The following is a 57671-nucleotide window of genomic DNA, read 5'->3' as shown; positions in this document are numbered from 1 at the left end:
CGGTCGTCGAGCGACCTTGCCATCATGCCCGGAACCTTCAGATAAACCACCAGGGCCAGGAAGAGGACGAGGCCGACAAAGGCGAAGAAAGTCGCGTCAAAGGCAAATTCCATCGATCAAGCCTCCTTCTTGGCCGCCGCGACGGCAGCGGCAACATCGGCCTTGGCTACGGTGCCGCCGATCAGCTGATCGACCACGGCAGCCGCGGTTTCCTCGGCAATGGTGCCGACGTCGGCAAAGGCCTTGGCCTTGATCTCGCCGATGCGGAGCTCGGCAGCCTTGATCTTTTCCGACAGGCTCGCCTCGACAGCGCGGCGATCCTCTTCGGCCTTGGCCTTGGCGGCATCGCGTGCGGCAGCGCCGATCGCGTTGGATTTGGCGCGGGCAGCGGCCAGTTCACCTTCATAGGTCCGGACGGCAGCGTCGGCTTCCGCCTTCAGGCGGCCTGCTTCTTCCAGATCCTGGGAAAGGCGCGTGTGACGCTGATCGAGGATCGCCCCGATGCGCGGCGCGATGACCTTTTGCATGAGCAAATAGAAGACGCCGAACGTGATCACCAGCCAGAGCAGCTGAGACGCGAAGGTCGTCGAATCGAAAGGCGGGAAAGGGCCGCGGGCGTGTCCGCCTTCGGCAACACCGGTCTCGGTATGGACCTCGCCTGCGGCCGGAGCGGCATGCGCATCCGTACCCGTCGCTGCCGCCGGTGCTTCTTCAGCGTAAGCCGGGGTCACAAAAAACATTCTCACCTCCAGGTGGACTGCAAATGCAAAGGATCACGGCTTGCGGTCGCAGGCCGTGATCCATCTATTCGCCGATATCAGACGGCGAAGAGGAGGAGGAGAGCGATGAGCAGCGAGAAGATGCCCAGAGCTTCCGTAACGGCGAAACCGAATACCAGACGGCCGAACTGGGCGTCAGCGGCAGACGGATTGCGCAGTGCGCCGGAGAGGTAGCTGCCGAAAATATTGCCGAGGCCGAGAGCCGTACCGGCCATACCAAAGCAAGCCAGGCCTGCACCGATGTACTTTGCTGCTTCCGCTTCCATGTTGAACTCCTTTGAAATGGTTGTTGCGGCGAATGACTGACGCCCTCGAGACGTCGATGTCGTTATCCTTAGTGCCCGCCCGGATGGATTGCGTCGTTGAGGTACATGCAAGTCAGCACCGCGAAGACGTAAGCCTGAAGGAAGGCGACGAGGAACTCGAGACCGGTCAGGGCGACGGTCATGATGAGGGGAAGAACGGCGCCGCCGACACCGAGAGCACCCAGGGTTCCAAGCGAGGCGACGAAGCCTGCGAACACTTTGAGCGTGATGTGACCAGCGAGCATGTTGGCGAAAAGACGAACCGAGAGTGAAATCGGCCGCGACAGGAAGGAAATGATTTCAATCGTCACCACCAGCGGCAACAGCGCGACCGGCACGCCCTGCGGCACGAAGAGATTGAAGAAGCGGAAGCCGTGCTTATAAAAACCGTAGACGACGACGGTGCCGATGACGAGCAGGGCAAGGGCGAAGGTCACGATGATCTGGCTCGTCACCGTGAAGAAATACGGGAACATGCCAAGCAGGTTCGCCGTCAGCACGAACATGAAGAGCGAGAAGACCAGCGGGAAGAATTTCATTCCCTGCTTGCCCGCGCCTTCCTTCAGCATGTTGGCGATGAATTCATAGGACATTTCCGCGACCGACTGCGAACGGCCCGGCACGATGGCACGGTTTGAGGTCGCGAAATAAAGGAAGCCGACGGCAACGGCAGCGGAAGCGGCCATGAAGAGCGATGCATTGGTGAACGAAAAATCAATTCCGCCGATTTCGATCGGCACAATCTTCTGGATCAGGAACTGATGAGTCGGATCGTTAGACACCGCTTGTTCTCTCTCTTTGGCCCGCAGGACGCGGGGTCATTGCACTGGACCGGAACCCGGTCCCTATTTCTTGTCGTCGTCCAGGGGATGGGCCACCACCCCCGCAGAACGCAGCACGTTCAGAACGCCGGCACAGAATCCGAGAAGCAGAAGAACAATCATCCCCCAAGGCGCCGTGCCAACAAAACGGTCGAAGACATAGCCAAGGACGGCACCGACGACGATGGCGGAAATGAACTCGCTGGAAAGCTTCATCGCCTGGGCATAACCTTTGCGGCTTACCTCGGCACGGGCTTCCCTGGCCTCGTCCTTCCCCGTCTCGACACGCTTGGTCGCGAGTTTCGCTTCCAGTTGCGTACGGCGCTTTTCAAGACTTTCCTCGCGGTCGTCCGCCATGGATCTCTCCTCGCTTGCCCGTTGCCCGCACTCCCGCTACCCCGGTCATTCGGACCCCGGACGCGAAGGGTGAGACCCTTCCGGCCCGTTCTGAAGTCGCGCGCAACATAGTTTTAGGGATTAGCATAGTCAAGGCGTAGACAGCTTCTGTCCAGCGAGAAAATAATTTCATCGAATCAAAGAGATAAACCGATTTTGGGTCGATCGCTTAAATTCGATGGAAAGAATCCGCTTTTGAGCCCGGTAAATCAGCTTGTGCAGGCGATTTATCTCAGCTCCAGCCGCCGCCATAGGTGCGATAGAAGACGTGAAGACCGATGCGGCCGACCTTTTCCATGGTCTTTGCCCATTTCGGCCTGACATAGACGGCATGGTAATGAGTCGCCGAGCCCACCTGCGGCAGCCAGATTTTGCCGGCGGTCACCGCCATCGCCACATCGCGAGCCATCCGCCAGTGGTATTCCGAGTTCACCCGGTCCTTGATGCTGTCGCAGGCGAAGGAAAACTGGCAGCGGTTGCGCCAATCTTCGTTCTGGTAGACGACGCCGCAGATGGTTTTCGGATAGGAAGGGTTGCGGACGCGGTTGAGGATGACCTGGGCGACTGCCGCCTGGCCCTTCACCGATTCCCCACGCGCCTCGAAATAGATGCCGGAGGCAAGGCACTGCTGTTCGCGGGCGGAAAAGACGCTCGGCGCCAATATGCTTGCGGCCCAGGCATGGTCGCGCGGGCCGATCTCCGGAACGAAGCGGCCGCTGTCCTGCTCGGTCAGTATGGAATCGAAGGGCGACTGGCGGGAATAGTCGGGTGCGGCCGGCCCATAGGCAGTGGCAAGCACATCGGCCTTGTCGCTGGTGACGAGGCTTGCAAGCATCGCCGGCACGCCATCATCGGTCACCACCGGCAGCTTCTTATAGAAAGATGTGGCGATCTCGATTTCTTTGCCCTGGATCTTCGGCTTGACGAAGGCCGACCTGTCCTTGAGATCGAAGCTCGGGGTGAACAGCATCTTGGTGCGCTCGAGGATAGAGCCGGCGGAAAAGTCCTTCGGCGGCTGCATCCTCTCGACGGCGACGACGCGGCCCTTCTTGGTGGCGCGGTTGACGCGATCCTCGTCCGGCGTGTCCTCGTGGCCCTTGTCCTTGGCGGTGCCCTTGTCTTTGGCAGTGAAAGCAACCTTGCGGCCATCGGGAAGCACCATGCCGGCCCCTGACGAGATCGTGCCTGTCACCGTCGGGTCGGCGAAGGCAAGTTCGGCCTGATGGATGGAACCGGCCGGCGAATTGGTCAGCACCATGCGCCAGTTCCCACCCTCATGATCGAGGCCGGCAAGCATGGCGGCGAGATCGGCATGGGACGTGACGCTCGGGAAGATCAGCCAGCAGGCAAGCCCGAAGATCATCGGCGATACCCAGTTCTCGGGGAAAAGACGCAGCTTGCTACGGGAAGAGCTCTTTCGACGCAAAACCAACTCCGGCAATGGAACGCGGGATCATTCCATCGAAAATCTCTCATTAACCTTGACGTCGGGTTAACGGGCCGTACCGGAATGTGGCTATGGCCGAGGTCAGGCTTGCTCTCTCTTCTCCCCAGCGGGGAGAAGGTGGCCCGAAGGGTCGGATGAGCGACTATCTGGGCTGTCAAGTTGCATGTTCGAATTCTCTTCGCGCATCTCGTGCTTTTGCATTGAGAATGACCAGGAGTTTTCGGGCGAGCGCGATGCGGATGACCATTTTCGGTTTGCCCTGGCTTTGCAACCTTTGCTGGAATGCCGCCAGATGCGGATTGTGTCGGGCTGCGATGGCGCCAACCAGGAACAGAATGGCGCGTGGTCCGGAGCGCCCGCCGCGCACCGGCCGATGTCCGCTGCGTTTGCCGCTGTCGTTGGCAATCGGCGCAAGGCCGGCCAGCTTGGCGATCGCCTTGTTGGAGATCCGGCCGATCTCAGGCAATTCGGCCATCAGCCGGGCAACGGTACGGTTGGCCACGCCCTTGATCGAGCGAAAGGCCTGGTTGAGGCAGGCCCAGAGCGGATCGTCATCGATCATCGAGGCAATCTCGCCTTCGAGGGTGCGGCTCTGGCGCACCAGAAGCGCGATCACCTCGTTGAGGCTTGCCACGCTCTGATGATCGCGGGCCGCACTGCGGCGCTGCCTCTGGACGGTCAGGTCACTCGTGACCTGGGACAGCCGCGCCATCAGCGCCGACAGCCGCATCTGCGCGGCTTTCGGCGGCGGCAGGGCAGCCAGCCGCTTGGTTTCGGCATAATGGGCGATCATCGCCGCATCGATGCGGTCGGTCTTTTCCAGAAAGCCCATGGCTTCGGCAAACCGGCGCACATGGCGCGGATTAGCCAAGGCGCAGGCGATCCCCATCTCCCACAACAACAGGAAGGCCGTCCGCTCGTAACCGCCGGAAGCCTCCATGACGACGAGCTCGACATTCTCGGCCCGGCAAAGATCGGCCAGCGCGCCGATGCCGGTGGCGTCATTGCTGAAACGCTCAAACGTCCCGGACGGGCGGATAGACGCATCCAGCCAGTCCTTCGAAACATCCACTCCACATATAACTCTGTTCACGGTAACCTGCCTTGTGCGTGCGATTGGAACCAAGCGACTATTCGGTCGTACGTGACGATGACGAAGATCCCAGGCTCATCCACGGTTGTAACCAGAGGGGGAACGGGCGACTTCGTCACGCCTCTGGCCGGGTGGCCACCCGGCCAGAGGCTCAATCGCTTCCATCGCACAAAATCTCTAACGTGCAGATACAAGGAGCCCAAACGGCACGCCCTTCATTGCCCTTCGCTTGCGCGACGAGCATTCGCGGCTTTGCCGCTCACCCCCTCGTCTGCCTGCCGGCATCTTCTCCCCGCTGGGGAGAAGGGGAATCGTGGCACCGTCAAGCGTCGCCTGTGGAACGCCGCTTGTGCCTTGCTACCTGGCTCGCCACAGGAGAAACTAACAGCTCCCACCCATCAAATTATAACATGAGACCCCAGTTCCACCACGCGGTTGGCCGGCAGGCGGAAGTAGTCGGAGGGGTTGGCGGCGGCGTTGGCCAGCGCGATGTAGAGCCGGTCCTGCCAGTAAGGCATGCCCGACTTGGCGTCCGGCACCAGCTTGCGGCGGCCGAGATAGAAGGAGGTCGACATGATATCGAACTTCAGTCCCGTCTTGCGCAACGTCGCCAAGGCCTGCGAGACGTTCTGCGATTCCATGAAGCCGAAGAGCAGTTCGACGCGGGAGAAGCGCTCGGAAATCTGCTCGACCTTGTAGCGGTCCTGGCTTGGGACGCGCGGCTTGTTGACGGTGCGGATCGTCAGGATGACGTTGCGGTCGTGAAGCACATGGTTGTGCTTGAGATTGTGCAGCAAGGCGGCGGGGGCCGATTCCGGATCGCTGGTCAGGAAGATCGCGGTGCCCGGAACCTGGGCCGGCGAATGGTCGCTTTTGCGCTCGATCGAGCTTACGAAGGAGGCGAGCGGAATATCGGTGTGGCGGGTCTTTTCCATCAGGATCGCGGTGCCGCGGCGCCAGGTCCACATGACGACGGTAAAGGCCGTGGCGATCAGGATCGGGATATAGCCGCCGTCGTGGATCTTCAGAAGGTTGGCGCCGAGGAAGATCAATTCGAGCACGACCAGCGGCGCGAGCGCGATCACCGCAACCGGAAGCGACCAGTTCCAGCGGGCGCGAACGAATTCGAAGGCCATGATCGAGGTGACGACCATGGCACCGGTGACGGAGATGCCATAGGCGGTCGCCAGCGCGTCCGACGTCTTGAAACTCAGGACCAGGAAGATGACGCCGATGAACAGCACGGCATTGACCGAAGGAAGGAAGATCTGGCCGGTATTGGTTTCCGAGGTGAAGAGGATTTCCATGCGCGGCAGGAAGCCGAGGTTAATGCCCTGACGCACCAGCGAGAAGGCACCGGTGATGACGGCCTGGCTGGCAATGATCGTCGCGGCGGTCGCCAGGATGACGACCGGCAGCAGCGCCCATTGCGGAAACATCAGATAGAAGGGATCGGACATCGTCTCCGGCTTGCCGAGCACGAGGGCGCCCTGCCCGAGATAGTTCAGCGTCAGCGACGGAAACACCAGCGCAAACCAGGCCCATTGAATTGGCCGGCGGCCGAAATGGCCGAGATCGGCATAAAGCGCCTCGGCGCCCGTCACCGTCAGGAAGACGGCGCCAAGCACGACGACACCGTAGAAGCCCTCATGCAGCAGGAAGCTGACGGCATAATAGGGATTGAAGGCGGCGAGGATGCCGAAATCGTCCGAGATATGGGAAATGCCGGCGGCGGCGATGACGATGAACCAGACGGCGGTGATCGGGCCGAAGAACCTGGCGACGGCACCGGTGCCGCGCGATTGCACGACGAAAAGCAGCGCCAGGATCACCACCGAGATCGGCACGATATATTCCGAGAGCCTCGGTGTGACGAGCTTCAGGCCTTCGACGGCCGAAAGCACCGAAAGCGCCGGCGTGATCATCGCATCGCCGAGGAAGAGGGCAGCACCCATCAGGCCGAGCAGCATCAGTATGGCGGTATGGCCATTGGCGGTCTTCATCAGAAGGGCAAGCAGCGACAGCGTGCCGCCCTCCCCCTCGTTGTCGGCGCGCAGCAGGAAGAGCACATATTTGATGGTGACGATGATCGTCAGCGCCCAGATCATCAGCGAAATCAGGCTGATGACCTCGAAGCGGGTGAGGCCGTCATGGGCCACGGGCTTCAGCGCCTCGCGAAAGGCATAGAGCGGGCTGGTGCCGATATCGCCATAGACGACGCCGACGGAACCCAGCGTCAGATAGAACAGCTTTTTCGGCGTCATCTGGGATTCGTTCGGATGGCTCTCTTCAGACATGAAGTTGCAACAGGCTCCTCAGAGCCAGCCTTTCCAGCGAAAAAAGAAAAAGGGGATGACGGCGGAGACCACCATCAGAGCCAGCGAATAGGGATAACCCGCGGCCCAGGCCAGCTCCGGCATGACCTGAAAATTCATTCCATAGACGGAGGCGACCAATGTCGGCGGCAAGAACACCACCGAGGCGATCGAGAAAATCTTGATGATCGAATTCTGCTCGATGTTGATCAGACCGAGCGACGCGTCGAGCAGGAAGGTGATGTTGCCTGCGACGAAGGAGGCATGCTCCGACAGCGACTGGATATCGCGCGAGACGGTGCGGCAGAGCTCCTTCGCCTCACGGTCCTGCTGGATCGCCGGGATCGTGTGAAAGAAGGTAAGCAGGCGGGAAAGCGAACCGAGGCTGTCGCGCACCTTGCTGATCATCCGGTGATGGCCGGCGATATCCCGCAACTTCTCCTCGAGGTAGTTCGAGGGCTTGCGCGTTTTCTTCGCCCGGTCGCCGAAGACATGCATCGACAGGATGTCGAGGCGCAAGATCGAAACCTCGAGGATTTCGGCGGTGCGGTCGACGATCGTCTCCAACAGCTTGGCGAGAAGGGCAGCACCGCTGCGCCAGTTTTCCGGCAGCCGGTGAAGGGCGGCGATGAACAGCGCAAAGGATTTTGGATGGGCGTAGCGGATGGTGACCAGCCGGTTTCCGGCCAGGATGAAGGCGACATCGGTCAGCGTCGGGGCCTCGGTATCAGCCTTCCAGAGAAGCGAGCCGGTCATGAAGACGGCATCGTTTTCGACATAGAGGCGGGCGGAAGGCTCGATATCCTTGAGGTCGTCACGGGTCGGAACCTCAATGCCGAGAACCTTCTCGACATAGAGTTCCTCGTCGCGGGTCGGCTCGATCATGTCGATCCATACGACATCCCCAGGAAAGGATGTGGCATGCGACAGATCGCGGATCTCGACCGACGTGCAATTGGAACAGTAAGCGGTGATCACCGGCAGCCTCTCCGATGCTCACGACGCTTCGCGGCCATTGCGCTTTTCATCGAAAGCCTTTCCATGCGGCCGCCAGCGCGGCAACGCGACGGTCGCTCGTGTGCGTCGCTCGAAGCGACAGCGGATCAAGAAAGTTCATACAACTCCGGCTGCATGCAACCTCAACGGCCAGCATGCGCATTGTGCTCCACCGCATCGCAGCTACCAATCCTTCGATCGACAAGACAACTCCGAACTTGCAGGCGAGGCGACCCTTCGAAAACGAAGATGGCCGTCATTGAGCATCTGCAGCAAACGCCATCATGGCGCCGCGGCATATGAAGCAAAGCCATGCAATAATCAAGACATCTTCCGTGATCCGCGGCTTTTCACCACGTTTCCCTCGCAATTTCGGGTATCCGCCGCGGTGATTCGAGGTTCGAAAGTCTCTGTTTTGCGCGCGCCTCGAGCTGCTGCACACTTTTTGATGGACGAGGCTTATTCGAAGACGATCGCCGGAGCAGGACGCTGCGGCTGGCCACTGACCTGTTCCCAGACCTTGGTGGCGATGCCGCGATAGATGCCGGCGACGACGCCATTCGGCTCGGAGGCGACGAGCGGCGTGCCGGCGTCGGAGGTTTCACGGATGTTCATCGTCAGCGGCACTTCGCCGAGGAAGGGCACGCCGATGCGCTCGGCCTCCTTGCGGGCCCCGCCATGGCCGAAGATGTCGTAGCGGGTGCCGGTATCGGGCGCGATGAAATAGCTCATGTTTTCGACGATGCCGAGCACAGGCACCTCGACCTTGCGGAACATGTTGAGGCCCTTGCGGGCATCGATCAACGCCAGATCCTGCGGCGTGGAGACGATGACGGCACCGGCAAGCGGCACCTGCTGGGCCATGGTCAGCTGCGCGTCGCCGGTGCCGGGCGGCATGTCGACAACGAGCACGTCGAGTTCACCCCAGGCGACTTCGCGCAGCATCTGCAGCAGTGCCGACTGGACCATCGGGCCACGCCAGATCATGGCCGTCTCCTCGTCGACGAGGAAACCCATCGACATGACCTTGAGGCCGTAATTCTCCATCGGATTGATGATGCGGCCGTCGATCTGCGTCGGACGGCCGGATATTTTTAAGAGCCGCGGCATCGAGGGACCGTAGATATCGGCATCGAGAATGCCGACACGGAGGCCATTGGCAAGCAGCCCGAGCGCCAGGTTGACGGCGGTGGTCGACTTGCCAACTCCCCCTTTACCCGAGGCGACGGCGATGATGGCGCCGATGCCGGGAACGCCGATCTTGCCGGCCCGCGGCGGCTGTTGCGGGGCATGGGCGTGGCCCCGGTGTTCATGTTGGTGATCATGTTGATGATCATGGCCGTGCGGCGGGTTCGGTACTGGGCGGGCAGCCGGAGCGGCGGCGGCGGCCTTCTTATCGGCGGTCAGTGTGACGAGCGCGCCCTTGACACCCGGCATTGCTTTGACGACGCGCTCAGCGGCGAGCCGCATAGGCTCCAGCTCCTTGGCGCGATCAGCCGGAACGGTGATGGAGAAATAGACCTTGCCGTCGGAGATGAAGACGTCGGAAACCATGCCGAGCTCGACGATATCGTGCTCGAGATCCGGTCCACGCACGGTCTTCAGCGTTTCGAGAACCTGTTCCTTGGTGACGTCGGTCATTCCACCCTCACTGCTTCTTCTCGATCACAGATAGTGGAGGCGGACGCCTTCGCCAAACAAAATCATCGCAGGGAAAATCGATTTGCCGGCCAGCAAAAAAAGCGCGGGGAGAATCGGCGATCCGTTGCGGCCATCAAGTCCGCCGGGCTTTCGCCCTGATGGCCGCAACGGTCTCCCCGAGAACCGGCGCAATCCGGGGCGAACTAGCGCAAGCCGACAAAAAGGCCAGAAAAAAACGAAGGGGAAAGGCCAGATCACCACAAGCTGCGATGCAAGCGGTGCCAAAACGCAACAACCGCCGCCGACACCGAAGGCTAGGAAAAGCGGCATCGGCGTCGGGCAGCGGCGTGTCGGCCACGCCATTTGCTGGCGCTGGTCCAAGTCCCCTCTGGGCCTTTGGCAAAAGAGATGCAGAAAGCGTGCCAGACGGAAATCGGGCGGAAATGGCACAAAAGCGGCCTGAAGACGGCGACAACGGCAAGGAAATGCCCAAGCGCTGGGCGTCGGCGAAACCATGCCGTGCTTTTTGCAACTTATTTGATCAGGCCGATGCGCAGCGCCTTGGCAACCGCCTGGGTCCGGTTGACCGTGTCGAGCTTCTTGGTGGCGCGGTTGAGGTAGTGATTGACTGTGTGCTCGGAGAGAGTGAGGATTTCGGCGATTTCCGCACTGGTCTTGCCCGCCGCCGTCCAGTTGAGGCAGTCGATTTCCCGGTCGGTCAGCGTGTCCGTCATGCGCGTATCGAGGTTACGGATCTCGGCGAGCCTGTCGTAGACATGGATAGAGATGTAGCAGAGTTCACGCATCTCCGCCGGGCTGAAAGGCTCGCGGTCGCCGGTGAAAGAGATGGCGCCGCGCAGGCCGGATGGCTCATGCGTCGGAAAATAGGCGCCGCGCATCATCCTGAACCGTTCGAACAGCGTGGTGACGAGGCCGGACTTGCCGTCGTCCCGCGACCAGTTCTGGCGCGACATGTCGTAGGAGAAAGGCCGCGCCGATGTTCTGAGGCGTCTCAGAACCGGGCTGTTCACCAACAGGCCCTCCTGGTCGTAAAGGGCCAGAAACTCGGCCGGCCAGCTGGTGATGACGGTGCTGCCCTGGATATCCAGGGATGTGATCGGCGGCAGATTGAGAACCATGAAGGCGCGGCTGCGATAGGCTTCGGTCACGCGTTTCAGGAACCGGAAAATATCAAACTGGGTCTTCAGGCCGGCTATTTCGTTGATGTAGTCGTCGTCTTCCGGGGATGTTTGCGACAAGGGTGCCATCACATTTCTTCATCTTCGGCGCTGCGGCCGGTTCGATTGCATCGGAGAATGACGATCGCTTGGATCAAACGGAATCGGCCTCGGCATGCAGCGTTCGGCCGGCAAGTGGTTAATCGATTTCGCAGACTATTTGCAGTTGTCGTGATTCGCCGGCAAATCTCAATATCGCCCTCATCATAAGCATGCTCTCAGATCGCATTCGGCAAGGGGCGGAGGGCAATTTATTCTTCACTCCAACATGATGTCGTCCGAATACCGCTCACACTTTTCGGCATCGTGCTCTAGCGGCGGGGGCCGAGCCGGATGCGCATGTCTTCCATGATCCTCCCAGCCGCCAACTGAACCGGAACGGCCCATTGACGCAGAAGTTCCATCGACAAGCGGTAGGCCGGGCCGGTGATCGAAATGCCGCCGACAAAGGTTCGGTCCTGCGACCAGACGGGTGCGGCAACGCAGCGGATGCCGGCTTCATGCTCCTCGCGGTCGAAAGCATAGCCCTGGTCGGCAATCTCGCGGATTTCGGCCAGCAGCGTTTCGGCTGAGACATGGGTCGAGGCGGTAAAGCTGGTGAAGCTCAGGCCGGTGAGGAGATCGACGAGGCTTTCGGCCGGAAGCAGCGAAAGCGCGGCCTTGCCGACACCGGTGCAGTAGCAGGGCGAGGCATTGCCGATCTGCGAATACATGCGCACCGGCTGACGGCCGTCGACCTTATCGAGATAGATGATCGACTGACCCCTGAGGACACCGAGATGCACCGTCTCACCGGTCGCCTGCTGCAGATCGGAAAGGTGCGGCTCGGCAATCAGCCGGAATTCGTTGCGCGCCCAGCTGCGCGCGGCGAAGTCGAGCAGGCGCAGGCCGGGCGCATAACGGCCGTCGCCATCAAGTTCAAGCAGGCCTTCCTCCAGCAGATGGCTCAGTTGGCGATGCAATGTGCCGCGCGGCTGGCCGGCAAGGGCCAGGATATCGGTGAAACGCAGCGGCGCATCCGCATGGGTGACGAGATCGAGCAGAACCATCAGTTTGCCGAGCGTGCCGGTCTCGCGTGCCCGTGCTGCGCTCTCGCCGTTTGAATTCATCGCCTCATCCACCCTTGACAGAAAGGCCAGCGTAAACCGATAATTCCATATAGTCAAATTAAGTTCCAAATAATGGAACGGCGGCAAACTCGGGAGGAGACGGTGACCATGATGCCAGCAGCACAATTTCCCGAGTTCAAAGAACGAGCCGTGCTGGTGACCGGCGGCGGATCGGGCATAGGTGCTGCGATCGTCGAAGGTTTCGCCCGCCAAGGCGCCAAGGTCGCGTTCATCGACATCGCCGAGGCGGCAGGCCGCGAGCTCGCCGAACGGCTATCGCGGGAGACGACCCATCCGGTCTCCTTCTACCATGCCGACCTGCGCGACATCGAGGCGATCCGGCGCACGGTCGACACCGTCGTCGCAAGTTCAGGGCCGATCCGGGTGCTGGTCAACAATGCCGCGTGGGACGACCGTCATGATTTCGACGCGGTAACCGAGGCCTATTGGGACAACAACCAGGCGGTCAACTTGCGGCATGTATTCTTCGCCTCGCAGGCGGTGGCGCCGTCGATGCGGGCGGCCGGCGGTGGGGCGATCATCAATATGTCGTCGATCGCCTTCAAACTGAACATGGGCGGCTTTCCCTCCTACGCGGCGGCGAAGGCTGCGGTCGTCGGGCTGACAAAGAGCATGGCGGGCAGGCTCGGGCCGGAGAACATCCGGGTCAACTGCATCCTGCCCGGCATGGTCGTCACCGAACGGCAGATGCAGCTCTGGCTGACGGAGGAGAGCATTGCGCGCTCCGTCGAGCAGCAGTGCCTGAAAATACCCCTCCAGGCCGACGCGATCGTCGGCCCCTGCCTGTTTCTTGCATCCGACTGTGCTGCGGGAATGACCGCCCAGTCCCTGATTGTCGATGGAGGCGTTCTGTAATGGCAAATCCCGCTTATGTCGCGGTGGACTGGGGCACCAGCAGTTTCCGGCTCTGGCTGATCGCCAGGGACGGCAGCATCCTTGCCGAGCGCCGAAGCGGCGAAGGCATGACGAGCGCTGTAAAAACCGGCTTTTCAGCCGTGCTATCAGGCCATCTCACCGCCGTCGAGGCGCCGGAAAACCTGCCGGTGATCGTCTGCGGCATGGCCGGCGCCCGGCAGGGCTGGGTCGAGGCCGGTTATATCGACGTGCCGGCCCCGCTCACCTCGATCCTGACCGCGGCAGTCTCCGTGCCTGGCGAAAGCCGCGACGTCCGCATCCTGCCGGGCCTTGCCCAGCGGGATAAGGCGACGCCCGACGTCATGCGCGGCGAGGAAACCCAGCTTCTCGGCGCACTCGATACCGCAAGCTCGGGCGCGCAGGCGGTCTGCATGCCCGGCACCCATTCGAAATGGGTGCATGTCAGGGATAGCAAGGTCACCGGCTTTTCGACCTTCATGACCGGCGAGCTGTTCGACGTCATCAGCAAACACACGATCCTTTCGCATGCGGTTGCCGGTGCGGGAGAGCAGCCGGCGGACACGGCGGCCTTCGAGGCGGCGGTATCGGCGGCCTTCCAGCGTCCAGCACTTGCCTCCAACCTGCTGTTTACCGCCCGCTCGGGCCAGCTTCTGCACGGCATATCTGCCGCTGCCGCGCAAGCCCGGCTTTCCGGCACGCTGATCGGTCTCGAAATCGCCGGCGCGCTGCAGGATGCCGCCAACTCAGACATCACCCTCGTCGCTTCCGGACGCCTGCAGGCGCTCTACGAACAGGCGTTCAGAACACTCTCCCTTACCTTCACCGCCATCGATGCGGACGCCGCCGTGCGCCGCGGGCTTTCGGCCGCTGCCGAAACCATCTGGCCGAATTGAGAAAGCTGACACGATGAACCGTATCCCCTTCCCCGACATGAAGCGCCCGCTGATCGCCATCCTTCGCGGCATCCGGCCTGACGAGATCGAGAGCATCGTCGGCGCCTTGATCGATAATGGCTTGACGGCGATCGAGATCCCGCTCAACTCGCCGGAGCCGTTCAAATCCATCGAGATCGCCGCGAAGATGGCGCCGGCCGAGGTGCTGATCGGCGCCGGCACGGTGCTGACGGTCGAGGCGGTCGACAGCCTGTATGCCGCCGGCGGTAAGCTGCTGGTCACACCGAATGTCGAGCCCGAGGTGATCATCCGGGCCCGCGACTACGGCATGGTGACGATGCCGGGTGTGTTTACGCCGACCGAGGCGCTGGCCGCCGCGCGCGCCGGCGCCACCGGTCTCAAATTCTTTCCGGCCAGCGTGCTCGGTCCATCCGGCATCACGGCGATCCGGGCCATCCTGCCGCCGGAACTGGTGATTGCCGCCGTCGGCGGCGTATCGGACAAGAATTTCGGCGATTACACCAAGGCTGGCATCTTCTCCTTCGGCCTCGGCACCAGCCTCTACAAGCCGGGAATGACCGCGGCAGAGGTTGCCGAGCGCGCCAAGGCGACCATTTACGCCTATGATGCAGCCATTGGAGCGTGAACGTATGACCGATATCTACGAGTTCGAGGGCAAGACCCTTTGCAACACCAATTCCGTTCTCGGCGAAGGCCCGACCTATGATCCGGACAGCAATACCGTCTGGTGGTTCAACATCCTCGGCAAGGAACTGCACGAGCTCAATCTTTCGACGAGCGCGAAAAAGGTGCATCCGCTGCCTGCCATGGCCAGCGTGCTTGCCCGTATCGACGCCGGACGGCAGCTGATCGCGACCGAAGAAGGGCTTTTCGTCCGCGATGTGGCCAGCGGCGGCCTCACCTTCTACGCTGCGCTCGAAAACGACAGGCCGGAAAACCGTTCGAACGACGGCCGCACCCATCCCTCCGGTGCGCTCTGGATCGGCACGATGAGCAAGCGGGCGGAAAACCAGGCCGGCGCCATCTATCATGTCGCTAGCGGCAAGGTGACGAAGATCTTCAACGGCATCAGCATCCCGAATTCGATCTGCTTCTCGCCTGACGGCACGATCGGCTATTATACGGATTCGCGCCTCAACCGGCTGATGCGCGTCATGGTCGATCCGCAGACCGGCCTGCCCTCGGGCGAACCGATCGTACTGGTCGACAGCGCCAACGAGCCCGGCGATATCGACGGCTCGGTGGTCGATGCCGACGGGTATATCTGGAATTCGCGCTGGGGCGCCGGCGTCGTCGACCGTTACAATCCCGATGGCCTGCGCATCTCGCGCTACAAGGTTCCCGCCGTCCAGCCCTCTTGCCCTGCCTTCATCGGCGTCAACGCCGATCGGCTGGCGGTAACGACCGCCTGGGAGGGGCTGGACGAGGATGCCCGTTCTGCGCAGCCCAGCGCCGGCGCGCTGCTGGAACTCGGCATCGACGTCAAAGGCGTGTTCGATCCGGTCTATGTGATCTGAACATCGGATCATCTGAATTTGCTTGCCAGAGGCGCTCCCGACCGGGGCGCCTTTTCTCATTTCGGCTGCCGCCTCTTGAGAAATGTTCCGTGAAAATCGAGAAATTTTCCGTGTTTTCAACCGGAACCAATCGGCGCACCAGTCATTTTACCTTCGAACCGGCGCGGCAATGACACAGATATTGCCGGGTCAGCGACTACTCCAGGAAAAATGAAGGTAGGTTCGAAATGACACGCAAACTCTTGACGACCGTTGCCGCTGGCGCACTGTTTGCCACGGCTTTCGCACCGGCGGCATTCTCGCAGGCGGCCCCGCAACCGGCGGATCCAGCCGCTCCGACGCAGGCAGCGCCTGCCGATCCGACAGCCCCGAAGCCGCCGATCACCCCTGATGTCACCAAGCCCGCAGGCGATGCCGCACAGGCTCCTGCCGCAGCACCGACGGCAGACACGGCTCAGGCCGGTTATATCACGGAGCAGGCTCCGGACCAGGTCAGCGCCAACACCTATATCGGCCAGTCGGTCTATAACGGCAAAAATGAAAGCATCGGCAGCGTCAACGATCTGATCCTCAAGAAGGACGGCGGCTTCGTTGCGGCGATCATCGGCGTCGGCGGCTTCCTCGGCATCGGCGAAAAGAATGTCGCCGTGCCGATGGAAAAAATCACCGTCGCTCAGAACACCCAGGACGGCAGCGTCAAGCTGACGACTAGCGAAACGGCTGAATCGCTGAAGGCCGCACCTGAGTTCAAGACGCTGGCCATGCAGTCAGCTGAAAAGGCCCCGGCGGCGACCGGTACCGATACCACGGCCACCGGCTCGACGACCGCCAAGTGAGCCAGGGCCAACTAAACTCGGGCCAAATACACTACTTGGCCCAAGTACCCGCGAGGGTCGTATAGCGTAGGCGATGGTGCTCCTATGGGCGCCATCGTTTTTTTTGCTGTGCCATCGCTTAGAACAGGATTCAGATTTTAGGGTCGGTCGGCCAATAATCAGAATCCTGTTCTAAACTAGAGAGTTAGAGCATGATGTCGCCCAAAAACCGCTCACACTTTTCGGCATCATGCTCTTTAGCGAACTCGTCCCCTCCGGTCCGGATCCCATCAAGGCGTGCGACATTGGACCACCCTCAATCCGATGTTGCCGGGACGCGCTTATTGGTTCTTCGGCAAGTGCATTTGCGCGTTCACTTCGCGCTGACAGCGCAAGTGTTTCGCACCTCGCACCTTGGCTTTTCAAAATCAGCTCGATTTTCTTTCGGACAAACCATTGGAGAATAGCAACAGTAAGTTCTTGTGGCTGTTCAAAGGGCAGGAGATGGCCTGCATCTTCGATAACCGAAACCTCGGCATCTGTGAAAAGTTTGGCAATCTCCTCGTTTGAAGCGCGAGAGGATAAGTGATCTTCGCTTCCGCGACGGCGCGCCAAGTACGAGCATCGGACATGATCCTCGGAATGGTTACGAGTGTTGTCATAGCTTGATTAACCTCATCGATCCTGGAAGGGGTCGGGGGGCGCCCTGCGTTGCAGCAAGTTTATGACGACTACAGATTATTAGGCTCAATCAAACAAGAACCTGATGGTCCTCCCGACCCATCTCATCCTAGATCCTGCTCGTTCTCGTGCGCGGCTATGTACATGGGCCACCACGATGGCGGGGGAACCAGCAGCCCGTTAGCAGTATCGCGTCGATATCGGGGGCATTTTCGGCAATTCCCTCAGCCAGGAGAGCATGTGCTAGCAGTGGGGTTTCCGCTTGTCACCATCTCGACGTCGGGGCTGCGGGCGGCGAGGCACGCGACGATTAACCGGGCCGGCGAGCGTCATGATAACTTTTTCCCTCTTGCTCGATCAAGCAGAATACGATTATGTATACAATGTTGACTACAACACGCAATGGTCCTAATCGGCATTTTGAACCGGGTTGAGATTTGGTTCAGAGGATGGCGCAGTCCGGAGATTCTCAATCTGGACGACCGCGGAGACGCTTGTCGAACGCTTTAGGCGGTGAGATGTACGATCCGGAGTTGTTGAGTTGGTTTTTGGCGAGGGGATAGTCGCCAGGCGCCCGACTGCGGTGTTTCGACATTGCTGAAAGCACCGTATCGGCCAGACGCCGCACCAGGAACAGAATAGGGTCCGCGTTGAAAAAAATTTCAAAAACAGGTGTGCTCGGTGCCGAACTGGAAACTGCTTCCATCCCCGTGCCGCGCCATCAAGCTCAACAACTTGCTCGCGACCATTACGGCCTCTCTGGCCGCGCGGAATGGCTGTGGGGTGAAAAGGACAGCAATTACCGCCTGATGCTTGAGGACGGCACTGCCTATCTTTTGAAAATCCTCAACCCTGCAGAGGATCCTCTCGTCACCTCCATGCATAGCATGGCGCTTTTACATGTGGAGGGAGTGGACCCCGGAATTCCTTCCCAGCGTGTCGTCCGCACACGTGACGGTGCCGCGGATTTTCGCTTTGTGACGGACGACGGCAACGAACGCGGTGTGCGCATGGTCACCTTCGCGCCCGGCGTTGCACAACGGACCGCGCCACAGTCTCCTCTACAGCGCCGGCGGGTTGGCGCGCTGCTCGGACGTTTGCAAAAGGCCTTGAAGAGCTTTTCACATGAGGCTGCCTCCCACCGTATCACCTGGGATTTGAAACATGCGATAGGGATGCGCGAAGTCCTGCCGACGTTTGCTGATATACATCAGCGGAAACGCCTCGAAAATGCGATCGATGAGTTCGAGACGATGATTGTGCCGGTCATGGACTCGTTACAGGCACAGGTAATCCACAACGACTTTAATATGGAAAACATTCTTGTCGATACGACGACGCCCGATACAATCACTGGCATCATCGATTTTGGTGACATGGTGCACGCGCCCACGCTTTTCGACTTCGGCGTCGCTGCTGCTTACCAGATCGGGGATGAACCCGATCCGGTAGAGGCGATATGCGATCTTATCAGGGGGTATCGCAGAGAATGTTTCCTGTCCGACACTGAAGTCGACCTTGTCTACACGGTAGCGGTCATGCGGTTAGTGATGCGGCTTTGCATTCCGAAGTGGCGCGCGCGGCTGTTTCCCGAGCATGCTCAACGCTTTACAACCCAAAGCGCCAGCGTTTGGGCCCAACTGGCGCGTCTTGATGCAATTCCGAGGACTGTCGCTAGTGAAAGACTGCGCGCGGCCAATCGACAAGGATCAAGAGAATGAAAAGACCCGTTTCCACCAAGCCGAGTGCGGCTATGGTTAACGGCTTCGACGCCGCTCGGCTCGGTAGCCTGCCGGACCGAGAGCGAAAGATGATCGAGCGCCGGCAGATGTTACTCGGATCGTCGTATCGGCTCTTTTATGAAAATCCGGTCCATATCACAAAGGCCAAAGGCGTATGGCTGTATGGACCGGACGGAGAAACCTATCTCGACGCCTATAATAACGTGCCGTCGGTTGGTCATTGCCACCCGCACGTCGTGGACGCAATAAGTCACCAGGCATCGCAACTCAATACTCATACACGTTATCTGAACGACCAAATCCTCTCCTACTCTGAAAGGCTTTTGGCGACGTTTCCGGCAGACCTGGACCGTGTGATGTACACCTGCACCGGAAGCGAGGCGGTCGATCTAGCCCTCCGGTTGGCACGCTATTATACAGGTGGCACCGGCATCATCATTACGGAGAACGCCTATCATGGCGTTACGGCTTCGGCGGCGGAAATCTCGCCGTTGCTTGGGGATAGTGTACCCCTTGGCCAGCATGTGCTCACGGTGCCGGCGCCGGACACCTATCGCGCCAATGGTCGTGATGTTGGCGCGGCATTGGCGCAGGACGTCGCTAAAGCGATTGGCCACATGCGCCGCCGGGGTATCACGCCAGCGGCCTTTATCGCCGATAGCGTCTTTTCCACGGATGGCGTTTTTGCCGATCCGCCCGGTTTCCTCAAACCTGTCGTTGATGTGCTAAACAAAGCTGGCGTACTTTATATCGCTGACGAGGTGCAGCCCGGCTTCGGGCGAGTGGGCTCAAACATGTGGGGTTTTGCGCGTCACGAAGTCGTCCCGGACATTGCAGTAATCGGCAAGGCGATGGGTAACGGAATGCCAATCGCAGCGGCCATTATGAAGTCGGACATCCAGGAGTGCTTCGGCCAGGATATACGTTACTTCAACACATTTGGGGCCAACAACGTTTCTTTGGCCGCTGCCTCGGCTGTACTTGACGTTATCAAGAACGAAAATCTCATGCATAACGCGCGCAAGACAGGGGACTACCTGCTCGCAGGAATGAACAGCTTGAAAGCGACGTTCACTTCGATTGGAGATGTACGAGGCAGTGGGTTGTTTCTCGGGTTGGAGTTTGTAGGAAATCAGGACAGCCGCGAGCCAGATAGCCTCCTGGCGCTGAAGGTTGTTAATGGGCTCCGTGATCGGCGTGTATTGATAAGTGCCTCAGGACTAAATGGTAACGTTCTCAAAATTCGGCCACCGCTCCCTTTCACCTGCGAGAATGCAGATGTGCTACTCGATGCACTGCATGATGCTCTCGTCGAAATAGAACGCACGAGACCGAACCGGTAGCAGCTGTTCCGCTGATGTTGACGCCGAGACGTAAAGAGAACTGCTATTGGGTGTCACTCACGGCTTCCCATTTTTCTGCCAAGCCGGAGTCGGAATCCAACGCGATCGTGCATTATACATCCGGGGGCAGAGCCGACATCACGATGTTAGGCGCTGACACGCTCCACTATTGCCGGATCGTAATAGTTCTCGTGCAGGAAGCGTAGCGTGGCGATACCGTCGGCCGGACGGCCGAAATGGTAGCCCTGGCCCATGCCGCAACCGAGCGTGCGTAGCTTCACCGCCTCGGCATAATCCTCGATGCCCTCCGCCACGACTTCCAGGTCCAAGCCCTCGCACATGGTCAGGATCGCTTTGATGATGTGTTCGGAGGCGCGGTCGGAGTTGATGCGGGACACGAAGGCACGATCGATCTTGATCTTGTCGAAGATGAAGTCGCGCAGGCGCCCGAGACTCGACTGGCCGGTGCCGAAATCGTCCAGCGAAATCCGCACCCCGGCGGCGCGCAAATCGGCAATAATGCGGTGGGCGGTGTCGGCAGAGCTCATGACCGCGGTCTCGGTGATCTCCAGCTCGAGGCGATGCGGATCGAAACCGACGCGGCCGAGGATCGACAGGACGCTGCTGCTCGTGCCCGGGTCCATCAGCTGGGCCGAGGAGAGATTGAACGACAGGAAGAGTTCGCGCGGCCAGGAAAGGGCCGCTTCGGCGGCTTTGCGCAGCAGCGCCTCCGACAGCGCATCGATGAAGCCGCGCTCTTCGGCCAGCGGCACGAAGACGCCGGGCGAGACGAAGCCGAGATCCGGATCGTTCCAGCGGGCGAGCGCTTCGAAGCCGACGACCTGATTGTTGGAGAGCGAGACGATCGGCTGGAAATGCACGTCGATCACGTCGGTGATGATGGCGTTTCTGAGCGCCTGCTCCAGCTGCGTTGCGCGCTTCATTTCCTGCGCGATCTCGCGCGAATAAACGGTGACCTGGCCGCGGCCGCGGCGCTTGGAACGGTAGAGTGCGGTTTCGGCGCTCTTCAGCAGTTCCTCGCAATCTTCTCCGGCGAACGGGTAGATGGCAAAGCCGAGGGAGGCGGAGAGACGGACGTTGCGGTCGCCGAGGTCATAGGGGGCCGACAGCACCTCGCGGATCATCTGGCCGAATTTCTCGGCACTCGCCCGTTCGAAAATCAGCGGCAACACGAAAGCGAATTCATCTCCGTCATGGCGGGTAACCAGCGCGCCATCAGGAATACAGGCCCTCAGGCGATGGGCGACCTGGCACAGGATTTCATCGCCGGCTGTCGAGCCGAAGAGATCGTTGATCGGTTTGAAACTGTCGAGATTGGCGATGCCGATGGTGAAGGGGGCCGGATCGCTGGCGCGCTCCGAAGAGATCTGCAAGACCTTGTCCCGCATGCGATTGCGGTTTCCCAATCCGGTCAGCGGATCGCTATAGGCCATCGCCTGAAGCCCATTCTGACCGACGGTCGAGAAGGCCATTTCCGCCGATTTCATTATCCACCCGAGCTTTCCCGCGCCACGCAGAGAATGACCGGCATGTCTTAACAATTCGATAGTAAATCAGCAGCCCTTGCCGCTTGGACCCTCCGAAATCCAGGGGTTGACAGCTATTTACGGCTAGCCTCGCGCTCGCACGGCCTCTTCCATCAGGTATCTCTGAAATACAGCCTCGAGCATGTCAGGGCTGACGGGTTTCATGATGACATCGTCCATGCCTGATTTGGCGCATTCGGCACGGTCTCGTTCGAAGGCCTGGGTAAGCACGCCGACGATCGGGGTGCGGGTTCCGCTGCCGGTTTCCTCCATCTGCCGGATAAGGCGGGCGGCCTCGAAGCCGTTGAAGCCCGGCAGGGAAATATCCATCAGCACGATCTGCGGCCGGTGCTCGGCCCACAAGCGCACGACCTCGTCGCCGGTTGCCGCGATCATATGGCGATAACCAAGGCCTTCGAGGATCTGCGAAAAAACGATCTGGTTGATATCATTGTCTTCGGCGACGAGAACTTGCAGGCCGACGACGTCGTCGGAAATGCTGATCTCCCAATCCGTATCCGCACCGGCGCCACTATTGCGGCTGTTGCGGTTGAAATGGCGGGCGATCTGGAAGGTGAGCTCGTTGGCGATCTGAAAGCCGTCCATGACCAGCGCCGGGATACCGTATTGCTCGGCAAGCTCGAGGCAGCGCATGCCCATCTGATTATCGATGATCAGCAGATCGAGCGAGATCCCGGAGGAGGTGGCAATTTCCAGGAACCGCTCCTCCTCGTCCTCGCCGCGGACCGAGCAGGATTCGAAACCGTATTTCGACAGCGTCCGCAGTGCGGCGGTCTCGGCGGCGAGGTCGGCAGTGACGACGAGGACCTTGCGGCCAGAGAAATTCTCCGGAACGATCGCTTCCATCGCCGCCGGCTCGCGGCGCTCGACGGCGCTCGGCGCCGGCACATAGGCCCGACGATAGCTTTGATTGCTGGAAGTGGTGATCGTCGATGCACGACCGAACTCGTCGAGATCGGCGCCGTCGCGTGGCAGGTCCTGCATGGTCGACACCAGGAAATAGCGGCCCGACTTGCCGATGCGGTGCTTGCGGCTGACAATGTCGCGCTCGATACCGTCGCGGGAGATCTGACGCTGGCGGGAGATCGACATCTCGCCGGTCTCCAGCACATGACGATCGCTTTCCTCGAAGCGTTTGGCGATCTCATCTGAAAAAAGATCGGCGCTCTTGCGCCCGAGCACCTCGTCGGCGGTGGTCTGATATTTCTCGCAGAAGGCGAGATTGACCGCGACATAGGTGAGGTTGCGGTCCTTGACGAAGAGCGGGAACGGCAGATTGTCGAGAATGTCCTCGGTGAGCTGCACACGCTCGAGATCCGAGCGCCATTGCTCTTCGCGCTTCTTGTCCTCGGAAATGTCGGAAATGACGGTGACGCCGTAACCGCCCGGCAGCCGGCGTTTGACGAAACGGACCCAGCTGTCGGTCCCGTGACGCTCGACGGAGTCAAAGCGCTCGCGCCAGTGCGAGGCGATTTTCTGCGACAGCCAGTCCTCGCGGCTCAGCGAGCCGCGCTGCTTCACATCATATTGCTGGCGAATGCCGGTGTCGTACATCGCGCCGAGGAAATCGCGAAGCCGCGTCCCGGGCTTCAGCATTTCGGGCGGCAGTGGGAAAAATTCCAGCGTCTGGCGGCTGGCGAAGATCAGATGATCGTTCTTGTCGTAGATGATGAAGGCTGCCGCAAGGCTGTCGCACACCACATCGAAAAGCGCCGTCTGCAGATCGGCCTCGGCGGAAATCCCGTCGGTTTCCGATGATGTGTCCGCCTTTTCGAAGCCGGCACTCATTCCATTGCGTCCCACATCTGTTCGATTTCACAGCTTCCGGAGGTATATGAATAGAAATGCCATTTTTATGTTAAAACCGGCTTAACACTAGCGACCTCCCAAGTTTGAGGGAGCCCCCGGATCACGCTTTGGGAAAGCCCATCGAAACCCCTTCCCTCCGGCCCACGAATCCTCGAAAATAGCCCATGGCCATCAGACAGCTTTCCGAAACGCTCATCAACCAGATCGCCGCCGGCGAAGTCATCGAACGGCCGGCGAGCGCTGCCAAGGAACTGATCGAAAACGCGATCGATGCGGGCGCGACGCGCATCGAGATCGCCACATCAGGCGGCGGCAAGGCGCTGCTGCGCGTCAGCGACAACGGCTCGGGCATGGACGCGGCCGACCTGGAACTGGCGGTCAGGCGCCACTGCACCTCGAAGTTATCGGAGACGCTTGAGGATATCCGCACGCTCGGCTTCCGCGGCGAGGCACTGCCCTCGATCGGCTCGGTCGCAAGGCTCAGCATCGCCAGTCGCAGACGCGACAGCGCCGGCGGCCACGAGATTGCCGTCAACGGTGGCAAGATTGCGCATATGCGCCCGGCGGCCGCCAATCCCGGCACGATCGTCGAAGTGCGCGACCTGTTCTTCGCGACGCCCGCCCGGCTCAAATTCCTCAAGACAGAGAAAGCCGAGGCCGGCGCAATCACCGAAATCGTCAAGCGCATGGCAATCGCCTTCCCGGCTGTGCGCTTCGTGCTGTCAGGCTCGGACCGCACGACGCTGGAATTCCCAGCGACCGGCGACGACCATCTGGCGCGTATGGCGCAGGTGCTCGGCAAGGAATTCCGCGACAACGCCATTGCGCTCGACGCCGAACGCGAGGAGATCGCGCTGACCGGTTTTGCCGGCGTGCCAACCTTCAATCGCGGCAACTCCGCCCATCAATACGCCTTCGTCAACGGCCGGCCGGTGCAGGATAAGCTGATCCTCTCGGCGATCCGCGGCGCCTATGCCGAGACGATCCCGTCTGGGCGCCATCCGGTGGCGGTGCTGTCAATCACACTCGATCCGGCGCTCGTCGACGTCAACGTGCATCCGGCAAAATCCGACGTGCGGTTCCGCGACCCCGGCCTGGTACGCGGCCTGATCGTCGGCGCCATCCGCGAGGCCTTGGCGCGCGACGGCAGCCGGGCGGCAACGACCGGGGCAAGCGATATGCTGCGCTCCTTCCGCCCCGGTTTTCAGCCACACGCGCAACGGCCGCAGACGGCATGGTCGGCCGAGACCTCGCCCTTTCGTCCCTACCAGCCGGCAACAGGTTTCGGCGATCGGCCGCAGGCCTCCTTCGACGGGCTGTCGATGCCGACGGCGCGGGCCGAGCCGCAGTTTTCGCCGCAGCCGGCAGCAGCCGAGACGGTCGCACGCTATCCGCTCGGCGCGGCGCGGGCGCAGATCCACGCCAATTATATCGTCGCCCAGACCGAGGACGGGCTGGTGATCGTCGACCAGCATGCCGCACACGAGCGGCTGGTCTTCGAGGCGATGCGCAAGGCGCTGCATTCGAAGCGGCTGGCCTCGCAGGTGCTGCTGATCCCGGAGATCGTCGACATTCCGGAAGAGGATTGCGACCGGCTGATGCAGCATGCGGCCGAGCTTTCCGAACTCGGCCTGGCGATCGAGCGTTTCGGTCCCGGGGCGATCGCCGTGCGTGAGACGCCGGCCATGCTCGGCGAGGTCGATGCGCATGGCCTGATCCGCCAGCTTGCCGACGAGATTGCCGAATGGGATACGGCGTCGGGCCTGTCGGCCAAGCTCGAATATGTGGCGGCGACGATGGCCTGCCACGGATCGGTGCGCTCCGGACGGCGGCTGCGGCCGGAGGAAATGAACGCGCTGCTGCGGGAAATGGAAGTGACGCCAGGCTCCGGCCAGTGCAATCATGGCCGGCCGACCTATATCGAATTGAAGCTCAGTGATATCGAGCGGCTTTTCGGCAGAAGCTAAAAAAGCTGGAAAAGCAGCCCTTGCGGGAGTATGGCAGACTAAAGCGTGCCGCGATCTTTCAGATTCGCTTTCCACGCTTTAGGTCTTTGGTTTTCCGCATGTCGTGATCGCAAATCCGCGGCACACTTTTGCGCGACAAGCTTTAATGACAGGCTGCAGGGAACGGAGCGCATGAATTTGTTCGAAGGACACGGAAACCGCGAGGCGAAGATCCGGTACCTCGACGGCGATTTCCAGATTCTCTCGCCCGGCTCCTATGTCGTCTGCGCGATGACGGGAAAACAGATCCCGCTCGACGAATTGCGCTATTGGAGCGTCGCCCGGCAGGAACCCTATGCCGACGTGATCTCGGCCATCGAAGCCGACAAACGCGCCGGCGTGCTGCCGAACCAGCGGCGTTAGAGCGCGGCCGCGTGCGAGGGGCCACAGGTCCGGCCCGCCCCACGCAGGACGGGCCGTTTGCTGAGCAACAACATGGTCCATGTGCTCTTTGCGAATTGCACAGAGGGGCAAGTGTTTACTTGAATTGCGCCATATTCTCAGGCGTCACGAGCGCGGCGCCAGAATCTATCAAAGACTCCACCGTCTCTCCGCGAATCGATTTTACCAGCGCATCCACACCGAGTTCAGCCATCTTGGTGGGGAACTGCGCCACCGAAGCATCCTCGATTCCACTCTTCAGCGCTTCCTCTTCACCGCAGCAGAAGTCGAAACCGACCAGCACAATCTTGTCATTGGCAGTGCCGGCATTCTTGATTGCGCGCGCCGCGCCAGCAGCGGGCGGGCCGCAAGCGGCGTAAATGGCCTTGAGGTCCGGGTTCTTCGTGAGCAGATCTTCGGCGACACTGATCCCGAGTTCCTCGGTGCAGTTTGTTGCGCCTTTCCCGACGATCTTGACGTCAAGGCCCTGCAGCCCTTCAAGCATACCCTTCACACGGTCATCAAGCGCTGGCACACCGGGCACACCCTCGAGAATCCCGAGCGTGTCGCCGGCTTTAAGAACAGTTTTGAGATATTCGCCGGCGATTTTGCCCGCGGCGAAATTATCGGTCGTGGCAAGCGCCGTCCTGCCTTTCCAATCCGGAATATTGTTATCCATCAGCACGACCTTGACACCGGCCGCCACCGCCTTGTCCAGGGCAGCGGACACGGTCGGATCGACGGGCGTGAGGGCAATGCCCTGCACGCCTCGTGTCACCATGGACTCGATCTGTGCAATCTGGCCCTCGATGTCGGTTGCGGACGTGCCCTGCCCGTAGATGATCTCGACGCCGGGATTTCTCTTTGCATAATCTTTGGCTGCGTTCTCCATTGTTGCGAAGAACGGTACCGGGAACTTGGTTATAAAGCCGAGCTTGACCGGCTCCTGCGCCAAGGACGGGACTGCAGCGACAGCCAGGAGAGCGAGAGCTCCCAGCAGGGATTGCGGTTTCATGATACACCTCCCATGTTTCGACCGCCCTCCTCTAGAGCGATCTCGTTGTCCACTGCCCTAACGAAGCAGCGATCTCCTTTAAGTCTCGGCGCCGACAATCATCGCGACAAGGTCCTGCTTGTTCGCTTCGGTTGGCTTCAGTTCACCCACCTTGCGACCCTGCCGCAGCACCACTGCCCGATCGGCGATTTCGACGACATGTTCCATATTGTGTGTGATTATGATCACGGCATTGCCTTCAGCTTTAAGCTGATTGACAAGGTCGAGAACTTGGCGAGATTCGCGAACACCGAGGGCGGCCGTTGGTTCGTCAAGGATCACCAGCTTGCGTGCAAAAACAATGGCGCGCGCGACCGCAATCGCCTGTCGCTGTCCACCAGACATCAGCGCGACCGGCGCGTCGAACCGCGGCAGCTTAACCTTCAGACGATCGATTACACGCGCTGCTTCCCGCTTCATCACGCCCGTGTTGAGGAAGCGGAGCGGGCGTGGCAGCCAAGAAGGGAAAGAGATTTCTCGCCCGCAATAGAAATTCTGCACAGGGGTCAGGTTGTCGAAAAGCGCCAGATCCTGATAGACGGTTTCAATGCCGGCGCGGCGGGCCGCCGCCGTTGAATGGAGCAATACGGGAGCACCATCCACAAGGATCTCTCCTTCGTCGAGACTATGAAGCCCACTGATGCATTTGACGAGCGTCGACTTGCCAGCGCCGTTGTCACCCAGGAGAGCGGTTACCTCCCCTGCATATGCATCAAAGCTTACATTTTTCAGGGCATGGATGGCGCCAAAGCGCTTCTGCGCATTTCGAACCGAAAGGACCGGTGGGGCGGATGCAGCGTTCATTGCACTCTCGCCGATTGAAGCACGCGCGCGCGCGCCTCGAGATGGTTACGAAGCACGTCAGCCTCTACGGCGATGACGATGACGAGCCCGATCGCGATCATTTGAAAGAACACGTCGACGCCGAGAAGATTAAGGGCGTTGCGGATGACGCCGATCAGCACGGCGCCGATCAGGGCGTGGCCGAGATGGCCCCGTCCGCCAAGGAAGCTAGCACCACCGATAATCACCGCCGCAATCGTGTCGAGCTCCAAGAGATTGCCATAGATTGGCGAGGCGGCGCCGGTCCGTCCTGCCAGCAGCACCGCGCCGGCACCGGCACAAAAGCCTGAGATAATGTAGGTCGAGAGCAGAACACCCTTTACCGGTATACCCATGCTTCTGGCGGCATTCGGCGAGCCGCCGACCGCATAGATCCATCTGCCACAGACCATTGACTTTGTCAGGATCAGAAACAGGAACCCGAACACCCCGACGACAAAGAAGGAATTGGGCACACCAAACGTCGTGCCGCCACCGATCGCAGTAACTGTATCGGGCATCCCGCGCATGGTGGTGTGGCCGGGCGCCAATGCAAGTGCCAGGCCACGGCAGATACTCAAGGTCGCAAGGGTAATAATGAAGGGGTGTGGCAGCCGACCGTAGACAAACACCACGCCGTTTACCGCCCCGATGGCAGCACCCGCAAGCAACATGGCCATAATGACGGTGATCGAGGCATCAACCTGCTGGTAGACGAGTCCGCCGACTACTGTCGCGAGCGCGAGATTTGAGCCGACAGACAGGTCGACCCCGCGTGTCAGGATAACGAGCTGCTGCCCCATTGCCACAAGAGCAATCACCGCCGTCTGCGCCAGGATGTTCCCCAGGTTGCTGGGCTTTAGAAAAGCCGGCGTGATCAAACTGACGACGGCAATGAGTATAATGAGGATCAATAATGGGCCTAAGCTCAAAAGCTTCAGTCCCAATGTGATGCCAGATTGTCTCGGGTGGAAGGTTGCACCTTGCGAACCACCAGGCCGGGACGAATTCTGAGGCAGAATCCCAGAGTCTTCCAAATTTCCCGAGCCTCCCTGGTTTTTTATACATAAGAAACATATGATACACGTACGTCAAATTGTTTTTTATGGATATCTAAACATACCGGGAGTTGCTCAGTGAGAACGGATACGACCTTTAAGCGGGCCTTCAATGATATGATCGATATCCTTCGGACATTCGATCTTGGGGAGGAATTGCCGTCCGAAAACGCACTGCGCGCCCAGCTTGGCGTAAGCAGAACAACTGTGCGGAAGGTGCTGGCGGCGATGTCCGCACGTGGGATCATCATATCCGAAGCGCATAGGCGGATCATACGGAAGCAGCCGCGGCAGACAGAGCGCTATCCGAAGGAAGAGACCTTAGCAATTTCGGAACAGGTCGAGACGAGTTTCATGGAATGGATGCTGCGTGGCGATGCCTGTCCGGGCACAGAAATCAATGAGGCTGAATTAGCTCGGAAATTCGGCGTCGCGACAACCATAGTCCGTGAGTTTCTCAATCGATTTCAGAAATATGGGCTGATCGAGAAGCGTCAGAATGCAGGCTGGGTTTTTAAAGGGTTCACAGCGAGTTTCGCACTCGAACTGTTCGAGATCAGAGAGATGTTCGAAATGCGCTCCGCACGCCTGTTCGCTAGCCTGCCCGACGGCTCGCCCATCTGGAAGCAGGTGCGTGCTATACGGGCGGCACATCTGGAACTGCTCGCGGATATCGATGCACGGTTTCAGGATTTCTCGGAACTGGACAGCCGATTCCATCGGCTGATTGTGGCTGTCGCGCCAAACCGCTTTATCGAAAGCTTCCAAGACGTGATCGCCATGGTCTTCCACTATCACTATCAGTGGAACAAGCGGGATGAACGCGCGCGGAATGAGGTCGCCATTGGGGAACATCTGGCGCTGATCGATGCCCTCGAAAGCCGCAATCTCGCGTTGATCAATCACGCTTGCCGGTCGCATCTGACCTCGGCGCGCGAAACTTTGCTTCACTCGATCGTGTGATAACATTGCAAGGACAGATGTGAGCAGCACTCTGGCTTGGTCTGACTTCCGGTGTCTCTGCCACGGGAGGACGTTTTGCTGCAGCCTGATTAGAGCGGTTCGGCCTTTCCTGGAATCGCTTCAACCTCAGCCTTCAATTCTCTGAGGCGGCGCTCGCGGCAGGCGGCGATCGCCCGGTCGATGATCAGGCTCGGGGCGAGGTGATCTTCGAATACCATGTCGACCTCGATCACCCGGCACTTTTCAATAAGCTGCGCCGCCTTGCCGGGATGGCCGGAGAGGCGGACGAAATCCTTGGATGTCGTGACGATCAGCAGGTCCTGACGCTCGGCGGTCGTCAGGATGTCGTCGATCTCCTCTTCGGTCAGGTGTTCATGATCGCCGAAGGTCTTGGCGACGGCGATTTCGGCGCCGCGCGATTCGACCGTGCGGAAGAATTTGGCAGGATCGGCGATGCCGGCGAAGGCGAGCACCTTCATGCCGGCAAGCGTGTTGTTGCCGCGCACTTTCAGCGATGCGGTGAAATAGGGTTTTGCGGCGCGCGCCGCCATGCGGACGATCCTGTCGGCGGCATTGCCGCCACCGACCTTCAGCAGGGCTGTCGCAGAACGCAGCTGCTGGCCGATCGGCGCGCGGACAGGGCCGCCGGGCACGATATGGCCATTGCCGAGGCCGCGGGTCGCGTCGATGACGAGCAGGGCATAGTCGATCGCCAACCGGGCACTCTGGAAACCGTCATCCATGATGATGAGGTCGGCGCCCTCCGCCACCAGCCGCTGAGCACCGTCGACGCGCCGGCGAGAAATCACCGTCAACGCCTCCTGGGCAAGCAGCAGTGGCTCATCGCCGACGGCGACCGCACGGTGATGATCGGGATCGACCACCGTCGTCACATCGAGCGATCCGCCGTAACCCCTGCTGAGAAAGCCGGGCTTCAGCCCTTTCGCCTTGGCGGCACGGGCAATGGTCAGCGCCGTCGGCGTCTTGCCGGCGCCGCCGACAGTGAAATTACCGACGCAGATGACGGGAATAGGAACCGAGGCGCGGCGCGCATGGGCCATGCGGTGGCCGGCGATACGGCCGTAGACAAAGGAAAGCGGCAGCAGCAGCCAGGCCCGCCAATCGGCTTTCCGCCACCAGAACGGCGGCGCTTCGGATATCATCTTGCCGTCCCGCTCCCCTGCCCGCCTTGCGGCAACCGGCCCCTTGCTTTTCGACCGGCGGGATTGAGAGGCCAAAATCGATGAAAATGCAAGCCCTTAGAGCGCCGCGCGCCCGATTGGACGCGTCAAGGACGCTCTATGACTTTGAACTGGCACTCAACCTCGAAAATCGATTCCGATCTTCGAGGTTGAATGCTGCCGGTCAGGCTGGCTGCAGATCCGGCAGCAGCGCCTCGAGAGCGGTGATATCGTCGAGCACATGATCGGCTGCAGCGGCAAGCGAATCGCGCGAACCGGTGCCGGTCAGCACTGCAATCCTGAGCCCTGTGCCGGCATTCAGGCCCATGTGCAGATCGTGATTGTTGTCGCCGACCATGGCAACTTCCTCAGGCGAAAGTCCGGTCGCGGCGCAGAAGCCGAGTACCATGCCCGGCTCCGGTTTGACCCCGAAACCGCTGTCGTAGCCGGCGATGTAATCGACGTAGCGGGCAAAACCGAAGCGTTCCGCCGTTTGGCGGATCGACCGTTCGTTGTCGCTGGAGGCGACACCGAGCTTGAAGCCGCGCCGATGCAGCCTTGCGAAGAAGCCGGCGAGGTCGGTCACCGGCACGGAAAATTCGGCGGCGCTGGAAAACAGGGCGTCTAGGCGCACCGTCAGTTCGTCGACATCGACCATCGAGCCCGCAGCAACCAGACCCTCGGAAATCTGGCGGGTATTGCCGGCAGCAAGCAGGCTGTCGGGAACGATATGGCCGGTCACCGGATCCATGCCGCAGGCAGACAGCAGCCGGTCGGCCAGAAGCGGGTCATCTTCCGCGGCGATGCGGGCAAGCTCCCGGTTCACCGGCAGCCAGCTCTCGTCATAGTCGAGCAGAGTGCCGTCCTTGTCGAAGAGAATGCCTTTGATATGGGCCGCTGCCGACATGATATATCCTCAGACCTGGGCCACGGCCTTGGGCAGCAACCGCGCCTTCACCGTCAGCGGATTGATGTAGGGTTCCAGCCCTTTCACGGTCGCGGTCAGCGCACCGCGCATCTCGTGCACCGCGGTGATGCCGGCCTCGATCATATTGCGGCGGGCTTCATCATTGATCAGCAGGTAATGCACGCCCTTGGCCAGCATTTCGGTATCGCGCACCATGCGGGCGCTGCCGCTGCGGGCGAGCTTCTGATAGGCATCGCGGAAATTCTGTACATGGCCGCCGGAGAGAACGGCGCAGCCGAGCATGGCGGGCTCCAGCGGGTTTTGGCCGCCTTCGGCAAACAGCGAGCGGCCGACGAAAGCGATTTCCGTCAGTCTCAAATAGAGGCCCATTTCGCCGATCGTATCACCGAGGAAAATATCGACATCGGCCGACAAGACATCGTCACGGGTGCGGCGGGCGACCTTCAGCCCCAGCTTGACCAGGGCCGCCTCGATCTCGTCGCAGCGCTCCGGATGACGCGGCACGATGATCGTCAATTGACGATCGCGCTCCCTCAGCGCCCGATGGACGATGGCAGCGGCATTCTCCTCGCCGTCGAAGGTCGAGATCGCCGCCCAGGTCTTGCGGTCGCCGATCTGCTTCTTGTAGCGGGCAAGGACAGCGCTGTCATAAGGCGGTGCGTCGGTGTCGACCTTCAGATTGCCGGAGGTGATGACGGGAACAGCGCCGAGATCGCGGAAACGTTCTGCATCCATATCCGACTGGGCGATGACGAGGGCGAGATTCTCGAACAGGGCTTCGGCTATCGCCGGGCGGCGGCGCCAGCGGGTAAAGGAGCGGTCCGACATGCGGGCATTGATCAGGATCTGCGGAATGCGGCGGCGGCCAAGCTCCAGCACCGTTGCCGGCCAGATCTCGGATTCGGCGATGATGGCGCAATCGGGCTGCCAGTAATCGAGGAAGCGGCTGACCGACGGCTTCAGGTCGAGCGGCACATATTGGTGGATTGCGTCTTGACCGAGCCGCTCGGCGGCGAGCTTGGCGGAGGTGATGGTGCCGGTCGTCAGGATGACATGGATATCGCGGCGGCGGATTTCGCGGATCAGCGGGATGACGGCATTGGTTTCACCGACGCTTGCGGCATGGAACCAGACGAGCGGGCCTTGCGGCCGATTGGCGCTTGGATAGCCGAAGCGTTCCAGGCGGCGCGCTCGGTCTTCCTTGCCCTTGGCGGTGCGGTAGGTGATATAGAGGCCGACAACAGGAGAGGCCACGGTTCCCGCCAGACGGTATGCGCTCAGACCGAACCGAGCCATCCGGGAACTCATCGCGCCAGTCTCCGATCCAAACCGATCGACATCAAACCCATTCCCTCATTATCGTTGCGGCCGCAATGACCGATCAATTTGTTCAGAATGCGTCAAACAATCCGGAGCGCCCGATGCCGGAAAGCCCCGCTCGCCGGCGGCACAAGAGCGTGATGCCGAAAGGTGCAAGCGGTTTTCTCACGACACCATGCCCTAACCAATTAATTCAGAACAGGATTCAGACTTGGGGCCGACCCGGCCTGAAATCAACCTGTTTCTAGCGAGGTCAGTTGCCCCTGGCCTTTTCCTGCGGATCGAGCAAACGATGCATGTGGACGATGAAGTAGCGCATATGCGCATTGTCGACCGTCTGTTGCGCTTTCGCCTTCCAGGCCGTCAGCGCCGTGGCATAATCCGGGAAAATGCCGACGATATCGAGACCGCTCAGATCACGGAACTGGACATCATCGAGGCTTTCCAGTTCGCCGCCAAAAACGAGATGCAGAAGCTGCTTCTTGTCACCGGAGTCAGTCATTTTTTGTTCTCTTTCTGCTATTCTCCTCCGCCACCCCATCTGCGGGATTTTGACGGAAACGTCAACTGTCTCGTCGCCCAGCAAAGGCCACGAGGAATTCGTCGAGACGGGGCGTAGGTGCTGCGCAGAGGACGTTGTGGGTAACGGCGGCGCGATTGTAGACGATCGGCCTGCCTTCAAGGTCGACAAGGCCACCGCCCGCGCAGGCCAGGATAAGATCGGCGGCGGCAAGGTCCCAATCATGCGAATTGCTCTTGACGAAGGTGCCTTCGAGACGACCGTCCGCCACCATGGCGATGCGATAGGCAAGCGAGGGTATGTGCTTCTGGCGGGTGACCCGGTCGCGAAACTCCGGCGGGAAGGTCTTCAACAGATCCTCGCCGATCGCCAGGCGGCTCACCTGCTCCGGTCCTGCGGCGGAGACGGTAAAGGGCGCGCCATTCTTCATCGCCACGCCACCTTCGGTCGCCTCATAGAGTTCCTCGAGCGCCGGGGCATAGAGCACGCCGGCGACCGGCCGGCCGCGATGAACGACCGCGACGCTGACGCACCAGACCTTTTGCCCGCCGAGGAAGGCGCGCGTGCCGTCGATCGGATCGACGATGAACAGCGTCTCGCGCAGGAGGCGGTCGGCATCATCGTCAGTTTCCTCAGACAACCAGCCATAATCCGGCCGGGCCTTGCGCAGAATGGTCTCGAGCGTCTTGTTGGCGGCGAAGTCGGCGGCACTGACGGGGGAGCGGTCGCCGTTTTTCCACCAGACCTCAGGAGACTGGTTGAAAAAGCCGAAAGCAACCGCACCGGCCTCTTTCGCAGCATCGGCAATCAACGTGAGATCGCCCTGCCAGCGAGACTTTTCCCTATCGCTCATCTCGCCTATCCGTTTCTCAGTTCAATAGTAGCAGCATGATATCGTCCGAAACCGCCGCACATTTTTGCGAAGGGATGTTCAGCGCCCTGCGAGCGTCATGCCTTCGATGGCGAAGGTCGGAGCCGCGACGCCGAATTTGCGATCGATGTCGTTTGCCAGCGTCAGGCGCATGAACATGTCCTTGAGGTTCGAGGCAATCGTCACCTCGGAAACCGGGAAGGTGAGTTCACCGTTCTCGATCCAGAAGCCGGTGGCGCCGCGGCTGTACTCGCCGGTGATCATGTTGACGCCGTGGCCGATCAATTCGGTGACATAAAAACCGTTGCCGACGCTGCGGATCAGTTCCTCGGGCGAGATGTCCCCGGGTTCAAGGGCAAGATTGGTGGAGGACGGCGAGACGGCGGTGCCGCCGCGCACGCCGCGGCCATTGGTTTCCAGACCCAATTCGCGGGCGGTCGAGGTCGAGAGAAACCAGTGGTTCAAGACGCCGTCCTCGATCATCACCAGCCGCTCGCCCGACACGCCCTCACCGTCGAATGGCCGCGAGGAGGGGCCGCGCACGATCAACGGATCGTCGGTGATCGACAGGCCCGCCTTCAGCACCTGCTGACCCATCTTGTCGCGCAGGAAGCTGGACTTGCGGGCGACGGCAGCGCCATTGATCGCGCCGGCGATATGGCCGACGAAGCCGCGGGCGACGCGCGGGTCGAAGATCACGGTAACATCCTTGCTGGTCGGCACCTGGCGAGGATTGATGCGCTTTACCACCCGTTCGCCGGCGCGACGACCGATTTCAGCGGGATCGTCGAGTTCGGCATAGTAGAGGCGGCTGTCGTAGTCATAGTCGCGTTCCATGCCGGTGCCTTCGCCCGATATGACGCTGACGGAATGGCCGAAGCGCGACGCCATGTAACTGCCCTCAAAACCGTGCGAGGTGGCAAGGACGAGGCCGCCCATGCCGGCCGAGGCGCCGGCGCCGGAGGAATTGGTGACACCCTCGACCGCCAGAGCGGCTGCCTCAGCGGCGAGGCTCGCCTCGCGCAGCATCTCGGAGGAGACCTCGGTGGTATCGAGCAATTGCAGGTCGGGATAGGATTTCGACAGGCTCGCCTCATCCGCCAGGCAGGCGAACGGATCTTCCGGCGAGACCTTGGCCATGGTGACGGCGCGTTCGGCAAGCGCCTGGAGATCGAAGCCCGGATTGGCCGAAACGCTGGCGACGCGTTTGCCGATGAAGACGCGCAGCGAAAAATCGTCGCTTTCGGAAGATTCGGTGCCCTCGACCTTGCCGAGGCGGACGCTGACCGATTGCGAGCGCGACCGGACGACGACGGCGTCGGCGGCGTCGGCCCCCGCCTTCTTGGCCAGATCGATCAATTGACTTGCGCGGGAAAGAAGTGTCGAGGAATCAATTTCTGAGGACATGATTTGGCCTTTCCTTCGGCTTCCATTTATTGTGCACTCTCCCAAGCATCAAGGCCGCCGCCGCCGATTCTTTGTCGGGGGTTGCCCGCCTGCTTCCCGCCGTCGAAAGAAATTGCCCTGATGTCAGCGTCCAATGCCTTTTTTTCCGAAACGATCCTGCTGCTCGGCGGAGCCGTGGTCGCCGCGCCGATCTTCAAGAAGCTCGGGCTCGGCACGGTGCTCGGCTATCTCGCTGCCGGCATCGTCATCGGCCCTGTCTTCCACGGCATCACCGACGGTGAACAGATCCTTGCGGTCGCCGAACTCGGCGTCGTCTTCCTGCTCTTCATCATCGGACTGGAATTGAAACCCAGCCGCCTCTGGCAGATGCGGCGCGACATCTTCGGCCTCGGCACGGCGCAGGTGGTGGTGACCGGGCTGGCGCTGACCGCGCTCGCCTGGTTTTCCCACGTTCTCGATTGGCGCGGCAGCATCGTCGCCGGCTTTGGCCTGGCACTGTCGTCGACGGCCTTCGCCATGCAGATCCTCGAGGGCGACGGCGACGTCAATACGAAATACGGGCAGCGTTCCTTCTCGATGCTGCTGTTCCAGGACCTGGCGATCGTGCCGCTCTTGGCGCTGATCACCGTTCTCGACGGCGGCGGCAAGGGCAGCAATGCGCCGCTCGCCGATTTCGCCGTCGCCGTCGGCGCGGTCGCGGCAATGGTCGTCATGGGGCGTTACCTGCTGACGCCGCTCTTCCAGATCATCGCCCGGACCGGCGCGCGCGAGGCGATGATTGCCGCCGCCCTTTTCGTCGTCATGGGATCGGCAAGCCTGATGCAGCTTGCCGGGCTTTCGATGGCGATGGGCGCCTTCCTCTCCGGGGTGATGCTCGCCGAATCCTCCTACCGGCACGAGCTGGAGGCCGATATCGAGCCCTTCCGCGGCGTGCTGCTCGCCATCTTCTTCATCGCCGTCGGCCTGTCGCTGCAGCTCGACGTGCTTGCCGACAACGCGCTCTTCGTCATCGTTGCGGTGCCGATCATCATGGCGGTCAAGGCGATCATCATCTACGGGCTTTGCCGGATCTCCGGCTCTCCGCACAACGATGCGATCCGGATCGCCTTTCTGCTGCCGCAAGGCGGCGAATTCGGCTTCGTGCTGTTTACCGCGGCGGCAACCGTCGGGCTGATGTCGGCGAGCACGGCATCGCTGCTGGTCGCGATCGTCACGCTGTCCATGGCGCTGACGCCGATCGGCGCGGCTCTTTCCAAGCGGCTGCTCAGCGGCGATGAGCATGAGGAATTGGACGAGGATTTCGAGGGTGCCGGCGCCGATGTGTTGATGGTCGGCTTCTCGCGTTTCGGCCAGATCGCCGCCCAGATCCTGCTTGCCGGCGGGCGCAGCGTCACCGTCATCGATTTTTCGGCGGACCGTATCCGCCAGGCCTCCGCCTTCGGCTTTCGCATCTATTTCGGCGACGGCGCCCGCAAGGACGTGCTGCGCTCGGCCGGCATCGACCGGGCAAAGATCGTGCTCGTCTGCACGCAGAAGAAGGAAATCACCGACAAGGTGGTGGAACTGGTGCAGGCGGACTATCCGCACACCAGGCTTTACGTGCGCTCCTACGATCGCATCCATTCGATCGAGCTGCGTAACAAGGGTATCGACTACGAACTGCGCGAAACGTTGGAATCAGGCCTGCTCTTCGGGCGGCGGACGCTGGAGGCGCTTGGTGTGCCCGAGGTCGATGCCTATGAAATCGGCGAGGATATCCGCAAGCGCGACGAGGCGCGCCTGGTGCTGCAGGTGTCCGAAGGATTGCAGGCCGGCCGCGACATGCTGTTTTCCCATCCCGTCCGCCCCGAACCGCTGGTCAAGCCGAAACGTGCCGCCGATGCTTTCGAGGACGATCCGCTGGCAGGCACCGTGGATGCGACGGCGGAGGCGTAAATCAAAAGAACATCAGCGCTTCAGCCGCGCTTCGATCTCGCGGTCGAGGGCGAATTTCAGGTCGTCCTTGACACCGACGGACATGGCCAGCACATCGCGGGCCTTGAGGAAATCCATGACGCCGGTGCGGCCGACTGCCGGGCGCAGGAAGATATGCGGCGGGCGGAGCTTCAGCTTCAGCGTGATCGCCGTCTGCATCATCAGCTGGCCGGAACCGAAGATGCTCTCCATGCGGTTCGGGATATGGGTGCCGTCGCCTTCCGGCGCGCCGACGACATCGATGCCGACGACGATGTCGGCAAGATCCATCAGGCATTCGTAAGGCACCGGATTGCTGATGCCGCCGTCGATCATCACGCGGTCGCGCAGGCGCACCGGCATGAAGACGGCGGGGATGGCGGATGAGGCAGCGAGTGCCGGAAACAGCTCGCCTTCTTCGATGATGACTTCACACTGCCCGTAATAATCTGTGGTGATGACTTTCATTGGCACCAGCAGATCTTCAAAGCGGGCCGGCAGCTCGGACGGCAGGAAGGCCTTGAGGATCCGCTCCAGATTGAATTGGCCGATGCGGATGCCCTTGGCCACGGCATCCCGCACCGTCGCCGGCCTCAGGCCCCAGATGCGGCTGACGACGGCCGTCCTGTTGCCGACGGTCGCCAGCGCATGTTCGCGGATTTCGGCGCCGGACATGCCGGCGGCCATGCCGGCCCCCATGATCGCACCCATCGACGAGCCTGACACCGCCACTGGCCGGATCCCGAGTTCGTCGAGCGTCTCGATCACATGGATATGGGCAAGCCCGCGCGCGCCGCCGCCGCCGAAAGCGACGGCGACCGTTGGGAGATCACTGATCGCCGGCAGTTTCGGGCTGATGATCTCTGCCTGCTGCACGCCCGCCCCCGCTTATTGCGGCTGATACCGGAAGAAATGCACCCTCGTATCGCCAAAGATGCGGTTTTCGAGGAAAACATAGGAAGGATGCACGGAAACGACAATATCGGCGCGTTCTTCCAGCACCGCGATCGCGCCAGGCCGCAGCCAGCCGCCCTGAGCGGCGGCCGCCATTGCCTTCTCGCCGAGACCCTTGCCATAGGGCGGGTCGGCAAACAGCACGTCGAAGGCTTCGAGATTGCCGACGCTGCCGAGATCGGTGGCATCGCGGCGCAGGATGCGCGTGCGGCCGTGCAGGCCGAGCGCATCGATGTTTTCCCAGAGCAGCGCCCTGCCCTCGACGCTGTTTTCGACGAAGAGCGCATGACGACAGCCGCGTGAAACGGCTTCGAGGCCAACGGCGCCGGTTCCGGCAAAAAGGTCGAGTATCCGGGTGCCGTCGACACATTCCGGATAGGCATGGCTCAATATATTGAACAGGCTCTCGCGCGTCCGGTCGGCAGTCGGCCGGATATCGTTGGATTTTGGCACGGCGAGAGGCCGTCCGCGAAATTCACCGCCGACGATCCGCACCGCGTGTCATTCCCTTTCCTTTTGCACCACCTCTGGACGGCCCGCCCGCAGGCCTGTCGCCGCCCGGCCTGTCACTGCCTGGCCTGTCACTGCCTGGCTTGGCGCCCTTCGGCTTACCGGAAAAATTCTTGGCCCCACCCGGCTTGGCACCAAAGCCCTTGCCGCGCGGCTTGTCACCCGAAGGCTTGTCGCCCGAAGGCCTGCCGCCCGTAGATTTGTCGCCGAAGGTTCGTTCTCCACGTGGACGCTCAGAGCGGCCTTCGCCGGCGAAGGCCCTGGCTGCGCGCGGACGTTCATCACCGTCCTCGCGCGGTCTGCGATCACCATGCGGCTTGTCGCCGAAGGGGCGATCTCCGCGGGAAGGACGATCACCGAAAGGCCGGTCGCCGCGCGGACGCTCCGAACGGGCCTCACCGGTGGAGGCTCTGGCGGCACGAGGACGCTCGTCACCATCCGCACGCGGCTTGCGATCTCCACGCGGCTTGTCGCCGAAGGGGCGATCTCCGCGGGAAGGACGATCACCGAAAGGCCGGTCGCCGCGCGGACGCTCCGACCGGGCCTCACCGGTGGAGGCTCTGGCGGCACGAGGACGCTCGTCGCCATCCGCACGCGGTTTGCGATCACCACGCGGCTTGTCGCCGAAGGGCCGATCGCCGCGCGAGGGACGATCGCCGAAAGGCCGGTCGCCGCGCGGACGCTCCGCACGGCCTTCGCCGGCAGAGCTTCTGGTACGCGGACGTTCGTCACCCCCTTCACGGGGGGGGCGTTCGCCGCGCGCCGGGCGGTCGCCAAAACCGCGGTCTTCGCGGGCAGGCCGATCCCCGAACGAGCGCTTGCGGCCGGAGCCTTCGCCCTCATCCTTGCGGTGGGGCTGCTCGCTCGAACGGATCCATTCGCCGTCCTCCTCGCGCACGCGATTGATCTGCGTGCGCGGGCGATCCTCGATATGGTGGGAACCGGCACCCTTTGCCGGCGCCTGCTCGCCGCGCCGGCGCGCGGTCTGCTCATTCTTGGCGGCTTTCGCTGCAGCCTTTTCGCCAAGTGGCCGGGCGCCGGGCGCCATCCAGACATTGGCGCTGCGACGCTGGCCGAGCGGCTGAGGACGCTTGGGCTTGTCATCATCCCTGCGGCCGCTATCGCGGCGATCGTCATCTCTACGCCCGCCACCGTGGCGATCGTCGCGCTTGGTGTCGAGGCGGCTCAGCGCCCGTTCGCGCTTGTCTTCGTCGCGGCGCGGACGCTGCTCGCGCCTTTCCGGTACTGGGGCTTCAGCCTCTTCCTCGGCCGCGACGGCCGGCGCGTTGTAGAGCGGCGCGTCGAAATTCGCCTTGGCTTCCTCGATCAGGCGCGGGCCGAGCTGGTCGCGAAGCGTGCGGCCGCGCACTTCGATGACATGGCCTTCCGGCAAGTCGCCGAGCTGGAACGGGCCATAGGAAATGCGGATCAGGCGGTTGACGTCGAGGCCGAGCGCACCCATCACGTTCTTGATTTCGCGGTTCTTGCCTTCGCGAAGACCCATGGTGATCCAGACGTTCGACGCTTGCGTGCGGTCGAGCGTCGCCTCGATCGAGCCATAGAGCACGCCGTCAACGGCGATGCCGTCCTTCAGCTTGTCGAGCGCGTCCTGATCGATCTCGCCATGAGCGCGGACACGGTAGCGGCGCAGCCAACCGGTCGCCGGCAGCTCGAGCGCGCGGGCGAGACCGCCGTCATTGGTCAGCAGCAGCAGGCCTTCGGTGTTGATATCGAGGCGGCCGATCGACATGACGCGCGGCAGTTCTTCCGGCAGATTGTCGAAGACGGTCGACCGGCCTTCCGGATCGGCATTGGTCGTCACCAGACCGGCCGGCTTGTGATAGAGCCATAGCCTGGTGCGCTCGATGCCGCGGATCGGCACGCCGTCGACCTCGATGCGATCGGCGAGCGTGACGTTGACGACGGGGGTGTCGAGAACCCTGCCGTTCAGCGTTACACGGCCTTCCATGATCATCCGTTCGATGTCGCGGCGGGACGCGACGCCGGCGCGTGCCATCACCTTGGAAATGCGTTCGGCCTTGGCCTCGCTATCGGCCTCGGCGGCGATCGCAGCCTTTGCCGGCTTCGCGCCGCCAGGCTTCGCGCCGGCCTTCGGCCCGTCGTCCCGTGAAAAGGGCTTCGCGCCCGGGCGTTTTGGCTTGTCTTTGGGTGTCATTTGTTGTTTGCCTGCCTTTTGGGCCTGTCTATCAGGTCACGCATCTGCGGTTAAGTGGAAATTCTTGCGATCGTGAAGACAAATCGTTTCATGGAGATGGCGCTTGAAGAAGCGCGTGCCGCCGGAGAACGCGGCGAGGTGCCGATCGGCGCCGTCATCGTTATCGACGATATCGCCATTTCCCAGGCGGGAAACCGCACGCGCGAGCTTAAAGACGTGACCGCGCATGCCGAAATCGCTGCGATCCGGCTTGCCTGCGAAACGCTCGGACAGGAGCGTCTCGTCGGCGCCGATCTCTATGTGACGCTCGAGCCTTGCACCATGTGCGCGGCAGCCATCTCGTTTGCGCGTATCCGCAGGCTCTATTACGGCGCCGAAGACCCGAAGGGCGGCGGCGTCGACAATGGCGTGCGATTTTATGCGCAGCCCACCTGTCACCACGCTCCGGAGGTTTATTCCGGCTTCAACGAGGTGCAATCGGCCGACATCCTAAGACGATTCTTTTCGCAAAAGAGAGAGGCGCCGTAATCTTTACAGCGCCGCGCGTCTTTTCAAACGCTCAAAGGCCGCTATTGCAGGAGGTTCCACCACTGCTTGCCGGTGTTGGCGACCGCCGCATCCTTCTTGCGCTTTTTCTGCTTCTTGAGCTCGGGCTCGCCGACATCGTCGAGCTTTGCCGGATCGTCGACGGTGCGGTAGCCCGGCGGCGGATCGGAAATATAGCGGCGCTGATCGATATAGGAGCCCTTCTGCAGGGCGCGGGCTTCACGATAGGCCTTGGTCTGCGCTTCCGTCGTGCGCCGTCCGCCTTCGATTGCCGAGCTGGCGAGCGGCGAGCGGTAGTTCGGATTGTCGGAGTTCGCGTCTGCTTCCCCGACGAGGCGGGCGCGCGTTTCCTCCGGCGATTCAATCCATTGCGGATTGTCCTTGTTGGCGACCGTCTGCTGCGGCGCAACGAGGGTTTCCTTCTGCGCCTGGGCCGGCAGTACCAGCGTCGGGCGCGGCGTGTACTTGACGCCCTTGTTCTTCGGGTCGGGCCCGGTCAGCGACACGGACTGTCCGAGATCGTCGGTCAATTGCTCCATGGCAGTCTTGTCGGTGCCGTAGGTCGGGCTGCTGGCGCAGCTGGAGACCAGGGAGCATCCCGCCATGACGACAGACAGGCAGGCGCCCATACGGAACCAATGCGTTGCGAACATGAAAACCCTTCCAGCCACCGGTGCAATCGTTGCCCAACCGGACAACCGTCCCCCTGACGCAAAAATCCGGCCATTTTCAGGCAGCTTTTACCGGATGAACCGCGAAAACGCAATTCACCCGGCAATATTCTTCACGCGAGCAGCGCAAGCTCGCGAAGGGCTGCAGCATCACGGGCCGAGACGTCGGGATATTCGGGATCGGAACCGACGTCCCTGGTGATCCGCCAGGAGCGGGCGCATTTCTCACCCTCTGCAAGCTTCGGCACGACGCTAACCTCAGGCACTTCGGCCAGGCGGAAAGCTTCGGCCGGGCCTTCGCCGGCCCTGACCTCGATTGCCGAGGTGATGCAGACTTCGGTGAAGTCCTGGCCTTCCAGCGCCTTCAGCAATTCCGGATCGGCGATGTGGACGACCGGCGCCGCTTCCAGCGAGGAGCCGATGCGCTTGTCCTTGCGCTCGATTTCCAGCGCGCCTGTGACAACCGAGCGGACCGTGCGGATCTTCTTCCACTTCTCGGCCAGGGCATCGTTACGCCATTCCTTTGCAACCGGGGCAAATTGCTCCAGATGCACGGAAACGGCGGACGGATTGCGCGACAGCCAGGCCTCTTCGGTGGTGAAGGGCAGCATCGGGGCAAGCCAGGTCACCATGCAATCGAAAATCTGACGGATGACGTGCAGGCTGGCGCGCCGGCGCAGGCTCGATGGCGCGTCGCAGTAGAGCGCATCCTTGCGGACATCGAAATAGAAGGCCGACAGCTCGACATTGGCGAAATCGATCAGTGCGCGGGCGATCTTCTTGAAATCGAAGGCATCGTAGTTTTCGCGCACCAGCTCGTCGAGTTCGGCAAGCCGGTGCAACATTAACTGCTCCAGCTCCGGCAGATCGGCAAACTCGATCTCCTCGCCCGTGTCGTGGGCGAGCGTGCCGAGCATCCAGCGGATGGTGTTGCGCAGCTTGCGATAGGCATCGACATTGGTCTGGATGATCGTCTTGCCGACGCGCAGGTCGTCGGCATAGTCCGAGGTCATGACCCAGAGGCGCAGGATGTCGGCGCCGGCGTCCTTCATCACTTCCTGCGGCGCGGTGACATTGCCCTTCGACTTCGACATCTTTTCGCCCTTCTCGTCCATGGTGAAGCCATGGGTAAGGACGGCGTTATAAGGGGCGCGGCCACGGGTGGCCGCCGATTCCAGCAGTGACGAATGGAACCAGCCGCGATGCTGGTCGGAACCCTCGAGATAAAGGTCGGCCGGCCACTTCAGGTCCGGGCGGTCTTCGAGCGTGAAGGTGTGCGTCGAGCCAGAATCGAACCAGACATCGAGGATATCCATGACCTGCGTCCAGCGGGCATGGTCATGATCGTTGCCGAGGAAGCGCTCCTTGGCGCCTTCGGCAAACCAGGCGTCGGCGCCCTCCTGTTCGAAGGCGTCGAGGATGCGGGCGCTGACGGCTTCGTCGACGAGGACCTCGCCCTGCTCGTCGGCAAAGACGGCGATCGGTACGCCCCATGCTCTTTGACGAGAAAGAACCCAGTCCGGGCGGCCTTCGATCATGGCGCGCAGGCGGTTCTGGCCGGCGGCGGGCACGAAGCGGGTGTCGTCGATCGCACCGAGAGCGCGCGAACGCAGCGTCGTGCCGTCGGCAAGGGTCTTGTCCATATGGACGAACCATTGCGGCGTGTTGCGGAAGATCACCGGCTTCTTCGAGCGCCAGGAATGCGGATACTGATGCTTCAGCCGGCCGCGGGCAAAGAGCGCGCCGCGGGCGATCAGTTCCTTGATGACGCGGTCGTTGGCATCGCCCTTCTTGCCGTTATCGTCGATGACGCGTGCGCCCTCGAGGCCGGGGGCATCCGATGTGTAGAAGCCGCCGTCGTCGACCGGGAACGGGATTTTGGAGTCGATGCCACGAGCCTCCAGCGTGCGGACGGCCGACATCCAGGCATCGAAGTCTTCGCGGCCGTGGCTGGGTGCCGTGTGCACGAAACCGGTGCCGGCATCATCGGTGACGTGATCGCCATCAAGCAATGGCACGGCGAATTCATAGCCTCCGTCCAGACCCTTGAAGGGATGGGCACAGGCCATCGCTGCGAAGTCGGCCGCAGAGACATCGCCCAGGCGCTTGTACTGCAGCTTGGACTTGGCGAAGGATTCCTCAGCCAGCTTGTCGGCAAAGATCAGCTTTTCGCCGGGACGCGGACCAAAATCGTTCTCGGCAGCCGTTACCTCGTAGAGACCGTAGGAGACACGTGCGGAAAAAGAGATCGCGCGGTTGCCGGGGATCGTCCAGGGCGTGGTCGTCCAGATGACCACGAACGCATCCTTGAGCGCAGCCGGACCTTCGACAACGGGGAATTTCACCCAGATCGTGTCGCTCTCGTAATCCTGGTATTCGACTTCGGCCTCGGCCAGCGCCGTGCGCTCGACGACCGACCACATGATCGGCTTGGAGCCGCGATAAAGCTGGCCGCTTGCGGCGATCTTCAGGAGTTCGCCGGCGATGCGCGCTTCCGCGTGGAAGTTCATCGTCGTATAGGGATTGTCGAAGTCGCCTTCGATGCCGAGACGCTTGAACTCTTCGGCCTGGGTCTTGATCCAGCCGGTGGCAAACTCACGGCATTCGCGGCGGAATTCGTTGACCGGGACCTCGTCCTTGTTCTTTCCCTTCTCGCGGTACTTCTCTTCGATCTTCCATTCGATCGGCAGGCCGTGGCAATCCCAGCCGGGCACGTAATTGGCGTCGTAACCGCGCATCTGGAACGAGCGGTTGATGACATCCTTGAGGATCTTGTTCAGCGCGTGGCCGATATGGATGTTGCCATTGGCATAGGGCGGGCCGTCGTGAAGCACGAACTTTTCGCGGCCGGCGGCCGAAGCGCGCAATTTCTTGTAGAGACCCATCTCCTGCCAGCGTTTGACCAGCTCCGGCTCCTTCTGCGGCAGGCCGGCGCGCATGGGGAAATCGGTTTCGGGCAAATAGAGGGTCTTCGAATAGTCGATCTTTTCGGCTGTGTCGGTCATATCGGACAATCGTTTCTGGCGGCCCAGGAAGGGGCGCAACGGGCGTGAAAAAGCTGGTGACGGAAGCGCTTGTATCCAAGCGCCAAAAACCCGGACCTTCCGGCCGCTTAGCGCGCGCGGAAGGCCGGGCCGATAATTCGCATCGTCATCGCCAGCCGAAATTTCGTCATAGCGGCGGTTCATAGGCGTTTTTGCCTGGAAAAGGAAGAGCAGAATTCGCGGTTGCGCCATCGGCATCGGTGGCAGGAATCGCTGGTCTCCCCGCTGCCGCCACGCTCACGGCGACGTCAGGAAAAACAAAGCTTCCGGTCGAGTTCGCCCAGCGGTTTCACACCGGAAAGCAGCGCCCTCGCCTCCTCCTCGTCGCGCTTGATCTGGGCGACCAGCGGATCGAGGCCGTCGAATTTCAGCTCCGGTCTGATATAGCCGAAGAAGGAGACGGCGCAGCGCTGGCCGTAGAGATCGCCACTGAAATCGAAAAGGTAGGTTTCGAGCAACGGTGCACCGTTTTCCGTAACCGTCGGGCGGCGGCCGTAGCTTGCGACGGCGTCGTGCAGCGTGCCGTCCTGGCGGCGGAAGCGGACGGCGTAGATACCGGCGGCGAGTTCGACCTCCGGCGGCAGGCGCATGTTGGCGGTGGGAAACCCGAGCTGCCGGCCGAGCTTTTCGCCGTCGATCACCTCGGCCTCAACCGTATAATGATAGCCCAGCATGCCGGCGACTTCGCTGACATTGCCGTCGCTTAAAAGCGCGCGGATATGGCTCGAAGAGACGACGTCGGCGTTTTCGTCGCGGAAGGCGTCGATCAGGGTGACGCCGAAGCCATAGGTCTGGCCGGCATTCATCAGGAAGGCCGGACCGCCCTCGCGGCCGCGGCCGAAATGGAAATCGAAGCCGGTGACGACCTCTGAGGCGCCGAGCCAATCCTTGAGGATCGAATGGATGAAATCATCGGCCGAGCGCTGCGAAAACTCATAATCGAAGGGATATTCGATGACGGCGCCGAAACCGAGCGTTTCCAGGATGCGGGCCTTCAATGGTGCGGGCGTCAGGCGGAAGACCGGTGTCTCAGGCCGGAAGACCGTGCGCGGATGCGGCTCGAACGTCAGCACCAAAGCGGGGATACCGCGGGCCCTGGAGATTTCGAGCGCGCGGCTGAGCACCGATTGGTGGCCACGGTGCACGCCGTCGAAATTGCCGATGGCAATGACGCCGCCCTTTAGATGGGCAGGCAAGGGTTCCCGGGTTTCATTGCGGTGGAAGACGGTCATCGGCTGGCTTCTCTTTATGCAAGGCGTGGCATCCACCACTTCGGCGCGGCTTTTTCCCGATCGAGATAGGCGTTGAGGATCGCCTCGTCGGTCTCGCCGTTCAGGGTGTATTCCTTGGCGTGGATACCGCCGCTGATGTAGAGAAGGTCGAGGCCGTAATTCAAGGCGCCGCGCACATCGGTCGGCATGCCGTCGCCGATCGCCAGCACGCGGTCGACCGAGAAATCGCCGCGAAGCTCGCGGGCAGCGGCCAGCGTCGCCTCATAGATCGGCCGGTGCGGTTTTCCGGCGATGCGGGTGCTGCCGCCAAGCTGCTCATAATAGGCGGCCATGGCACCGGCGCAGGGGATGATGCGGTGACCACGCTCGACGACGAGGTCGGGATTGGCGCAGATCATCGGCACCTCGCGGGCTTTGAATTCCAGAAGCATGTCGGTGTAATCCTCCGGCTTCTCAGTCTCGTCGTCGAAAAAGCCGGTGCAGACGAGCGATTGCGCTTCGCCCGCCGGCTTGCGCTCGACGCCGATGCCTTCGAGAAGCGCCTTGTCGCGCTCGGGGCCGAGCAGAAAGACCGTCTTCGGCCCTTCGGCGATCAGCCGGCGCGTGACGTCGCCGGAGGTGACGATCCTATCATAGGCGCCGTCGGGAACGCCGATCTGGCGCAACTGCTCGACCACCTGCCAGGAAAGGCGCGGCGAATTGGTGATGAGGACGACGACGACGCCGTTGGCGCGCGCCGCCTCAAGGGCTGCGGCTGCCTTCGGAAACGGATCGACGCCATTGTGAACGACGCCCCAGACATCGCAGAGCACCACGTCGTAATGACCTGTTATCTCCGAGAAGTTTTCTATCCGCCTGGCCATTCCGATTTCCCGATTTGCTGCAGTCACCGGTGACATTGCAAAGGCGCAAGGCGATGGCAAGGCATTTTCTTCGCCGTCGACCCGCCGCGCCGGTTTCGGCGGCAATCTCCGCAATTCTTCCGCCTCTTCACAATTCCGGCACAAAAATTCGTGATTGCTCTCATTGACTCCTTTCGGAGCCATCCCTAAATGCTCGTCGCTAGCACTCACCGCAAGGGAGTGCTAACATCTATCCATGTGGGCCGCTCCGGCCCGCGAATGTCATTCGATCGAGGGATTAGACAATGGCAAGCACCAACTTCCGCCCCCTTCACGACCGCGTCGTTGTTCGCCGCGTTGAGTCCGAAGCCAAGACCAAGGGTGGCATCATCATTCCCGATACCGCCAAGGAAAAGCCGCAGGAAGGCGAAATCGTCGCCGTCGGTTCCGGCGCGCGCGATGAGTCCGGCAAGGTCGTCGCACTCGACGTCAAGGCTGGCGACCGCATTCTGTTCGGCAAGTGGTCCGGCACCGAAGTCAAGATCGACGGCGAAGACCTTCTGATCATGAAGGAAGCCGACATTATGGGCATCATCGGCTGATCAGCCGCTGGCCTTCCGACGTAGCCGACGGGTCCAGAACCCGGACACTCGAAATGAGGAGTTTCAATCATGGCATCTAAAGAAATCAAGTTTGGTCGCACCGCGCGCGAAAAAATGCTGCGTGGCGTCGACATTCTCGCCGATGCAGTCAAGGTAACGCTCGGCCCGAAGGGCCGTAACGTCATCATCGACAAGTCCTTCGGCGCTCCGCGCATCACCAAGGACGGCGTTTCCGTCGCCAAGGAAATCGAACTCGAAGACAAGTTCGAAAACATGGGCGCACAGATGGTCCGCGAAGTTGCTTCGAAGACCAACGACATCGCCGGTGACGGCACCACGACCGCAACTGTTCTTGCCCAGGCGATCGTTCGCGAAGGCAACAAGGCTGTTGCAGCCGGCATGAACCCGATGGACCTGAAGCGCGGCATCGACCTCGCTGTTGCTGACGTCGTGAAGGATCTCCAGGCCAAGGCCAAGAAGATCTCCACTTCGGAAGAAGTTGCACAGGTCGGCACGATTTCCGCAAACGGCGACAAGCAGGTCGGTCTCGACATTGCTGAAGCCATGCAGAAGGTCGGCAACGAAGGCGTCATCACGGTTGAAGAAGCCAAGACCGCCGAAACCGAACTCGAAGTCGTCGAAGGCATGCAGTTCGACCGCGGCTACCTCAGCCCCTACTTCGTGACCAACCCGGAAAAGATGATCGCCGACCTCGAAGACGTCTTCATTCTCCTTCACGAGAAGAAGCTCTCGAACCTGCAGTCGATGCTTCCGGTTCTCGAAGCTGTCGTTCAGACCGGCAAGCCGCTCCTGATCATCGCTGAAGACGTCGAAGGCGAAGCCCTCGCAACGCTCGTCGTCAACAAGCTGCGCGGCGGCCTCAAGATCGCTGCCGTCAAGGCTCCTGGCTTCGGCGACCGCCGCAAGGCCATGCTCGAAGACATCGCCATCCTGACCGGCGGCACCGTGATCTCCGAAGACCTCGGCATCAAGCTCGAATCCGTCACGCTCGACATGCTCGGCCGTGCGAAGAAGGTTTCGATCTCCAAGGAAAACACCACGATCGTCGACGGTTCGGGCGCCAAGTCCGACATCGAAGGCCGTGTTGCCCAGATCAAGGCTCAGATCGAAGAAACCACCTCCGACTACGACCGCGAGAAGCTGCAGGAACGTCTTGCCAAGCTCGCCGGCGGCGTCGCCGTCATCCGCGTCGGCGGCTCGACGGAAGTTGAAGTGAAGGAAAAGAAGGACCGCATCGACGACGCGCTCAACGCGACGCGCGCTGCCGTTCAGGAAGGTATCGTCCCCGGCGGCGGTATCGCTCTGCTGCGCTCTTCCACGAAGATCACCGTCAAGGGTGCAAACGACGACCAGGAAGCCGGCATCAACATCGTTCGCCGCGCCCTGCAGTCGCTCGTTCGTCAGATCGCTGAAAACGCAGGCGACGAAGCCTCGATCGTTGTCGGCAAGGTCCTCGACAAGAACGAAGACAACTACGGCTACAACGCCCAGACATCCGAATATGGCGACATGATCGCCATGGGTATCGTCGACCCGCTCAAGGTTGTCCGCACGGCGCTGCAGAACGCTGCTTCTGTCGCATCGCTGCTGATCACCACCGAAGCCATGATCGCCGAACTGCCGAAGAAAGACTCGGCTGGCGGCGGCATGCCGGGCGGCATGGGCGGCATGGGCGGAATGGACATGATGTGATAGGCCTACGGCCTTCACAGCATCGTTCATGAAACCGCCCATCATCTAAAATGGGTCAGCGCGTCAAGCGCGCTGAACGGGCGGAATGGACATGATGTGATAGGCGAAAGCCTGCACTGCCATCATTCCGGTCTCCGGAACAGGAAGGGCGGCCCTCGGGTCGCCCTTTTCTTTTGCGCGCATTTCCCGTCTCCGGCGATTCGGTCCGTTGTGCGCAATTTCATGGCGCGTCGCCCGCTCCCGCCCGGGAAGCTTTCGCGAGGCTTGCGTTGCCGCGCTTTTTCAAGCCTCTGGTCTTGGCGGGAGATTGCGGCGTTGCGGCGCCCTTTCTCACCTCATGTCGAGTGGAACCGCATCCAAAGCCCGCAAAATTGATGTTTCGGCGCCGCTTCCCCGCTGGATAGGCTGAGGATGCCGGCATCCCAGGAAAAATGCCGATCCGAACACCCCTTAAAAAGCCGTTGCCGTTTGTTCAAAAGCTCCTATAAATCCGCGCTGCAATTGAAGTGCGCCCACCAAGCGGGCGCGAGAGTCGATCCTTGACGTTCCGCAGGCCCGATGGCCGCGGCAACGATCGCAGGTAAAAGCACGGGCATCATGCCTGCTGCTGCGTGATCCTGTTTTTGTGTTTACCGAGCGTGCGGCGGAGGAGCTGCATGCGAACGGGGGAACGCCTTGTTTAAGATCGCCAAAGCCAATGCAGCCGTACCTTTGACACCCGGCTCGCTTGAGCACCACAATCAAAATGACGAGATCGTGGCGCAGTTTTCGATTTCCGAAGCCTGGACCGGAGATTTGTCGAGCGGCATGCTCCGTCTCGGCGAATGGAGCGCGATGCTGCACGGCCTCTCCGCACAGGAATGCGGGCTCCTAAGCCTGATCCGCTGCTACGATACCAAGGACCGCGGCCACATCTTGGAACTGTTCGAGCAGGCGGCGACACGCTGCTCCTCCTTCTGTTTTTCGACGACGATCATCATGCCGAACGGCTTGCGCCAGCCGCTGTTCTGCATGGGCGAGTCGAACGGGCTCGAAGAGAAATACAGCGGCAGCATGGTCGGCGTCTTCATCTTTCCGCGCTTCAAGCTTGAAGGCGCAAGGCAGATTGCAAGCCACCGATAGAGGCCGGGGGTAGAACACCAAGGCCGTCCCGATGGGCGGCCTTTCTGCTTTGCGGCGGCCTGTTCGTCACTCCGGCTTGACCGGAATGTTGAGCCCCTTCTCGCTGGCCGGGCGGGCGATGCAGCGCTGCAGCCAGTCCATGACGGCGGGGAATTTCGCATAGTCGAGAACCTCGCGGCCGCCATAGAAGATATCGGCGCCGCGAACCCAGGTGAAGGTGGTGATGTCGGCAATCGTATACTGGTCGCCCATGATCCACTGCCGACCCTTCAACCGGTCTTCGAGCACGCCGAGCAGCCGTTTGGACTCGTCGCGATAGCGCTCCACCGGATAGGAATTATTGGCGACCTTGTCGGCGGCGAACTTGTAGAAATGTCCGAACTGGCCGAACATCGGGCCGATGCCGGCCATTTGGAAAAACACCCATTGGATGCACTCGTAGCGGCCAGCGGCGTCTTCAGGAATGAGCTTGCCGGTTTTTTCGGCGAGATAAAGCAGGATGGCGCCGGATTCAAACAGGCCGATCGGCTTACCATCCGGCCCGTTCGGATCGATGATCGCCGGAATGCGGCCGTTCGGGTTGAGAGATTCGAATTCCGGCGACTTCTGCTCGTTGGCGGCGAAGGAAATATAATGTGCCTCGTAGGCAAGGCCGAGCTCCTCGAGCGCGACTGATACCTTCACCCCATTCGGCGTCTGCAGCGAGTAAAGCTGGATGATGTCGGAATTTCTAGCCGGCCAGCGCGCCGTGATCGGAAATGCGGACAGATCTGCCATCGGATTCTCCTTGTTGGGCGCCGACCATAAGAGACCGGACGCGGCAAAGGCAAGCGGCCGCCTGTAGGGCATCGTTCTATATTATTGAACAAAGTGTCCCCGTTCGTTTATCTTTCCACAATGGGAGAAATGAGCGACATAGGAGGCATCAGAGGTCCACACGGTGCCGGGGCACCAAGATCTCCAGAACCAGTCAAACGGAGACAACGTCCATGTCGAACAACGTCATTACCCTGATTGCCCGTATCCTGCTTTCCTTCATGTTCATCTTCGCCGGCTTCGGCAAGCTGACCGATCCGGCTTCGACCGCCGGCATGATCGCCGGTGCAGGTCTGCCCGCTTCCACGGCGCTCACCTATCTCGCCGGCCTGTTCGAACTTGCAACCGGTCTCGCCGTGCTCGTCGGCTTTCAGGTCCGCATCGTCGGCTGGCTGCTCGCCGTGTTCTGTGTGTTCACCGGCGTCGTCTTCCACCTTTCGCCGGTCAACGTTCCTGATTTCCCGGCCGCTGCCAACGGCTGGATCAACGCCCTGAACTTCGTCAACTTCATGAAGAACGTCACGCTCGCCGGCGCCTATATCATGCTCGCCACCAACGGCGCAGGCGCCTACTCGCTCGACGCCCGCCGCGGCGCCTATGCGACGGCCTGACATCAGCAGACCATCCTCGCAGACATAGAGAACCCGCCGTCACATCCGACGGCGGGTTTTTCTTATGCCTGGAGATCAGAGGGCGGCGCGCACCGCGTCGATGATTGCCTGCACCGCGGGTTCGTCCGCATGGCTTTCCCTGCGGGCGCGCACGAGGCAGGCCTGCGAATGCAGGATGACGCCGTCCTGAAGCACTTTCAGGCGATTGGCGCGCAGCGTCGAGCCTGTGGAGGTGATATCGACGATGATATCGGCCGAGCCGGACGCCGGAGCCCCCTCGGTGGCGCCGAGGCTTTCGACGATACGATAAAGCTGGATGCCGTGCTGGCTCGAAAAGAACTGCTGGGTCAGCCGCCAGTATTTGGTGGCGATGGCAAGGCGCCGGCCATGACGGGCACGGAAATCGGCGGCGACATCGACCAAATCGGCCATGGTCTCGACATCCAGCCAGATCTCCGGCACGGCGACGACGACATCGGCATGGCCAAAGCCGAGGCGGGCGCAGAATTCGACGCGCTTGTCGACTTCGGCAAACCCTTCCCGCATCAGATCTTCGCCGGTGACGCCGAAATCGACGGTGCCGTTGCCGAGTTCGCGGGAGATTTCGGAGGCCGAGAGGAAGGCGATTTCGACATCGTCCCAGCCTTCGACGCGGCCGCGATAGGAGCGGTCGTTGCCGACGGCTGCGATCGGCATGCCGGCCCGCTCGAAGATTGCCGACGCATCGTCCTTCATCCGGCCCTTGGAGGGAAGCGCGATGGTGATGGTCATACGGCTGCCCTTTCGGTTTCGATGCGGTCGAGCCAGAAGGAGAAGCCGACGGCCGGAATGCGGTCCGTTGCGCCGAGGAAGGTCAGCAGCCGGTCGAAGCGGCCACCACCGGCCAGAACCGCCGCCGAGCCTTCCGCCGTCACCTCGAAGACGAGGCCGGTGTAATAATCGAGCGGCCGTCCGAAGGCGGCGCGGTAGTCAACGCAAGAGAGGTCGACACCTGCATTGGCAAGGGCGGCAACGCGGCCGTTGAAGCGGGATAGTGCGTTGCCGAGTTTCAGGCCGGCCGCATCGGCGAAACCGGCCAGGGCCGCGGACGCATTGACGAGCGGCACGTGGAGCGACAAGAACTCCTCCAGCACATGGAAGGCCGCGTCGTCGAGACGGGTTTCGGAGAGGATGAGCTTTTCCTTGAGCCGCCGGGCAATTTCCAGCGGCGAGCGGCCGGCATTGGCCGAATAACCCGTCGTCTGCATTTCCTGCTCGATATGGGCGACCAGCGCCTGCTCATCGCCTGACGCGACAAGCTTGGCAATATCGTCGTCCAGCCCGGTGACGAATTGCGGGCTGACGAGGCCGGCAAGCAGGGCTTCCAGCTGCGTCATGTTGCCGAAGGCGTGGATCAGGCGCTTCTGCCAGCCGAGCGGCAGGCCGAGCGCCTGGACGACGGCTTCGAACACCGCCTGGTCGCCTAATGTCACCGACAGGCGCCGGCCCGGCAGCAGGCGGGCGAGAATGCCGGTGGCATCGCCGATGGCGCGGGCGTCGGCGCCGGACAGGTTGATATCGCCGAGATCTTCGATGCCGGCCTGATAGAATTCATTGGCGCCGTCGCGGCGCTGACGGAAAACCTCGCCGAGATAGGCGTAACGCTTCGGCGTGCCGGTTGCCGTCTCGATATGGCGCAGGCAGACGGGGATGGTGAATTCGGGACGCAGGCAAAGGCTCGCCCCGGTTTCGCTCTCCGTCATGAAGATGCGGCGGCGCAGGTCCTCGCCAGCGATATCGAGAAAGGGTTCGGCCGGCTGGATCACCGGCGTGTCGATGCGCTCGGTGTTGCGGGCGGTAAATTCGGCCAGCAGATCGTTGGCAAATTCGGGGAGGTTGATCAGGGGCATGCCGCGCTCCGAACGGTAAGCGACGAGCGTGTCGGAACGGCCTCAGACATCGCCGCCCGCCCTCTTCCGATCCTCTGCCTGCTCCGCAAGGATCTCCCTCACCTTGGCGACGAGGTCGGCTTCCGGCGCTGTCTCCTGCGCCACACGCGCCTCGCGCCAGCTGGCATTGTCCTCGATCTCGCCGGAAAGCCGCTTGCCCTCGATCAGATCCTTGATCTGCACGACGCCGTCGGCGCGCTCGTCGCCGCCCTGGATGATGGCGACGGGGCAGCCGCGGCGATCGGCGTATTTCAGCTGGTTGCCGAACTTCTTCCAGTTGCCCTGGAACATCTCGGCGCGGATGCCGGCGGCGCGCAGCTCTTGGGTCATCTTCTGATAGCGGCCCATCGCCTCGACATCGCCGTCCATGACGGTTACCAGCACGGGCTCGATCACTTCGCTGGCGCCGAGCTTGCCGAGGTTCTTCAGCGCCGTCATCAGCCTGGAGACGCCGATCGAAAAGCCCGTTGCCGGAACCGGCTGACCCATGAAGCGGGAGACCAGGCCATCATAGCGGCCGCCGCCGCCGACCGAACCGAAGACGACCTTTTCGCCCTTTTCGTTGGTGACGTCGAAACTGAGCTCGGCCTCGTAGACCGGGCCGGTATAATATTCGAGGCCGCGCACGACCGAGGGATCGATCTTGATGCGGTCGGACTGATAGCCGGCGCTCGTGACCAACGCCCCGATGAAATTCAGCTCGTCGACGCCTTCGACGCCCTTCGAGGTTCCGGCGACGAGCTCGGCCAGGCGCGAAGCACTTTCGGCATAGTCCTTGATGCCGACGAAGAACAGCACCTTGTCGATCTGCGCCTGGTCGAGGCCGGCGCCCTTGGTGAAGTCGCCGGATTCATCCTTGCGGCCGGGACCGAGCAGCAGGGCCACACCTTCCGGCCCGAACTTCTCGAGCTTGTCGATGGCGCGCAACACGTTGAGCCGCTGGCCGGCCTTGTCGTCGCCGCCGAGGCCGATCGCCTCCAGCACGCCGTCCAGAACCTTGCGGTTGTTGACGCGGATGACATAGTCGCCGCGCTTGATCCCGAGCGCCTCAAGCGTATCGGCCATCATCATGCACATTTCGGCATCGGCCTGGACGCCCGGCGCGCCGACCGTATCGGCATCGAACTGCATGAACTGGCGGAAGCGGCCGGGGCCGGGCTTCTCGTTGCGGAAGACGTAACCGGCGCGGTAGGTGCGGTAGGGAAGCTGGATTTCGTTGAAATTCTCGGCGACATGACGGGCGAGCGGCGCGGTCAGGTCGTAACGCAGCGACATCCACTGCTCGTCGTCGTCCTGCAGCGAGAAGACGCCCTCATTCGGCCGGTCGCTGTCGGGCAAGAATTTGCCCAGCGCATCGGTATATTCGAACAGCGGCGTTTCGAGCGGATCGAAACCATAATGCTCGTAGACTTCCCGGATCTTTGCCGTCATCTCATTGACGGCACGGATATCGGCGGCCGTGCGGTCGACGAAGCCGCGCGGCAGGCGGGCCTTGAGCTTTTGCGGTTTCTTCTGCTTATCGTTCATTTCCGGGAATTCCGCTGACTGTGACAGTGGCGGTTTCCTAGCGGATTGGGCCGGGAGCGGCAAGGGCGAAGGGTCTTGAAGCCGCAGGCAGAATCGATTGAAGCAGAGGCGTCCATCAGAAATGCGGATATGCTCATGATCGCCGAGGCGCTTCTCTATACCGCGACATTGCCGTTGACCGGCAAGTCCTACAGAAAGTTCATCCGCTATTCCGTCAATCTGTGGTCCCGGGCCGGACGTTGCTCCAAGGATTGGGCCGAACACGAAGAGAAGAGCCGGAATGCGATACGCGCGGCGGCAGCCGATCTCAGGCAGAAACGGACGGCGGTCGTGCTCGGTTCGGGCCTGCTGCGCGACGTGCCGATCAAAGAGTTGGCGAGAGACTTCGACACTGTCGTGCTGGTCGACCTCGTCCATCTCGCCTCGGTGCGCCTGTGGCTGACGGCCAAGGGCTACCGCAATGTCCGGCTGATCGAGCGCGATCTCTCCGGCTATGACGATCTCGCCACCGGCAGGGAGCCCGAACCACTGGGCTTCCTGCGTTCGGTGCCTTATCTCGATTTCGTCGTTTCGGCCAACCTGCTGTCGCAGATCGGCCGCGGCGTGAAACGGCGCCACGAGACCGAGGCAGGCCGCATGCCTAAAGATACGGTGGAAGGGTTGATCGCCGCGCATCTGACCGGGCTTTCGGGGCTTGCCTGCCGCAGCTGTCTGGTGACCGACATCGCATATGCCGTCATCGACCGCAACGGCAGGGTGCAGGAAGAGGCCGACCTGCTGCACGGTGTCTCGCAGCCACCGGCAAAAGCGACTTGGACATGGCCGGTCGCGCCGCTCGGCGAGGAGAGCCGGGATTACCGGATCGAGCACCAGGTGATCGCCGCCTGGTGAGAGGCATGACAATGCCGTGATCCGTCAGCCTGTCATCGTCGGCCAGCTTGGCGTGCGGCCCGCATTCGCCTATATGAAACATCATGCGGACACTCGCCCTCATCACGATGTTACTCGGCTGGCTGGTCTACAGCGCCATGTCTGCATGGGCGGGCTGTCCGACATGCGCGTCGATGAATGCGCCGGTCACCGTCGAGGCCGGCAGCATGCACCATCAGATGGCCGGCATGGATGTGTCCAAAGGGAATATGCCCGAGGGGCCAAGGCAAATCGCTCCCCTGAAAGATCCCTGCGCTAGCGGCGACGTTGCGCATATGCCGCTTTGCGCCGCCTGTCTTCTGCTGCCGCCGACGGTGACGGTCATGGACGGCGGAAAATCCGTTTTCGGCTATCCTGCCCCGGCACTTGCCCGCGCCCTGGATGATAAAAGGCCCGCGCCGCAGGCGCCCCCTCCCCGACTGTCCTGACACCCCATCCATGCCAATCAGGTAGCCCTGCTGCCTGGAAGACCTATTGTCAGACAGAGGAAGGATCTCTCATGTCTCTGAAAATCGTTACGCTTGCTACAATGCTTGCCTTCGTTGCCGCCCCCAGCC

The 57671-nt window shown here is 61.5% G+C and carries 54 protein-coding genes (2 of these 54 only partly in view); 19 read left to right on the top strand and 35 right to left on the bottom strand.

The window, feature by feature from the left end; translation table 11 throughout:
- The 13 genes from J3O30_RS04810 to J3O30_RS04750 form a co-directional block, all read right to left on the bottom strand.
- A protein-coding gene (locus tag J3O30_RS04810; protein WP_207583132.1) for a F0F1 ATP synthase subunit B crosses the window boundary here: on the bottom strand, nt 1-113 show its 5' end (the start). 379 nt of this gene lie to the left of the window's left edge; 113 of the gene's 492 nt are visible here — the first part of the coding sequence; its start codon is at nt 111-113; its stop codon lies off the left edge, out of view.
- 3 nt (nt 114-116) lie between these two features.
- Complete coding sequence (locus J3O30_RS04805) at nt 117-740, bottom strand: F0F1 ATP synthase subunit B (RefSeq protein WP_207583131.1); 624 nt, start codon at nt 738-740, stop codon at nt 117-119.
- Nucleotides 741-817: 77 nt separating this feature from the next.
- A complete protein-coding gene (locus tag J3O30_RS04800) occupies nt 818-1045 on the bottom strand; it encodes a F0F1 ATP synthase subunit C (RefSeq protein ID WP_207583130.1) in 228 nt (75 codons plus the stop codon).
- 68 nt (nt 1046-1113) lie between these two features.
- Nucleotides 1114-1866 carry a F0F1 ATP synthase subunit A gene (locus tag J3O30_RS04795; protein ID WP_207583129.1) on the bottom strand — a complete coding sequence of 251 codons (753 nt, stop codon included), beginning with the start codon at nt 1864-1866 and terminating at the stop codon, nt 1114-1116.
- A gap of 63 nt (nt 1867-1929) precedes the next feature.
- Complete coding sequence (locus J3O30_RS04790; protein WP_207583128.1) at nt 1930-2262, bottom strand: AtpZ/AtpI family protein; 333 nt, start codon at nt 2260-2262, stop codon at nt 1930-1932.
- Nucleotides 2263-2533: 271 nt separating this feature from the next.
- On the bottom strand, nt 2534-3727 hold the full coding sequence (locus tag J3O30_RS04785) for a cell wall hydrolase (RefSeq protein WP_207583127.1): 1194 nt from the start codon (nt 3725-3727) through the stop codon (nt 2534-2536).
- Between the two features lie 175 nt (nt 3728-3902).
- The gene (locus J3O30_RS04780) at nt 3903-4841 is read right to left on the bottom strand and encodes an IS110 family transposase (protein ID WP_207580684.1); all 939 of its coding nucleotides are present in this window, start codon (nt 4839-4841) and stop codon (nt 3903-3905) included.
- A gap of 398 nt (nt 4842-5239) precedes the next feature.
- Nucleotides 5240-7138, bottom strand: coding sequence for a potassium transporter Kup (locus J3O30_RS04775; RefSeq protein ID WP_207583126.1), 1899 nt, complete (start codon nt 7136-7138; stop codon nt 5240-5242).
- Between the two features lie 18 nt (nt 7139-7156).
- Nucleotides 7157-8134 (bottom strand): magnesium transporter CorA family protein, encoded by a 978-nt coding sequence (locus J3O30_RS04770; RefSeq protein ID WP_207583125.1) that lies wholly within the window; start codon nt 8132-8134, stop codon nt 7157-7159.
- A gap of 477 nt (nt 8135-8611) precedes the next feature.
- Complete coding sequence (locus J3O30_RS04765) at nt 8612-9793, bottom strand: Mrp/NBP35 family ATP-binding protein (RefSeq protein ID WP_207583124.1); 1182 nt, start codon at nt 9791-9793, stop codon at nt 8612-8614.
- A 24-nt stretch (nt 9794-9817) separates the two neighbouring features.
- Nucleotides 9818-10174, bottom strand: coding sequence for a hypothetical protein (locus J3O30_RS04760; RefSeq protein ID WP_207583123.1), 357 nt, complete (start codon nt 10172-10174; stop codon nt 9818-9820).
- A 152-nt stretch (nt 10175-10326) separates the two neighbouring features.
- Entirely contained in the window at nt 10327-11061 is a 735-nt protein-coding gene (locus J3O30_RS04755; RefSeq protein ID WP_207583122.1) for a LuxR family transcriptional regulator, read from the bottom strand.
- A 281-nt stretch (nt 11062-11342) separates the two neighbouring features.
- Complete coding sequence (locus J3O30_RS04750; protein ID WP_207583121.1) at nt 11343-12140, bottom strand: IclR family transcriptional regulator; 798 nt, start codon at nt 12138-12140, stop codon at nt 11343-11345.
- Nucleotides 12141-12248: 108 nt separating this feature from the next.
- Here J3O30_RS04750 and J3O30_RS04745 point away from each other — a divergent pair, with 108 nt between their 5' ends.
- The 7 genes from J3O30_RS04745 (at nt 12249) to J3O30_RS04715 (ending at nt 20049) form a co-directional block, all read left to right on the top strand.
- Nucleotides 12249-13016, top strand: a complete 768-nt coding sequence (locus J3O30_RS04745; protein WP_207583120.1) for an SDR family oxidoreductase — start codon at nt 12249-12251, stop codon at nt 13014-13016.
- Nucleotides 13016-13930, top strand: coding sequence for a 2-dehydro-3-deoxygalactonokinase (locus J3O30_RS04740; RefSeq protein WP_207583119.1), 915 nt, complete (start codon nt 13016-13018; stop codon nt 13928-13930). Before J3O30_RS04745 ends, J3O30_RS04740 begins: the two co-directional genes overlap by 1 nt.
- A gap of 13 nt (nt 13931-13943) precedes the next feature.
- Entirely contained in the window at nt 13944-14576 is a 633-nt protein-coding gene (locus tag J3O30_RS04735; protein ID WP_207583118.1) for a 2-dehydro-3-deoxy-6-phosphogalactonate aldolase, read from the top strand.
- A gap of 4 nt (nt 14577-14580) precedes the next feature.
- The gene (locus tag J3O30_RS04730; RefSeq protein WP_207583117.1) at nt 14581-15468 is read left to right on the top strand and encodes an SMP-30/gluconolactonase/LRE family protein; all 888 of its coding nucleotides are present in this window, start codon (nt 14581-14583) and stop codon (nt 15466-15468) included.
- A 227-nt stretch (nt 15469-15695) separates the two neighbouring features.
- Nucleotides 15696-16304: a PRC-barrel domain-containing protein gene (locus J3O30_RS04725; protein ID WP_207583116.1), complete on the top strand. Its 609-nt coding sequence runs from the start codon at nt 15696-15698 to the stop codon at nt 16302-16304.
- 1310 nt (nt 16305-17614) lie between these two features.
- Nucleotides 17615-18685 carry a phosphotransferase gene (locus J3O30_RS04720; RefSeq protein ID WP_246762717.1) on the top strand — a complete coding sequence of 357 codons (1071 nt, stop codon included), beginning with the start codon at nt 17615-17617 and terminating at the stop codon, nt 18683-18685.
- 32 nt (nt 18686-18717) lie between these two features.
- Nucleotides 18718-20049, top strand: a complete 1332-nt coding sequence (locus J3O30_RS04715; protein WP_207584260.1) for an aspartate aminotransferase family protein — start codon at nt 18718-18720, stop codon at nt 20047-20049.
- A gap of 146 nt (nt 20050-20195) precedes the next feature.
- On the opposite strand, the gene J3O30_RS04710 is transcribed toward J3O30_RS04715, so the two are convergent.
- Nucleotides 20196-21560: an EAL domain-containing protein gene (locus J3O30_RS04710; protein ID WP_207584259.1), complete on the bottom strand. Its 1365-nt coding sequence runs from the start codon at nt 21558-21560 to the stop codon at nt 20196-20198.
- Between the two features lie 120 nt (nt 21561-21680).
- Entirely contained in the window at nt 21681-23405 is a 1725-nt protein-coding gene (locus J3O30_RS04705; RefSeq protein WP_207583115.1) for a response regulator, read from the bottom strand.
- A 185-nt stretch (nt 23406-23590) separates the two neighbouring features.
- Between J3O30_RS04705 and mutL the strand changes: the two genes are divergently transcribed.
- Complete coding sequence (mutL, locus tag J3O30_RS04700) at nt 23591-25393, top strand: DNA mismatch repair endonuclease MutL (protein WP_207583114.1); 1803 nt, start codon at nt 23591-23593, stop codon at nt 25391-25393.
- 171 nt (nt 25394-25564) lie between these two features.
- The gene (locus J3O30_RS04695; protein ID WP_003588271.1) at nt 25565-25795 is read left to right on the top strand and encodes a DUF2093 domain-containing protein; all 231 of its coding nucleotides are present in this window, start codon (nt 25565-25567) and stop codon (nt 25793-25795) included.
- A 115-nt stretch (nt 25796-25910) separates the two neighbouring features.
- Here J3O30_RS04695 and J3O30_RS04690 read toward each other — a convergent pair whose 3' ends face one another.
- The 3 genes from J3O30_RS04690 to J3O30_RS04680 all read right to left on the bottom strand — a co-directional run bounded on the left by J3O30_RS04690 (nt 25911) and on the right by J3O30_RS04680 (nt 28726).
- Nucleotides 25911-26828, bottom strand: coding sequence for a sugar ABC transporter substrate-binding protein (locus tag J3O30_RS04690; RefSeq protein WP_207583113.1), 918 nt, complete (start codon nt 26826-26828; stop codon nt 25911-25913).
- Nucleotides 26829-26906: 78 nt separating this feature from the next.
- Complete coding sequence (locus J3O30_RS04685; RefSeq protein ID WP_207583112.1) at nt 26907-27671, bottom strand: ATP-binding cassette domain-containing protein; 765 nt, start codon at nt 27669-27671, stop codon at nt 26907-26909.
- Entirely contained in the window at nt 27668-28726 is a 1059-nt protein-coding gene (locus J3O30_RS04680) for an ABC transporter permease (protein ID WP_207583111.1), read from the bottom strand. The genes J3O30_RS04685 and J3O30_RS04680 overlap by 4 nt, the downstream gene beginning before the upstream one ends.
- 99 nt (nt 28727-28825) lie before the next feature.
- Between J3O30_RS04680 and J3O30_RS04675 the strand changes: the two genes are divergently transcribed.
- A complete protein-coding gene (locus tag J3O30_RS04675; protein ID WP_207583110.1) occupies nt 28826-29710 on the top strand; it encodes a GntR family transcriptional regulator in 885 nt (294 codons plus the stop codon).
- 89 nt (nt 29711-29799) lie between these two features.
- Here the strand turns inward: J3O30_RS04675 and lpxK are convergent, their stop codons facing one another.
- From lpxK to J3O30_RS04645, 6 genes are all read right to left on the bottom strand, one after another.
- Entirely contained in the window at nt 29800-30873 is a 1074-nt protein-coding gene (lpxK, locus tag J3O30_RS04670; RefSeq protein WP_207583109.1) for a tetraacyldisaccharide 4'-kinase, read from the bottom strand.
- 202 nt (nt 30874-31075) lie between these two features.
- A complete protein-coding gene (locus J3O30_RS04665) occupies nt 31076-31798 on the bottom strand; it encodes an HAD family hydrolase (RefSeq protein ID WP_207583108.1) in 723 nt (240 codons plus the stop codon).
- A gap of 9 nt (nt 31799-31807) precedes the next feature.
- The gene (gene waaA / locus J3O30_RS04660) at nt 31808-33127 is read right to left on the bottom strand and encodes a lipid IV(A) 3-deoxy-D-manno-octulosonic acid transferase (RefSeq protein ID WP_207583107.1); all 1320 of its coding nucleotides are present in this window, start codon (nt 33125-33127) and stop codon (nt 31808-31810) included.
- 265 nt (nt 33128-33392) lie between these two features.
- The gene (locus tag J3O30_RS04655; protein WP_207583106.1) at nt 33393-33641 is read right to left on the bottom strand and encodes a DUF4170 domain-containing protein; all 249 of its coding nucleotides are present in this window, start codon (nt 33639-33641) and stop codon (nt 33393-33395) included.
- Nucleotides 33642-33702: 61 nt separating this feature from the next.
- Nucleotides 33703-34512, bottom strand: a complete 810-nt coding sequence (locus tag J3O30_RS04650) for a 3'(2'),5'-bisphosphate nucleotidase CysQ (RefSeq protein ID WP_207583105.1) — start codon at nt 34510-34512, stop codon at nt 33703-33705.
- A 78-nt stretch (nt 34513-34590) separates the two neighbouring features.
- Nucleotides 34591-35937 (bottom strand): TldD/PmbA family protein, encoded by a 1347-nt coding sequence (locus tag J3O30_RS04645; protein WP_207583104.1) that lies wholly within the window; start codon nt 35935-35937, stop codon nt 34591-34593.
- A gap of 120 nt (nt 35938-36057) precedes the next feature.
- Between J3O30_RS04645 and J3O30_RS04640 the strand changes: the two genes are divergently transcribed.
- On the top strand, nt 36058-37872 hold the full coding sequence (locus tag J3O30_RS04640; RefSeq protein WP_207583103.1) for a monovalent cation:proton antiporter-2 (CPA2) family protein: 1815 nt from the start codon (nt 36058-36060) through the stop codon (nt 37870-37872).
- Between the two features lie 12 nt (nt 37873-37884).
- On the opposite strand, the gene J3O30_RS04635 is transcribed toward J3O30_RS04640, so the two are convergent.
- From J3O30_RS04635 to J3O30_RS04625, 3 genes are read right to left on the bottom strand one after another with little or no spacing between them, the layout of a single operon-like run.
- Nucleotides 37885-38766 (bottom strand): patatin-like phospholipase family protein, encoded by an 882-nt coding sequence (locus J3O30_RS04635; protein ID WP_207583102.1) that lies wholly within the window; start codon nt 38764-38766, stop codon nt 37885-37887.
- Between the two features lie 12 nt (nt 38767-38778).
- Nucleotides 38779-39339, bottom strand: a complete 561-nt coding sequence (rsmD, locus tag J3O30_RS04630) for a 16S rRNA (guanine(966)-N(2))-methyltransferase RsmD (RefSeq protein WP_039618105.1) — start codon at nt 39337-39339, stop codon at nt 38779-38781.
- Nucleotides 39320-41530, bottom strand: coding sequence for a pseudouridine synthase (locus tag J3O30_RS04625; protein ID WP_207583101.1), 2211 nt, complete (start codon nt 41528-41530; stop codon nt 39320-39322). Before J3O30_RS04625 ends, rsmD begins: the two co-directional genes overlap by 20 nt.
- A gap of 90 nt (nt 41531-41620) precedes the next feature.
- Between J3O30_RS04625 and J3O30_RS04620 the strand changes: the two genes are divergently transcribed.
- Nucleotides 41621-42058, top strand: a complete 438-nt coding sequence (locus J3O30_RS04620) for a nucleoside deaminase (RefSeq protein ID WP_207584258.1) — start codon at nt 41621-41623, stop codon at nt 42056-42058.
- 41 nt (nt 42059-42099) lie between these two features.
- On the opposite strand, the gene J3O30_RS04615 is transcribed toward J3O30_RS04620, so the two are convergent.
- The 4 genes from J3O30_RS04615 to J3O30_RS04600 form a co-directional block, all read right to left on the bottom strand.
- Nucleotides 42100-42729 carry a hypothetical protein gene (locus J3O30_RS04615; RefSeq protein ID WP_207583100.1) on the bottom strand — a complete coding sequence of 210 codons (630 nt, stop codon included), beginning with the start codon at nt 42727-42729 and terminating at the stop codon, nt 42100-42102.
- A 131-nt stretch (nt 42730-42860) separates the two neighbouring features.
- Nucleotides 42861-45752 carry an isoleucine--tRNA ligase gene (gene ileS / locus J3O30_RS04610; RefSeq protein WP_207583099.1) on the bottom strand — a complete coding sequence of 964 codons (2892 nt, stop codon included), beginning with the start codon at nt 45750-45752 and terminating at the stop codon, nt 42861-42863.
- A 287-nt stretch (nt 45753-46039) separates the two neighbouring features.
- Nucleotides 46040-47023 (bottom strand): bifunctional riboflavin kinase/FAD synthetase, encoded by a 984-nt coding sequence (locus tag J3O30_RS04605; RefSeq protein ID WP_207583098.1) that lies wholly within the window; start codon nt 47021-47023, stop codon nt 46040-46042.
- Between the two features lie 14 nt (nt 47024-47037).
- On the bottom strand, nt 47038-47886 hold the full coding sequence (locus J3O30_RS04600; RefSeq protein ID WP_207583097.1) for a TIGR01459 family HAD-type hydrolase: 849 nt from the start codon (nt 47884-47886) through the stop codon (nt 47038-47040).
- Between the two features lie 284 nt (nt 47887-48170).
- On the opposite strand from J3O30_RS04600, the gene groES reads away from it, so the two are divergent.
- The 3 genes from groES to J3O30_RS04585 all read left to right on the top strand — a co-directional run bounded on the left by groES (nt 48171) and on the right by J3O30_RS04585 (nt 51302).
- Nucleotides 48171-48467: a co-chaperone GroES gene (groES, locus tag J3O30_RS04595; protein WP_003545797.1), complete on the top strand. Its 297-nt coding sequence runs from the start codon at nt 48171-48173 to the stop codon at nt 48465-48467.
- Nucleotides 48468-48536: 69 nt separating this feature from the next.
- Nucleotides 48537-50180, top strand: a complete 1644-nt coding sequence (gene groL, locus J3O30_RS04590; protein WP_207583096.1) for a chaperonin GroEL — start codon at nt 48537-48539, stop codon at nt 50178-50180.
- 675 nt (nt 50181-50855) lie between these two features.
- Nucleotides 50856-51302 (top strand): hypothetical protein, encoded by a 447-nt coding sequence (locus J3O30_RS04585; protein ID WP_207583095.1) that lies wholly within the window; start codon nt 50856-50858, stop codon nt 51300-51302.
- Nucleotides 51303-51368: 66 nt separating this feature from the next.
- Here the strand turns inward: J3O30_RS04585 and J3O30_RS04580 are convergent, their stop codons facing one another.
- Nucleotides 51369-52079 (bottom strand): glutathione binding-like protein, encoded by a 711-nt coding sequence (locus J3O30_RS04580; RefSeq protein WP_207583094.1) that lies wholly within the window; start codon nt 52077-52079, stop codon nt 51369-51371.
- A 212-nt stretch (nt 52080-52291) separates the two neighbouring features.
- On the opposite strand from J3O30_RS04580, the gene J3O30_RS04575 reads away from it, so the two are divergent.
- Nucleotides 52292-52729 carry a DoxX family protein gene (locus J3O30_RS04575; protein ID WP_207583093.1) on the top strand — a complete coding sequence of 146 codons (438 nt, stop codon included), beginning with the start codon at nt 52292-52294 and terminating at the stop codon, nt 52727-52729.
- 75 nt (nt 52730-52804) lie between these two features.
- On the opposite strand, the gene hisG is transcribed toward J3O30_RS04575, so the two are convergent.
- The 3 genes from hisG to hisS are packed head-to-tail and all read right to left on the bottom strand — an operon-like array spanning nt 52805 to nt 56184.
- Nucleotides 52805-53500 carry an ATP phosphoribosyltransferase gene (gene hisG / locus J3O30_RS04570; RefSeq protein ID WP_207583092.1) on the bottom strand — a complete coding sequence of 232 codons (696 nt, stop codon included), beginning with the start codon at nt 53498-53500 and terminating at the stop codon, nt 52805-52807.
- A complete protein-coding gene (locus tag J3O30_RS04565) occupies nt 53497-54618 on the bottom strand; it encodes an ATP phosphoribosyltransferase regulatory subunit (protein ID WP_207583091.1) in 1122 nt (373 codons plus the stop codon). Before J3O30_RS04565 ends, hisG begins: the two co-directional genes overlap by 4 nt.
- Nucleotides 54619-54660: 42 nt before the next feature.
- Complete coding sequence (hisS, locus tag J3O30_RS04560; protein ID WP_207583090.1) at nt 54661-56184, bottom strand: histidine--tRNA ligase; 1524 nt, start codon at nt 56182-56184, stop codon at nt 54661-54663.
- Nucleotides 56185-56313: 129 nt separating this feature from the next.
- On the opposite strand from hisS, the gene J3O30_RS04555 reads away from it, so the two are divergent.
- From J3O30_RS04555 to J3O30_RS04545, 3 genes are all read left to right on the top strand, one after another.
- A complete protein-coding gene (locus J3O30_RS04555) occupies nt 56314-57075 on the top strand; it encodes a hypothetical protein (protein ID WP_207583089.1) in 762 nt (253 codons plus the stop codon).
- A gap of 83 nt (nt 57076-57158) precedes the next feature.
- Entirely contained in the window at nt 57159-57542 is a 384-nt protein-coding gene (locus tag J3O30_RS04550; RefSeq protein ID WP_207583088.1) for a hypothetical protein, read from the top strand.
- A 71-nt stretch (nt 57543-57613) separates the two neighbouring features.
- Nucleotides 57614-57671, top strand: partial view of a DUF305 domain-containing protein gene (locus J3O30_RS04545; RefSeq protein ID WP_207583087.1) — the beginning only. Its footprint extends 302 nt past the window's final position; the window shows 58 of its 360 coding nt (coding positions 1-58); it begins with the start codon at nt 57614-57616; its stop codon lies off the right edge, out of view.

The organism is Rhizobium sp. NZLR1, from assembly GCF_017357385.1.
In the GTDB taxonomy this organism is placed as follows: domain Bacteria; phylum Pseudomonadota; class Alphaproteobacteria; order Rhizobiales; family Rhizobiaceae; genus Rhizobium.
Note: the sequence above shows the minus strand (reverse complement) of the source record. Positions and strands in the feature narration are given on the sequence as shown.

Coding starts and splice junctions, on each gene's coding strand:
- J3O30_RS04655 (WP_207583106.1), bottom strand. CDS start 33,641: ATGACTGACTCCGGTGACAAGAAGCAGCTTCTGCATCTCGTTTTTGGC.
- hisS (WP_207583090.1), bottom strand. CDS start 56,184: ATGAACGATAAGCAGAAGAAACCGCAAAAGCTCAAGGCCCGCCTGCCG.
- J3O30_RS04650 (WP_207583105.1), bottom strand. CDS start 34,512: ATGAGCGATAGGGAAAAGTCTCGCTGGCAGGGCGATCTCACGTTGATT.
- ileS (WP_207583099.1), bottom strand. CDS start 45,752: ATGACCGACACAGCCGAAAAGATCGACTATTCGAAGACCCTCTATTTG.
- J3O30_RS04645 (WP_207583104.1), bottom strand. CDS start 35,937: ATGTCCTCAGAAATTGATTCCTCGACACTTCTTTCCCGCGCAAGTCAA.
- J3O30_RS04725 (WP_207583116.1), top strand. CDS start 15,696: ATGACACGCAAACTCTTGACGACCGTTGCCGCTGGCGCACTGTTTGCC.
- J3O30_RS04690 (WP_207583113.1), bottom strand. CDS start 26,828: ATGAAACCGCAATCCCTGCTGGGAGCTCTCGCTCTCCTGGCTGTCGCT.
- J3O30_RS04565 (WP_207583091.1), bottom strand. CDS start 54,618: ATGCCCCTGATCAACCTCCCCGAATTTGCCAACGATCTGCTGGCCGAA.
- J3O30_RS04705 (WP_207583115.1), bottom strand. CDS start 23,405: ATGAGTGCCGGCTTCGAAAAGGCGGACACATCATCGGAAACCGACGGG.
- J3O30_RS04790 (WP_207583128.1), bottom strand. CDS start 2,262: ATGGCGGACGACCGCGAGGAAAGTCTTGAAAAGCGCCGTACGCAACTG.
- J3O30_RS04625 (WP_207583101.1), bottom strand. CDS start 41,530: ATGACACCCAAAGACAAGCCAAAACGCCCGGGCGCGAAGCCCTTTTCA.
- J3O30_RS04665 (WP_207583108.1), bottom strand. CDS start 31,798: ATGTCGGCAGCGGCCCATATCAAAGGCATTCTCTTCGACAAGGACGGC.
- groL (WP_207583096.1), top strand. CDS start 48,537: ATGGCATCTAAAGAAATCAAGTTTGGTCGCACCGCGCGCGAAAAAATG.
- J3O30_RS04615 (WP_207583100.1), bottom strand. CDS start 42,729: ATGTTCGCAACGCATTGGTTCCGTATGGGCGCCTGCCTGTCTGTCGTC.
- J3O30_RS04805 (WP_207583131.1), bottom strand. CDS start 740: ATGTTTTTTGTGACCCCGGCTTACGCTGAAGAAGCACCGGCGGCAGCG.
- lpxK (WP_207583109.1), bottom strand. CDS start 30,873: ATGATATCCGAAGCGCCGCCGTTCTGGTGGCGGAAAGCCGATTGGCGG.
- J3O30_RS04600 (WP_207583097.1), bottom strand. CDS start 47,886: ATGGCCAGGCGGATAGAAAACTTCTCGGAGATAACAGGTCATTACGAC.
- waaA (WP_207583107.1), bottom strand. CDS start 33,127: ATGAGTTCCCGGATGGCTCGGTTCGGTCTGAGCGCATACCGTCTGGCG.
- J3O30_RS04800 (WP_207583130.1), bottom strand. CDS start 1,045: ATGGAAGCGGAAGCAGCAAAGTACATCGGTGCAGGCCTGGCTTGCTTT.
- J3O30_RS04580 (WP_207583094.1), bottom strand. CDS start 52,079: ATGGCAGATCTGTCCGCATTTCCGATCACGGCGCGCTGGCCGGCTAGA.
- J3O30_RS04745 (WP_207583120.1), top strand. CDS start 12,249: ATGATGCCAGCAGCACAATTTCCCGAGTTCAAAGAACGAGCCGTGCTG.
- J3O30_RS04640 (WP_207583103.1), top strand. CDS start 36,058: ATGTCAGCGTCCAATGCCTTTTTTTCCGAAACGATCCTGCTGCTCGGC.
- groES (WP_003545797.1), top strand. CDS start 48,171: ATGGCAAGCACCAACTTCCGCCCCCTTCACGACCGCGTCGTTGTTCGC.
- J3O30_RS04740 (WP_207583119.1), top strand. CDS start 13,016: ATGGCAAATCCCGCTTATGTCGCGGTGGACTGGGGCACCAGCAGTTTC.
- J3O30_RS04750 (WP_207583121.1), bottom strand. CDS start 12,140: ATGAATTCAAACGGCGAGAGCGCAGCACGGGCACGCGAGACCGGCACG.
- J3O30_RS04775 (WP_207583126.1), bottom strand. CDS start 7,138: ATGTCTGAAGAGAGCCATCCGAACGAATCCCAGATGACGCCGAAAAAG.
- J3O30_RS04695 (WP_003588271.1), top strand. CDS start 25,565: ATGAATTTGTTCGAAGGACACGGAAACCGCGAGGCGAAGATCCGGTAC.
- J3O30_RS04715 (WP_207584260.1), top strand. CDS start 18,718: ATGGTTAACGGCTTCGACGCCGCTCGGCTCGGTAGCCTGCCGGACCGA.
- J3O30_RS04575 (WP_207583093.1), top strand. CDS start 52,292: ATGTCGAACAACGTCATTACCCTGATTGCCCGTATCCTGCTTTCCTTC.
- J3O30_RS04730 (WP_207583117.1), top strand. CDS start 14,581: ATGACCGATATCTACGAGTTCGAGGGCAAGACCCTTTGCAACACCAAT.
- J3O30_RS04685 (WP_207583112.1), bottom strand. CDS start 27,671: ATGAACGCTGCATCCGCCCCACCGGTCCTTTCGGTTCGAAATGCGCAG.
- J3O30_RS04755 (WP_207583122.1), bottom strand. CDS start 11,061: ATGGCACCCTTGTCGCAAACATCCCCGGAAGACGACGACTACATCAAC.
- J3O30_RS04555 (WP_207583089.1), top strand. CDS start 56,314: ATGCTCATGATCGCCGAGGCGCTTCTCTATACCGCGACATTGCCGTTG.
- J3O30_RS04765 (WP_207583124.1), bottom strand. CDS start 9,793: ATGACCGACGTCACCAAGGAACAGGTTCTCGAAACGCTGAAGACCGTG.
- J3O30_RS04620 (WP_207584258.1), top strand. CDS start 41,621: ATGGAGATGGCGCTTGAAGAAGCGCGTGCCGCCGGAGAACGCGGCGAG.
- J3O30_RS04735 (WP_207583118.1), top strand. CDS start 13,944: ATGAACCGTATCCCCTTCCCCGACATGAAGCGCCCGCTGATCGCCATC.
- J3O30_RS04550 (WP_207583088.1), top strand. CDS start 57,159: ATGCGGACACTCGCCCTCATCACGATGTTACTCGGCTGGCTGGTCTAC.
- J3O30_RS04605 (WP_207583098.1), bottom strand. CDS start 47,023: ATGACCGTCTTCCACCGCAATGAAACCCGGGAACCCTTGCCTGCCCAT.
- hisG (WP_207583092.1), bottom strand. CDS start 53,500: ATGACCATCACCATCGCGCTTCCCTCCAAGGGCCGGATGAAGGACGAT.
- mutL (WP_207583114.1), top strand. CDS start 23,591: ATGGCCATCAGACAGCTTTCCGAAACGCTCATCAACCAGATCGCCGCC.